This is a genomic window from Kitasatospora sp. NPDC059747 (assembly GCF_042732955.1).
Classification (GTDB): domain Bacteria; phylum Actinomycetota; class Actinomycetes; order Streptomycetales; family Streptomycetaceae; genus Kitasatospora.
In genome coordinates, this window is sequence record NZ_JBHWGV010000048.1 from 1 (window position 1) to 47,330 (window position 47,330).

46 protein-coding genes, 1 tRNA gene and 1 riboswitch are annotated in these 47,330 nt (G+C 74.2%); of the genes, 21 read left to right on the forward strand and 26 right to left on the reverse strand.

What is annotated here, in order from left to right; all coding sequences use genetic code 11:
* Positions 1-162: 162 nt before the first annotated feature.
* The gene (locus ACFV4G_RS21540) at positions 163-711 is read right to left on the reverse strand and encodes a transglutaminase family protein (protein WP_380442723.1); all 549 of its coding nucleotides are present in this window, start codon (positions 709-711) and stop codon (positions 163-165) included.
* Positions 712-869: 158 nt separating this feature from the next.
* Between ACFV4G_RS21540 and ACFV4G_RS21545 the strand changes: the two genes are divergently transcribed.
* Positions 870-1,298: a DUF3052 family protein gene (locus tag ACFV4G_RS21545; protein WP_380442727.1), complete on the forward strand. Its 429-nt coding sequence runs from the start codon at positions 870-872 to the stop codon at positions 1,296-1,298.
* 145 nt (positions 1,299-1,443) lie between these two features.
* On the opposite strand, the gene ACFV4G_RS21550 is transcribed toward ACFV4G_RS21545, so the two are convergent.
* From ACFV4G_RS21550 to ACFV4G_RS21615, 14 genes are all read right to left on the reverse strand, one after another.
* Positions 1,444-2,142 carry a DUF4232 domain-containing protein gene (locus ACFV4G_RS21550; protein WP_380442730.1) on the reverse strand — a complete coding sequence of 233 codons (699 nt, stop codon included), beginning with the start codon at positions 2,140-2,142 and terminating at the stop codon, positions 1,444-1,446.
* A gap of 354 nt (positions 2,143-2,496) precedes the next feature.
* Positions 2,497-3,780, reverse strand: coding sequence for an MFS transporter (locus tag ACFV4G_RS21555; protein WP_380442732.1), 1,284 nt, complete (start codon positions 3,778-3,780; stop codon positions 2,497-2,499).
* 34 nt (positions 3,781-3,814) lie between these two features.
* Positions 3,815-4,864: a polysaccharide deacetylase family protein gene (locus tag ACFV4G_RS21560; RefSeq protein WP_380442734.1), complete on the reverse strand. Its 1,050-nt coding sequence runs from the start codon at positions 4,862-4,864 to the stop codon at positions 3,815-3,817.
* Entirely contained in the window at positions 4,861-6,234 is a 1,374-nt protein-coding gene (locus ACFV4G_RS21565) for a condensation domain-containing protein (protein WP_380442737.1), read from the reverse strand. Before ACFV4G_RS21565 ends, ACFV4G_RS21560 begins: the two co-directional genes overlap by 4 nt.
* 96 nt (positions 6,235-6,330) lie before the next feature.
* Positions 6,331-7,140 carry a hypothetical protein gene (locus ACFV4G_RS21570; RefSeq protein WP_380442739.1) on the reverse strand — a complete coding sequence of 270 codons (810 nt, stop codon included), beginning with the start codon at positions 7,138-7,140 and terminating at the stop codon, positions 6,331-6,333.
* A complete protein-coding gene (locus ACFV4G_RS21575) occupies positions 7,137-7,403 on the reverse strand; it encodes an acyl carrier protein (protein WP_359970354.1) in 267 nt (88 codons plus the stop codon). The genes ACFV4G_RS21570 and ACFV4G_RS21575 overlap by 4 nt, the downstream gene beginning before the upstream one ends.
* On the reverse strand, positions 7,400-8,377 hold the full coding sequence (locus ACFV4G_RS21580; protein WP_380442742.1) for a 3-oxoacyl-[acyl-carrier-protein] synthase III C-terminal domain-containing protein: 978 nt from the start codon (positions 8,375-8,377) through the stop codon (positions 7,400-7,402). Before ACFV4G_RS21580 ends, ACFV4G_RS21575 begins: the two co-directional genes overlap by 4 nt.
* Positions 8,377-9,201: a class I SAM-dependent methyltransferase gene (locus tag ACFV4G_RS21585; protein WP_380442745.1), complete on the reverse strand. Its 825-nt coding sequence runs from the start codon at positions 9,199-9,201 to the stop codon at positions 8,377-8,379. The genes ACFV4G_RS21580 and ACFV4G_RS21585 overlap by 1 nt, the downstream gene beginning before the upstream one ends.
* A 19-nt stretch (positions 9,202-9,220) precedes the next feature.
* Positions 9,221-9,472, reverse strand: a complete 252-nt coding sequence (locus ACFV4G_RS21590; RefSeq protein ID WP_380442747.1) for an acyl carrier protein — start codon at positions 9,470-9,472, stop codon at positions 9,221-9,223.
* A 40-nt stretch (positions 9,473-9,512) separates the two neighbouring features.
* Entirely contained in the window at positions 9,513-9,884 is a 372-nt protein-coding gene (locus tag ACFV4G_RS21595; protein WP_380442749.1) for a holo-ACP synthase, read from the reverse strand.
* Positions 9,881-10,027: a hypothetical protein gene (locus tag ACFV4G_RS21600; protein WP_380442751.1), complete on the reverse strand. Its 147-nt coding sequence runs from the start codon at positions 10,025-10,027 to the stop codon at positions 9,881-9,883. The genes ACFV4G_RS21595 and ACFV4G_RS21600 overlap by 4 nt, the downstream gene beginning before the upstream one ends.
* A gap of 192 nt (positions 10,028-10,219) precedes the next feature.
* Entirely contained in the window at positions 10,220-10,852 is a 633-nt protein-coding gene (locus ACFV4G_RS21605; protein WP_380442753.1) for a pyridoxamine 5'-phosphate oxidase family protein, read from the reverse strand.
* Between the two features lie 340 nt (positions 10,853-11,192).
* Positions 11,193-12,314 (reverse strand): nucleotide disphospho-sugar-binding domain-containing protein, encoded by a 1,122-nt coding sequence (locus ACFV4G_RS21610; RefSeq protein WP_380442755.1) that lies wholly within the window; start codon positions 12,312-12,314, stop codon positions 11,193-11,195.
* A gap of 261 nt (positions 12,315-12,575) precedes the next feature.
* On the reverse strand, positions 12,576-13,217 hold the full coding sequence (locus ACFV4G_RS21615; protein ID WP_380442839.1) for an alpha/beta fold hydrolase: 642 nt from the start codon (positions 13,215-13,217) through the stop codon (positions 12,576-12,578).
* Here ACFV4G_RS21615 and ACFV4G_RS21620 point away from each other — a divergent pair.
* Positions 13,184-13,756: a hypothetical protein gene (locus ACFV4G_RS21620; protein ID WP_380442757.1), complete on the forward strand. Its 573-nt coding sequence runs from the start codon at positions 13,184-13,186 to the stop codon at positions 13,754-13,756. The two genes, ACFV4G_RS21615 and ACFV4G_RS21620, sit on opposite strands and share 34 nt — an antisense overlap.
* 459 nt (positions 13,757-14,215) lie before the next feature.
* On the opposite strand, the gene ACFV4G_RS21625 is transcribed toward ACFV4G_RS21620, so the two are convergent.
* Positions 14,216-14,848: a response regulator gene (locus tag ACFV4G_RS21625; RefSeq protein WP_380442759.1), complete on the reverse strand. Its 633-nt coding sequence runs from the start codon at positions 14,846-14,848 to the stop codon at positions 14,216-14,218.
* Complete coding sequence (locus ACFV4G_RS21630; protein ID WP_380442761.1) at positions 14,845-16,224, reverse strand: sensor histidine kinase; 1,380 nt, start codon at positions 16,222-16,224, stop codon at positions 14,845-14,847. Before ACFV4G_RS21630 ends, ACFV4G_RS21625 begins: the two co-directional genes overlap by 4 nt.
* 213 nt (positions 16,225-16,437) lie before the next feature.
* Between ACFV4G_RS21630 and ACFV4G_RS21635 the strand changes: the two genes are divergently transcribed.
* From ACFV4G_RS21635 to ACFV4G_RS21670, 8 genes are all read left to right on the forward strand, one after another.
* Positions 16,438-16,998, forward strand: coding sequence for a heme-binding protein (locus tag ACFV4G_RS21635; protein WP_380442763.1), 561 nt, complete (start codon positions 16,438-16,440; stop codon positions 16,996-16,998).
* 185 nt (positions 16,999-17,183) lie between these two features.
* Positions 17,184-17,600 carry a hypothetical protein gene (locus ACFV4G_RS21640; RefSeq protein ID WP_329927198.1) on the forward strand — a complete coding sequence of 139 codons (417 nt, stop codon included), beginning with the start codon at positions 17,184-17,186 and terminating at the stop codon, positions 17,598-17,600.
* Between the two features lie 76 nt (positions 17,601-17,676).
* A complete protein-coding gene (locus tag ACFV4G_RS21645; RefSeq protein WP_380442765.1) occupies positions 17,677-18,594 on the forward strand; it encodes an NAD(P)-dependent oxidoreductase in 918 nt (305 codons plus the stop codon).
* A gap of 40 nt (positions 18,595-18,634) precedes the next feature.
* Positions 18,635-19,216, forward strand: a complete 582-nt coding sequence (locus ACFV4G_RS21650) for a GNAT family N-acetyltransferase (protein ID WP_380442767.1) — start codon at positions 18,635-18,637, stop codon at positions 19,214-19,216.
* Positions 19,217-19,316: 100 nt separating this feature from the next.
* Complete coding sequence (locus tag ACFV4G_RS21655; protein WP_380442769.1) at positions 19,317-19,895, forward strand: flavodoxin family protein; 579 nt, start codon at positions 19,317-19,319, stop codon at positions 19,893-19,895.
* Positions 19,896-20,215: 320 nt separating this feature from the next.
* Entirely contained in the window at positions 20,216-21,361 is a 1,146-nt protein-coding gene (locus tag ACFV4G_RS21660) for an LPXTG cell wall anchor domain-containing protein (RefSeq protein ID WP_380442771.1), read from the forward strand.
* Positions 21,362-21,547: 186 nt separating this feature from the next.
* A complete protein-coding gene (locus ACFV4G_RS21665) occupies positions 21,548-22,804 on the forward strand; it encodes a hypothetical protein (RefSeq protein ID WP_380442773.1) in 1,257 nt (418 codons plus the stop codon).
* A gap of 105 nt (positions 22,805-22,909) precedes the next feature.
* Positions 22,910-23,680: a MerR family transcriptional regulator gene (locus tag ACFV4G_RS21670; protein ID WP_380442775.1), complete on the forward strand. Its 771-nt coding sequence runs from the start codon at positions 22,910-22,912 to the stop codon at positions 23,678-23,680.
* 34 nt (positions 23,681-23,714) lie between these two features.
* Here ACFV4G_RS21670 and ACFV4G_RS21675 read toward each other — a convergent pair whose 3' ends face one another.
* A complete protein-coding gene (locus tag ACFV4G_RS21675; RefSeq protein WP_380442776.1) occupies positions 23,715-24,794 on the reverse strand; it encodes a helix-turn-helix domain-containing protein in 1,080 nt (359 codons plus the stop codon).
* Between the two features lie 235 nt (positions 24,795-25,029).
* On the opposite strand from ACFV4G_RS21675, the gene ACFV4G_RS21680 reads away from it, so the two are divergent.
* Positions 25,030-25,707, forward strand: a complete 678-nt coding sequence (locus ACFV4G_RS21680) for an RNA polymerase sigma factor (protein ID WP_380442778.1) — start codon at positions 25,030-25,032, stop codon at positions 25,705-25,707.
* Positions 25,704-27,122, forward strand: coding sequence for a hypothetical protein (locus ACFV4G_RS21685; protein ID WP_380442780.1), 1,419 nt, complete (start codon positions 25,704-25,706; stop codon positions 27,120-27,122). The genes ACFV4G_RS21680 and ACFV4G_RS21685 overlap by 4 nt, the downstream gene beginning before the upstream one ends.
* A 61-nt stretch (positions 27,123-27,183) precedes the next feature.
* Here the strand turns inward: ACFV4G_RS21685 and ACFV4G_RS21690 are convergent, their stop codons facing one another.
* Together ACFV4G_RS21690 and ACFV4G_RS21695 are read right to left on the reverse strand one after the other, a co-directional pair.
* Positions 27,184-28,683, reverse strand: coding sequence for an aminopeptidase P family protein (locus ACFV4G_RS21690; protein WP_380442782.1), 1,500 nt, complete (start codon positions 28,681-28,683; stop codon positions 27,184-27,186).
* Between the two features lie 124 nt (positions 28,684-28,807).
* Complete coding sequence (locus ACFV4G_RS21695) at positions 28,808-30,265, reverse strand: PP2C family protein-serine/threonine phosphatase (protein WP_380442784.1); 1,458 nt, start codon at positions 30,263-30,265, stop codon at positions 28,808-28,810.
* 630 nt (positions 30,266-30,895) lie between these two features.
* Between ACFV4G_RS21695 and ACFV4G_RS21700 the strand changes: the two genes are divergently transcribed.
* Positions 30,896-31,531: a bifunctional DNA primase/polymerase gene (locus ACFV4G_RS21700; RefSeq protein ID WP_380442786.1), complete on the forward strand. Its 636-nt coding sequence runs from the start codon at positions 30,896-30,898 to the stop codon at positions 31,529-31,531.
* Between the two features lie 226 nt (positions 31,532-31,757).
* Here the strand turns inward: ACFV4G_RS21700 and ACFV4G_RS21705 are convergent, their stop codons facing one another.
* From ACFV4G_RS21705 to ACFV4G_RS21720, 4 genes are all read right to left on the reverse strand, one after another.
* Complete coding sequence (locus tag ACFV4G_RS21705) at positions 31,758-32,741, reverse strand: DUF5926 family protein (protein WP_380442788.1); 984 nt, start codon at positions 32,739-32,741, stop codon at positions 31,758-31,760.
* A 126-nt stretch (positions 32,742-32,867) separates the two neighbouring features.
* A complete protein-coding gene (locus tag ACFV4G_RS21710) occupies positions 32,868-33,284 on the reverse strand; it encodes an ATP-binding protein (protein WP_380442790.1) in 417 nt (138 codons plus the stop codon).
* Positions 33,285-33,731: 447 nt separating this feature from the next.
* On the reverse strand, positions 33,732-34,556 hold the full coding sequence (locus ACFV4G_RS21715) for a glycerophosphodiester phosphodiesterase family protein (protein ID WP_380442792.1): 825 nt from the start codon (positions 34,554-34,556) through the stop codon (positions 33,732-33,734).
* Positions 34,557-34,635: 79 nt separating this feature from the next.
* Positions 34,636-36,087, reverse strand: a complete 1,452-nt coding sequence (locus tag ACFV4G_RS21720; protein ID WP_380442794.1) for a purine-cytosine permease family protein — start codon at positions 36,085-36,087, stop codon at positions 34,636-34,638.
* Positions 36,080-36,227, reverse strand: a riboswitch (TPP riboswitch). (Overlaps the previous gene by 8 nt.)
* Before the next feature lie 233 nt (positions 36,228-36,460).
* Between ACFV4G_RS21720 and ACFV4G_RS21725 the strand changes: the two genes are divergently transcribed.
* The 6 genes from ACFV4G_RS21725 to ACFV4G_RS21750 all read left to right on the forward strand — a co-directional run bounded on the left by ACFV4G_RS21725 (position 36,461) and on the right by ACFV4G_RS21750 (position 43,020).
* Positions 36,461-38,350 carry a S1C family serine protease gene (locus ACFV4G_RS21725; RefSeq protein ID WP_380442796.1) on the forward strand — a complete coding sequence of 630 codons (1,890 nt, stop codon included), beginning with the start codon at positions 36,461-36,463 and terminating at the stop codon, positions 38,348-38,350.
* 61 nt (positions 38,351-38,411) lie between these two features.
* Positions 38,412-38,499 (forward strand) — tRNA-Ser (locus ACFV4G_RS21730).
* A gap of 120 nt (positions 38,500-38,619) precedes the next feature.
* A complete protein-coding gene (locus ACFV4G_RS21735) occupies positions 38,620-39,447 on the forward strand; it encodes a MerR family transcriptional regulator (protein WP_380442798.1) in 828 nt (275 codons plus the stop codon).
* A 273-nt stretch (positions 39,448-39,720) separates the two neighbouring features.
* Entirely contained in the window at positions 39,721-41,085 is a 1,365-nt protein-coding gene (locus ACFV4G_RS21740; protein ID WP_380442800.1) for an FAD-binding oxidoreductase, read from the forward strand.
* A 421-nt stretch (positions 41,086-41,506) separates the two neighbouring features.
* The gene (locus ACFV4G_RS21745) at positions 41,507-41,836 is read left to right on the forward strand and encodes a hypothetical protein (protein ID WP_380442802.1); all 330 of its coding nucleotides are present in this window, start codon (positions 41,507-41,509) and stop codon (positions 41,834-41,836) included.
* A 377-nt stretch (positions 41,837-42,213) separates the two neighbouring features.
* Complete coding sequence (locus ACFV4G_RS21750) at positions 42,214-43,020, forward strand: pyridoxal 5'-phosphate synthase (protein ID WP_380442804.1); 807 nt, start codon at positions 42,214-42,216, stop codon at positions 43,018-43,020.
* Positions 43,021-43,035: 15 nt separating this feature from the next.
* On the opposite strand, the gene ACFV4G_RS21755 is transcribed toward ACFV4G_RS21750, so the two are convergent.
* Entirely contained in the window at positions 43,036-44,103 is a 1,068-nt protein-coding gene (locus ACFV4G_RS21755; RefSeq protein WP_380442806.1) for a DMT family transporter, read from the reverse strand.
* A gap of 152 nt (positions 44,104-44,255) precedes the next feature.
* Between ACFV4G_RS21755 and ACFV4G_RS21760 the strand changes: the two genes are divergently transcribed.
* Positions 44,256-45,128, forward strand: coding sequence for a DUF1906 domain-containing protein (locus ACFV4G_RS21760; RefSeq protein ID WP_380442808.1), 873 nt, complete (start codon positions 44,256-44,258; stop codon positions 45,126-45,128).
* Positions 45,129-45,158: 30 nt separating this feature from the next.
* Here the strand turns inward: ACFV4G_RS21760 and ACFV4G_RS21765 are convergent, their stop codons facing one another.
* On the reverse strand, positions 45,159-45,350 hold the full coding sequence (locus tag ACFV4G_RS21765) for a hypothetical protein (RefSeq protein ID WP_380442810.1): 192 nt from the start codon (positions 45,348-45,350) through the stop codon (positions 45,159-45,161).
* Positions 45,351-45,534: 184 nt separating this feature from the next.
* Here ACFV4G_RS21765 and ACFV4G_RS21770 point away from each other — a divergent pair, with 184 nt between their 5' ends.
* On the forward strand, positions 45,535-47,196 hold the full coding sequence (locus ACFV4G_RS21770; RefSeq protein ID WP_380442813.1) for a long-chain fatty acid--CoA ligase: 1,662 nt from the start codon (positions 45,535-45,537) through the stop codon (positions 47,194-47,196).
* Positions 47,197-47,330 lie beyond the last annotated feature (134 nt).

Sequence of the window (47,330 nt, forward strand, 5' to 3'; positions counted from 1 at the left end):
TGTTTTTTGTTCTCGTGGTATCGTTTTGTTTTATAATAGACCGTGGACGTGGAGGAGCCGAACCGGGGGCCTGCCGTGCCCGGAGCCGGTTGGGATCCTCACCGGGCACGGCAGGCCCCGGGCACGGCGGTCGTCCGCTCAGTCCGGGAGTTCGCCCGGGAGCTAGCCGTAGCCGGACTCGCCCGGCACCGCCCGGGCGAGCGCCCGGAGCAGCGGGGCGGGCGGGGCGGCGAAGACGCCGGGGTAGTCGCGCTCGCCCAGCTCCGGGCGGACCGGCCAGGCCAGCCGTTCCGTCTCCAGGTCGTACCGGGCGTCCACGCCCTCGCGGTTGCCCCGGGCGTCCAGGCGCGACCAGCGGCCGTCCAGGTGCACGGCGTTGAGGCCGTGCAGCACGAAGCCGCCCTCGCCGTCCTCCAGGCGCTGGTAGCACAGGCCGGCCGGCACACCCTGGGCCCGCAGGAGTGCGGCCAGCAGGTGGGACTTGCCGTGGCAGATCGCGTTGCGCGCGGCCAGCACCTCGGAGGCGCGGAACGCCCCGCTGCACGCGCCCGCGTCGGCGGAGTGCCACACCCGGTCGCGCACGTGGTGGAAGGCCGCCTCGGGTGTGGCCAGCTCGGCGGCCAGGCGCCGCAGTTCGGGGTGCTGGTGGTCGATCACCTCGTCCGCCGCGAGGTAGGCGGCGAGGTCGTCGGTCTCCGATTGAAGGATCATGGTGTCCACGGTGTCGCGCGCACCGCCGGCCGCGGGCGCAATTCCACTCCCTGGACAGTGGGCTTCCCGGGGCCCGCACACCCGGGGTGTCCTACGCGTCTGGTTGGCTGCTCGCCGGCGGGGCGGTCGGCGCCCCGGGGCGGGAAGGAACACCACGCATGGCGGCGTCGGAGGAGAAGGAGGAGCTCGGCGACCGCGCCCTGCGGCTCGGGTTCGAGCACGGCATGGTCGTCCGGGAGGAAGGCTACGGCGACGACATCGACCTGGACCTGCACGACAGCGTCGACTCGGTCGCCGGGCAGGGCCTCCTCGACCTGGACCTGGACGGCGTGATGGACGCCGTGCTCCTGTGGTTCCGCGCCGAGGACGGCGAGCTCACCGACCTGCTCGCCTACGCGCTCGACGAGGTGGGAGGGGTCGAGGAGCGCGGCCTGATCTGGCTGCTGATCCCGGAGTCCGGCCGGGAGGGCCACGTCGGGCCGGACGTCGTCCGGGACGCCGCCCGGGCCGCGGGCCTTCCCGCCGCGAGGCCCGCCGACGTCGCCGAGGGCTGGGACGGCTTCCGCTTCACCCTCGGCGGGCGCTGACCGCGCCCGGCGCGGGCCGAGCGGCTCCACGGCCTCGACGGGCGGGTGTTCACCCGGGGCTGACGGGGTGCGCCGCAGCGCCGACGGGGTGCGCGGGTGCGGGACCAGGCCGGCGGGTCGCGGCCTGGCTCGCGCTCGGTGTACGTCAGGAGGGGCTGGTGGCCAGCAGGGCGGTGGTGGTCACCTTGTTGTCGCACTCGGCGAACAGGCCGTCGTCCAGGGCCACTTGGTGTGCTCCCGCGCCGCCCGGCAGGCCCAGCACGAGGGTGGGGTAGGCGACCGGTGTGGCGCCCGAGACGCAGTAGCCGTCGGCCTCGCCCTGGACCTGGACGAAGGTGAGCTTCACCCAGGCCTTGCCGCCCGGGGCCAGCTTGACGGGCGCGGCGGAGCCGGTGTGGGTCACGGCGAGCGGGGCGTTGTGGTCCGGCGAGCCGTTGGCCGCGCCGGCCACCGTCGGGAAGCCCTCCAGCGTGCACGGGTGCGCGGAGCCGTTGGTGAAGGCGACGATCGCCGCTCCGATGCCCGTGCCGTTGGGACGCTGCTTCGCCTGGTGGGCGTCCACCTTGAGGTCGCCTGGCGTGCAGGTCGGCGCCGCCGCGCCGGACGGCGTGGACGACGCGGCGGCCGTGACGGGGGCGGCGGAGGGCGTGGCGCCCTTGACCGGGGCCGCGGGCGTGGTGCTCGGCGCGGTCGGGGCGGTCGCCGCCGACGACGGGGCCGCGGTGGTGGCGGGCTGGTCGTCCCCCGGTCCACAGGCCGTGATCACCAGGGCTGCCGCGGCGGCCGAGACCACGGCAACCGCGGGTCTGAGGGCCTTCTTCGCGTACTGCGTGTTCTGCTGCATGTCTCCCCCGAAGGATCGAGTGGTACCGGTCCAGTACCGGCACCTGCCCCGTACACACCGCCGTTGCGCCGTCGGTTCCTCAGGCGGGCGGCTGTGACAGGACGGTGACGAGACCTTTTTCCGCCCTTGGCCGACCGGCAGCAACGGTACTCGGGGCGGGACGCGAAAGAGGCCCGGCACCCTGATGGGTGCCGGACCTCGTCCGGTGATGGAGCGCCAGGCCCGGGTCGCACGGACTCTTCCTACTGAAAGTAGGACGTGCTCTGGTAGCACCGCTGACGCCTGTTCGGGAGATCGTTTCCTCCCGACGGGAAGAACAGTAGCAGGTCAGCGGCCGTGCGGGTGACGGGGTGGTCAGGCTTGGGCGGGGACTCGGCGCAGGTTGCGGATGGGGCGGGTGAGGAGGAGGGCGGCGGCGGTGCAGAGGGCCACCACGACGCCGACCTGGAGGACCCGGTCGGTGCCGAAGGCGCCGACGGCGGGGCCGGCGAGGGCGCTGCCGATGGGGTACATGCCGACGGAGCCGGCGACTTCGTAGGCGTGGACGCGGTTGAGGACCTCGCCGGGGACCTGGGTCTGGACGCTGGTGGCCCACATGACGCCCCACACGCCGATGCCGACGCCGACCGCGAACTGGGCGGCGGCGAGCAGCCAGACGGGCCAGTCCAGGACGATGCCGAGCGGGTAGAGCGGGTAGGCGAGCATCGCCACCGCACCGGCGGCCAGGGGGCGTTCGGGCTTGTAGCGGATCGCGAGCAGGCCGCCCGCCACGGTGCCCGCACCGAGGGCGCAGTTGATCAGGCCGAAGGCGGTGGCGCCGTGCTCGGGGACGATGACGCCGGCGGCGACCGACAGCTGCGGACCCCAGGAGAGCACCGCGAAGACCATCCAGATGACGATGACGCCCCACAGCCAGCTGCGGGAGCGGAACTCCCGCCAGCCGACGGCCAGGTTGTGCCACAGGCTCTCGCCGGCCGGCGGGGCGGGCACCACGCCGAGGCGCAGGGTGAGCAGACAGACCGCGCTGGTCCCGTAGGCGAGGGCGGAGATCACCATCACCCAGCCGGTGGCGCCGAGGCCGACCATGGCGCCGGCCAGGGCCGGGCCGCCGAGGCCGGTGAGGGCCTCGGAGGTGCGCAGGACGCCGTTGGCGCCCTGGACGTCGCGGGAGACGAGGGGGACGGTCGAGGAAGCGCCGGGCTGGAACATGGCGTTGGCGGTGCCGGCCACCACGAGCAGGGTGTACAGCTGCCACAGGTGGTCGATGCCGTGGATGAACAGGAAGGCGAGCAGCACGTGGGCGACGAGGTTCGTCAGGTCGGCGGCGATCATCATGCGGCGGGCGGTGAAGCGGTCGGCGAGGACACCGCCGAACAGCACCAGGCCGGCGAACGGGCCCACCAGGAAGGCCATCGAGTAGCCGGCGGCGTTCAGGCCGTAGCCGCCGCTGAGCAGGCCGGCCGAGACGGCGACCGGGAGCATGGCCCAGCTGAGCAGGCCCGCGCTGCGGGCGGTGAAGTAGTAGCGGAAGTTACGGGACCAGATCGCCGGTTCGGTGCTCGCCGGCGCCTCGGCGGGCCGGTCCTCCACCCGCGCGGACGCGGCCGCGGGGGCGTGCTCGGTCAAGCGTTCTTCCATGACTGTTCAGTCCTCCGCTGGTGGATCGTGGTGTTCAGGGTCGGGTGACGGGCGGCGGGTCGAGCTCCCCGACGGTGACCGGTTCCAGGCCGCGGTCGAGCAGGCCCTCGACGATCGACGGGAGGGCCTGGACGGTCTGGCCGCGGTCGCCGGCGCCCTCGTGCATCAGCACCACCGATCCGGGGCCGGCGGACTCCAGGACGGTCGCCGCGATGCGCTCCGGCCCCGGCCGCGTCCAGTCGCGGGAGTCCACGTCGAACATGGTCAGGGTGGCCGGGTGGTCCTCCAGGACGGCCGGCACCTCGGGGCTCAGCGCGCCGTACGGCGGGCGGAACCGGGTCGGGGCCGTGCCGGTGGCCCGGGCCACCGCCTCCGCCGTGCGGTCGAGCTGCTCGCGCAACTGATCGGCCGTCAGATCGGCCAGGAAGGGGTGGGACCAGGAGTGGTTGCCCACCTCGTGGCCGGCGTCGGCGATCCGGCGCACCTCGTCGGGCAGCGCCGCGGCGTGGTGGCCGACGCAGAAGAACGTCGCCCGCACCCCGTAGCGGTCCAGGATCTCCAGCACCCGCCGGGTGTGCACCGGATCGGGGCCGTCGTCGAAGGTGAGCGCGACCCGCGGGGCGTCCCGCGGACCGTGCTCGAACCAGCGGCCGGCGGCCACCAGGGCGGCCCGGGTCGGCTCGCTGCGCCGGACGACCTCGTGGAACTCGTCGGCCCGGCCGGTCAGGCTGCCGCCCTCGGCGGTCACCCGTGCCAGCGTGCCGGGCGCGGTCCTGGCCTGCTCCGCCAGGCGTGCGGCCGGGACGGAGCCGAACCGCGGCCGGGGCGGCAGTACCCAGGGGTCCGCGCGGTACACCTCCAGGCCGGCCGCCGTCATCGGGCCGTCGAGCAGTCCGTTGGTGCTGTCGAGCACCACGGCCACCGGTTCGTCGTCCGAGCTCAAATCCCGTATCAGGGAGATGAGTTCGGTGACGGCCGCAGCTCCCCAGCGGCTCGGCTCGGCCGCCCTGCGGCCGGCGCCGTCGACGACCTCGACCTCGTAGCCCGCGCCCGTCCAGGCGATTCCCGCGTAGCGCGCGCTCACTCGTCCCCCAGCGCGAGCGCCTCGGCGACGATCAACTGCTCGACGCCCCGCAGGAACTGCTCCATCGCGGCGCGGCCGAGCACCGCCGGGTCGGCCGTCATCGCGAGGTCCAGGGCGCCCGGGGCGGTCAGCACGTCCACCGCCATCGAGACGTTCACCCGGGCCGGGAAGTCCGTCGGCCAGCTCAGCTCGGTGCGGCCGGCCAGCTCGCCCAGTGCGTCCTCCGGCCGCTCGACGGTGTCGAACGGCCCGCTGCCCGGGTCCCGGGTGTCGTTCCACCAGTACGAGTGGTCGGCCGCCTCCCCCCGTTCGACCAGCCGTGCCACCTCCCGCTCCAGCGCCCACTTGTCGTACGCGGCGTGCCGGAACGCGCCGAACGAGACGGACCGCGTCCGCCGTACCGCGTCCACGAAGTCCCGGCCCGCGTCCGGGAGCCGGAACAGCGCCTCCTGCGCCACCGTGCTGACCGCCGCGGTGGCGGCCGGCTGGAAGCGGTTGCCCACGACCACCTGGAACAACACGTCGTCGCTGCCGGACATCCGGGCCAGTTGGTGCGAGGCCGCGCCCAGCAGCACCGCGGCGTCGCTCACCTCCAGGTGCTCGGCCACCCGCTCGACGGCGACGGCCAGCGCGGGCGAGCGCAGCAGCGCGTTGGGGAACAGCCGGTCCGGATCGGCGGCGAGCTCCGGCGCGGCGGGCTCCCGGAAGATCCACCGGGGGCCGGCGGCCAGTTGCTCGCACCAGTAGCGGCGGGCGGCCTCGTCCCGGCGGCGGCCGAGCGGCGAGGCCTGGACCGCCGCGGCGTCCAGCGGCTGGAGGGCGGGGCGGGACCGGCGCAGCGACTCGGCCGACTCGCCCGCCTCGATCGACCGGAGGTCGCGCAGCAGCCGGACGAGGCCCCAGTAGTCCATGCCGGCGTGCGAACCGGTCAGGACCAGCCGGTGGACCAGCCCCTCGCACTCGACGAGGCCGACCCTCAGCGGCCATTCCCGGGTGTGGTCGAAGGGGCGTCCGGCCAGCTCCTTGAGCAGCGCGGCACCGGCCTCCGGCGCCTCGGCCGCGGCGCACCGCCGGACCTCGACGGGGAGTTCGCCGCTGCCGTCCACGACCTGCTCCAGCCCGTCCTCACCGGCCGGCAGCAGCCTGGTGTGCAGGCTGTCGTGGAGGTGGAGCAGCTCCGTCAGGTCCGCGAGGACGCGGGCGGCGGGGCGGGGCGGGGTGACGGGGAGCTCGGTGGGCAGGTTGTACCGGGGGGCGTCGTCGCCGAGCCGGGTGACGACCCCCCAGATCGCCCGCTGCCCCCAGGTGGCCGGGCCCGTCCCGGCTCGTGCGGAATCCAGCCTGATGCTCTGCTCGTTGACCGTGGTCATCCTGTTCCTGCCGTCCCTTCGGTTGCCTCGTCCGTTGTCTGCCGGAGCCGGGCCCTCCACGGGTGGCGGCGCCGGGCGGGTGCGGGTGGACCCGGGTCACTCCTCGCCGTCGGCGAACACGGCCAGGTGGGTGCGGCCGGTGCGGGGGTCGGTGTCGCAGAGGACGACGCGGCGGTGGGCGTGCTGCCAGTCCTGCCAGTGGCGCGCGAGTTCGAGCCAGACGCCGGTGCAGTAGCTGCCGGGTTCGGCGCGGTGGACGGCGGGGTGGTCGGGGATGTCGTCGGTGACGTGGGGGCCGAGGACGAGGAGGGTGCCGTCCGCGTCCGGACCGTCGAGTCGGGCGGCCAGGGCCGGGCCGGCGTGGTCGGCGGAGTGGGCGCCGGCGAACCGCGGGCCGGGGCCGGCGTCCGCGCGGAGGACCAGGAGCGCGGCGGAGTCGACCAGCGGCGTCAGGGGGTACGGCGTGGGCAGGGTGGTCTGTTCGAGGACGGCGACGGCGACCTCGGCGGCCCGGCCGGCCTCCTGGTAGGCGGCGGCGATGCGCAGGGCCGTGAAGGGCGCGGCGAGGCCCTGTTCGGTGAGGGCGAAGTTGGTGGCCCGGCCGCCGAGCCGGGCGGTGAGGTAGGGGGCGGTGGCGGTGAAGGGGGCGAGGTCGGGCAGGGCGTGGGCGACGATCGCGAGGTCGGGCCGGGCGGCCGCGACGGCCTCGTCGGCGGCCAGGAGGAGGTCGACGAGGTCCCGGTGGTGGAGGTGGGCGCCGCCGCGGTAGAGGTCCTGGTCGGGTTTCTGCCCGAACGGGGCGAGGAGGTCGGTGAAGTAGGCGAGCAGGGCGGGGTCGTCCTCGCCCGGGCCGGGGCCGGCCGGGGCGCGTACGGCGGTGGCTGCGCGCAGGGCGAGCGCGGTCATGAGGTCCCCTCTTCCCGCCGCAGCGCGGCCTCCACGTAGTCGGCGAACGAGCGCATGGTGCGCAGGTGGTCGATGTCGAGGTCGTCCGGGTCCACCGCGATCCCGGTGGCCTCCTCGACGGTCATCAGCAGCCCGAGGACGGACGAGGAGTCGAGCCGCAGGTCGTCGAAGAGCGCGGTGTCCTCGGTCAGCCCGGTGATCGGTCGCTCCAGGACCTCGCTCAGCGCCTTCTCGATGGTGATCAGCACGTCCTGACGGTTCACCGGCTGCCTCCCGGGGTGCGGTGGGTGATGACCATGGCGCCGAAGGTGGCGCCGAGGCCGACGGACACCAGGAGGTAGTGCGCGCCGTCGGTGAGCCGGCCGGTGTCGCGCAGGGTGGTGTAGTTGAGGAAGACGTCGGCGGCGAAGGTGTGGCTGTAGACGGGGACGTTGTCGAGGAAGACCTTGTCCTGGTCGATGCCGAGTTCCTTGACGGTCTGGCGCCAGGCGAGCTTGTTGACGTTGTGGGGGATGACGAGGTCGACGTCGTCGAAGGTCAACCCGGCTTCCGCCAGCGCCTGGTGGATGACCTCGGCGATCCTGGCGGCGTACTGCTCGCCGTACTCGGTGCTCTGCTCGGGGGTGAGCTCCAGCCAGCGGGCGTACTCGCCGAGGGTGCGGGTGGTGAAGGAGCGGACGATGTCGCCGTCGCCGTCCAGGGTGAGCAGGCAGGAGGCCGCGGCGTCGGCCATGATCGCCGTGTTGGGGACCAGTTGCACGATGGGGGAGTAGGCCTGCTCACCGGTGACCATGAGGGCGTGGGCGCCTTCGCGGCCTTCGGCGCGCAGCAGGTTGCCGAGGATCTCGATCGCGCCGAGGCTGCTGACGCAGGCCTGGTGGCTCAGTCCGAAGGCCTCGGCGCCGGTGAGTCCGAGGTCGTCGCGCACGACCTGGGCCATGTCGGTGTCGGCCGGGGCGACGGCCTGGGTGACGTGGGCGTAGGCGAGGTAGTCGACGTGTCCGTCGTCGGGCAGGGCGGCCAGCGCCGCGCGCGCCGCCGGCCGCAACAGGTCCAGCAGCGGCAGCTGCGGGTCGTACCGCAGCCGGTCGAGACCGTAGAACTTGCGGAACACCCCCAGATCACCACGGCGCAGACCGAGGTGCTCCCCGAGCTCCTCGATCCGCACGCTGCGCTCGGGCGCGTACGACTCGATCCGTTCCAGCGTGATCCGGCGCTCCGCCGTCCGCTCGCTCATCACGCGGCCGCGATCTCGGCGCGGACGAGCCACAGCCGGTTGGCGCCGCGGCGGTCGCGCGGCTGGACGTCGTAGGGCCAGCGGCCCTCGCCGGCGCCGGGCTGGCCGGGCTCGCTGACGTCGACGGCCTTCCAGCCGTTGGCGGTCAGGAACTCCTCGGGCTCGTCGGTCCCGAAGACCCACGGGGTGCCGTCGGCGGCCAGGGCGTCGAGGAAGGTCTTGGCGAACGGGCTGCGCAGCTGGGCCCGGCCGAGCATGTCGAACGCGAGGCGGCTGCCGGGGGCGGAGGCCGAGGCGAGCAGGGTGAGCAGGCCGGAGACCTGGTCCTCGGTGAGGAAGAAGGTCAGCCCCTCGGCGATCCACAGGGTGGGGCGGGTGCGGTCGAAGCCGGCGGCTTCGAGGGTGGGCAGCCAGTCCTGGGTGAGGTCGGCGGAGACCTCGCGGCGGTCGGTGCGGGGTTCGGCGCCGAGGGCGTCGAGGCGGCGGCGCTTCTCCGTGATGAGGGGGCCGTGGTCGACCTCGTAGAGCTCGGTGCCGTCGGGCCAGTTGAGGCGGAAGGCGCGGGTGTCCATGCCGGCGGCGATGAGGACGACCTGCCGGATGCCGCCCTCGGCGAGGATGTCGCGGATGGCGTCGTCCAGGTAGCGGGTCCTGATCGAGATGAACGGCAGGACACCGCCTCCGACATAACGCTCGATCAGTTCGAAGCCCTTGGGGGCGGCGAGGTCGCGGGCGAGGGGGTCGGTGAAGAGGGCGTCCTCGCGTTCGGACTCCTGGGCGCGGGCGGCGGCCATCCACTGGGCGGTGTAGGAAACGGCGTGCATGGGTGGTCCCTCCTCGGGCTCAGGCGAAGAACGCCTTCTGGATGGTGGCGAGGGACTGGAAGTCCTCGATGTCGATGGTGTCGAAGTCGATCTCGATGCCGGCCGCGTCCTCGATGGTGTAGACGAGCTCGACGAAGGCGAGCGAGTCGACCAGGCGGCTCTCGATGATGTTGACGTCGGGCGCGAGTTCGGTGCGGCCGGGGTGGCGGCCGAGGATCCAGTCGCGGACCTTGTCGATGCCGGTGGCGGTGCCGGTGCCGGTGGCGCTCATGGCGGTTCCCTTCGAAGGGCGCGGACGGTGGTGGGCCCGCTCAGGGAGCGGTGGTGGCCGCGACGGCGATGGCGAAGCCGCCGTCGTGGCTGATGCTGATGTCGATCGGGCCGAGCCCGGCGTCGGCGGCGAGTTCGGCGGCCGAGCCGGCCAGCCGGACCTCGGGGCGGCCGCCGGGGCCGCGCAGGATCTCGATGCCCTGCCAGGGCACGGGCCGGCCGACGGTGCCGAACAGCTTGAAGACGGCCTCCTTGGCGGCCAGCCGTCCGGCGATCCCGGACGGGTCGGGCGCGCCGTCCGGGGTCCGGGAGGCGGTCAGCTCGTCGGTGGAGAGGAACCGCCTGAGCACCGGCAGGAGTTCGTGGATCCGGGTGAGCGGCACGAGGTCGACGCCGATGCGGGGCCGGTTCACGACGGATCGGCGGCGCCGGCGGTGGCCCTGGCGGCGTCGCGGACGGGTCCGGGGGTGGCGAGGGCGGGTTGCCCGTCGTGGCCGGTGAGGCGGTCCGTGATTTCCTGGAGCCGGCCGTTCCGGTCGATCACATCGCTGACCATGGGCGATGTCTCCGTTCGCCTCGGTGTTCTTGGACGATTCGAGGCTAGGGATTGGTGCAGACCTTTCTCAACGCCCGGAACCGGCTGCCGAATTAGGTCAGCGGACAGCCGGGTGCGTCACCGGAACACCGGGCACCCGGGGCCGCTCCCCTGGGGACGCCCCCGGGGCCGCTCCCTGGGGCCGCTCCCGTCCTACTGCGGCTTTCCCGCGGCGAGCTCGGCGCGCAGGGCGGCGTTCTCCTGCTCCAGCTGCGCGAGGCGCTCGTGGACCGGCGCCAGGGCGTCGGAGACCTCGCGCTGACTGAACCGGGGCGTGATGTGGTTGGGGCAGTTCCAGGCGAACGCCTCGACCCGGATGGTGACGACGTGTTCGACCGCGCCCTCGGTGCGCGGCTCGCTCAGGCGCTCGACGAGCCCGGGGTCGTCGCCGATCGGCACGGCGGCGGCGCGGCCGAACAGCTTGAGGCGTGCCCGGCGCGCGTGGTCGATGAAGAAGAGCGCGACCCGGTCGTCGCCCCGCAGGTTGCCGGTGGTGATGTACTGCCGGTTGCCCCGGACGCTGAGGTAGCCGAGCGTGTGCTCGTCCAGCACGTGCACGAACCCGGTCGGGCCGCCCCGGAACTGGATGTACGGCCAGCCGGTCTGGCCCACGCTGGCGAACAGGAAGCCGTCGAGGCTGCGGATGAACGAGGCCTCGGAGCCGGTGAGCGGCTCGGCCTCCTCGGCCGGGCGCCGCAGCCGGCGGTCGGCGGCGGTGGCGCTGCCCATCTCCTCCTGGACCTGGCGCACCGCCTCGGTGTACGCGAGCTGGTCGAACCGGCTCATGCGACGCTCCTCTGGTGGGTCGGCACGGGGAACGGCCTTGCGGTTCGACCACCGTACGGACCTCGCCTGGGCACACTCCTCCAGCCCGGCCAGACGAGCGGGAGCCCCCCCGGCGTCCGGCCGCCGCCGACCGCACCGCTGCCCACCTGCGCTTGCGCCGGGCACCGCCCACGGGACCGTCGCGACCGGCAGAACCGGTAACACTGCCGGAGCAGTTGTCCGGAGCGCACGGCGTACCGGCAGGAGCGGCGTCCGTCGGGCGGGGCGGCGGCGCGTGCCCGCGCCGCAACGCGGAAAGCCGCAGGCCGGGTGGCCTGCGGCTGCCGGGTGCCGGGGCGGTTCAGCGGGCGGCGGCCAGGGCCTCCAGGGTGGGGACCATGGCGGCGGGGGTGGGGAGGGCGTCGTTCTCGGCGCGGACGCGGGCGGCGGCGGCGCGGAGGTCGGTGTCGGTCAGGAGGCGGTTCAGGACGTCGGTGTCGACGGTCTCCGAGGTGGAGCGCAGGGCGATACCGGCGGCGACGAGCGCGTCGGCGACCATGAAGTTGTCGGCGCCCTGGGGGAGCAGGAGCTGCGGGACACCTGCCGAGAGGGTGGTGCCCGTGGTGCCCGCGCCGCCGTGCTGGATCACGCCGTCGCAGTGACGGACCAGGTCGGCGAGCGGCACCCAGGGCAGGGCGCGGACGTTGCCGGGCAGGGTGCCGAGCGGGGCGATGTCGGCGCCGTCGACGGCGAGCAGGAAGTCGGCGTCGACCGCGGAGGCCGCCTCGATCAGGCGGGAGACGGCGCTGACGCCGTCCATCTGGGTGACCACGGTGCCCAGGGTGATCAGGACCCGCGGACGCTCGGCCGGGGCCAGGAACTCGCCCGGGACGAGGCCGCCGCCGTTGTACGGCACGTAGCGCATCCGCAGGCCGTCCGGGTCGCCGCCGAGCGGGCCGATGCTGAGCGAGGTGGGCGTGGCGGGACCGGCCACGCCGTGCTTCTCGTAGAGGTCGGTGAAGTGGCCGGCGAGGCGCTCGACCATGTCGCGGCCGGTCGGGATGCCGTAGTTGTGCAGGACCGACGGGATCCCGAGCTTGGCCGCCACCAGCGGGGCCGCGGGCTGGAACGCGGCGTGCACGAGCAGGTCGGCGCCCCAGTCGGAGGCGACGTCGAGGAGGCCGTCGACGGTGGGACGGGCGACGTAGGCGAAGGCGCGGGCGGCCATGTCCAGGATCCCGTCCTGGTCGAGGCCGTGGCCGCTGTAGCTGAGCTGGCCGTCGTTGGCCTCGGAGAACAGGTCGCGCATGTCGCGGCCGTCGCCGATCTCGGCGAGCGGGAAGCCGGCGCTGCGGATCTGGTCCAGCGGCCGGGAGACGGCGAACAGGATGTCGTGCCCGGCGGCGCGCAGGGCCTGGGCGGTGGGCACCATCGGGAAGAGGTGGCCGGCCGCGGCCGGGCCGGTGAGGAGTATGCGCATCATCGTCTCCTTGCATGACGTGTCGCGCTCTCGTGCGGAGCGGCGACGGACAAGCCCATCTCCTCTCGCGAGCTGATGTCGAGTCAATTCGGATTTCGGTGCCGTGTGCGGGAATCGGACGTTCTGCCGTGGCTCTTGCCAGGCGGGCCGCGGTGTGCTCTCTCCGGCGCGGGGCGGGTCGGTCGCCGGTCGGGCCCGCTCGGTCCGGGTCGGTCGCCGGTCGGGCGTGCCGGTTCCGCGGGGGCAGCCGGTCGGGATTCCCGCTCAGCCGTCGAGGAAGTCGCGGACGGTCCTGGTGTACGCCTCGGTCTCCTCGGCCAGGACGATGTGCCCGGTGTCGAACTCGGCGTACGCGCTGCCGGGGAGGGCGGCGTGCAGCCGGCGGGTGTTCTCCACCGGCACGGTGGCGTCCTGGGTGCAGCCGATGACCAGGGCCGGTGCCTGGACCCGGGGGAGCAGCGGGCCGAGGTCCAGCGCGAGGTCGAGGGCGATGTGCCGCAACGTGCCCGAAGTCGGCTGCATGTAGGCGGTGTTGGCCTCGACGGCAGCTCGGCCGATCCGGTTGAGGAAGCCCCGGCTGAAGGCGGTGAGGGTGGCGTGGCGGCCGAAGGCGACGGGGTCGCCGGCGAGCGACAGCCAGGTGGCGAAGGACAGGCGCAGGTACTCGTCCTGCTCGCTGCTGATCCACCCGGCGGTGGCGACCAGCCGGCGGACCTGATCCGGGCGCAGTGCGGCGGCCGCGGTGGCGACGACGGCGCCGAGCGAGAAGCCGCCGACGTCGGCGGTGCCGGAACCGATCGCGTACGCGCGCCGTCGAAGGAGAGACGGAATCCCTGCCCGGGTTGAACACCGGGAGGAGTACGGAGAACCCAGTGCTGCCAGGTCGTGCCGACCTGAACCTCGGATGCCCGGTGGGCCGCCCCTGCTTCGGGCCGGAGGAGCCGGCCGCCTGGCCGCTGGGGGAGGCGACGGTCGATCAACTCGTCGCCGCCGCGAGATGCGAGACGCTGCTCCAGGACACGCTCGACGCGATCCGGCCGATGCCCGTCTGGCAGAGCGCGCCGCCCCGGTCCGGCGTCCGGCTGCCGCCGCCCCGGTCCGGCGACGGTCCGCACTGGTACGTCACGCGCGGACGGGACGTCCTCACCATCGTGTCGGAGGCGCGGCGCGCGGTGCTGGCCGGCGTGGTCGAGGGCCACTGGCGGCGGCGCGGCTGGACGATCACCGCGCTCGGTGTCGGCCGGGAGCTGCCGCGGGTGGCCGCGACGACCCGGGACGGCTATCAACTGGTGCTGGAGTTCGGCGACTTGGGTGAGGCAGGGCTGATCGCGAGCTCACCGGGGGCGGACCGTCCGGAGCACCCGTCGCGCACGCAGGCCGCGGGTGGGTGCGGCCGCGCGCCGCTGCCGTACGTCTGCTGTTCCCACTGGAGCGCGATGGCGTGACGCGGGGTCCCGCGTCGGGCGGGGCCTCGGTGGGCAGATCGGTGCGCAGATCAGTGGGCAGAGGAGGCGCGGAGCGAGCCCCCCCGGACACGCTCCGCGCCACCCTCGTCGCGCGGCTTCGGCACTGCCGCTCCCCCCGACCCCCCGGCCGCTCGCCGGCCCCCCTGGCGGTGCCCTCCGGCGAGGGCGGTCCGCACGGACCCCGGCGAGCCCCTTCCCCCAGGGACGTCGTTGGACCCAAGCTAACAAACCGCGTGGTTGGTTTGTCAATAGCGGGATCCACGAAACATCCACAATCGTGACAGGGTCGTGGACGCCGCGCCACCAGGTATTTGTGGGCGCATCAGGGCGCGCGACGGTCCGTCGGGGGCGCGTGCGGGGTGCGGGGGAGAGCGTGCGCCGGTCTGGAATCCGACATTCCGAGCACTTCGACAGTACGGAGCGGCACCGGACGAGCGCTCAGCGCAGCAGCCTGCGCTCCTTGGCGACGGCCACCGCGCCGGACCGGGTGTCGACGCCGAGCTTGTCGTAGATGCGGCCCAGGTGGGTCTTCACGGTGGCCTCGCTGATGAACAGCGCGCGGGCGATCTCCCGGTTGCCGAGCCCCTGCGCCAGTTGCTCCAGGATGTCCTGCTCGCGCTCGGTCAGCTGCGGCGCGGGCGCCCGCATCTGCGCCATCACCCGGGTCGCCACCGGCGGCGACAGCACCGTCCTCCCCCGCGCGGCGGCGTGGACGGCGGCGAACAGCTCCTCCGGCCGTTCGGCCTTCAGCAGGTAGCCGGTGGCCCCGGCGGCGATCGCGCGGCTGATGTCGGCGTCCGTGTCGTACGTGGTCAGCACCAGCACGTGCGGACCGCCGGGCGCGGCGGTGATCCGGCGGGTGGCCTCCACGCCGTCGATGCCGTCCCCGAGCTGGAGGTCCATCAGCACGACCTGCGGCGCCAGCCGGTCGGCCAGCGCGACCGCCTCCTCCCCGGTGCTCGCCTCGCCGACCACCTCGAAGTCGCCCGCGCTCGCGAGCAGCGCGAGCAGGCCGGCCCGGACCACCGCGTGGTCGTCGCAGACCAGCAGCCGGACGGGAGTCGTGGTCATGGCTGCTGCTCCAGGGGGATCGAGGCGGAGACGACGGTGCCCTCGCCGGGGGCGCTCTCGACCGTCAGCGTGCCACCGAGCTGCCGCAGCCGCGCGCGCATCGCCGGCAGCCCGTACCCGCGGCCGGCCCCGCCCGCCGGTCCTTCGCCGGCGCCGTCGGGGCCCCGGCCGCGGTCGAGGCCCCGGCCGTCGTCGGCGACGTCCAGCACGGCCTGGTCGCCGAGGAAGGACAGCGTGATCGCCGCCGTCGAAGCCCCGGCGTGCTCCCGGACGTTGGCCAGCGCGCCCTGGGCGATCCGCAGCAGCGCGGACTGGGCGGCGGCCGGCAGCGGGACGGGCGCGCCGTCCAGGTGGAAGCGGACCGGCAGGCCGCTCTCGGCGGACTCGCGCGCGGCCAGCGCGCGCAGCGCCTCGTCCAGCGGGCGGCCGTCGGCGAGTTCGGCGGGTGCGAGGTCGTGGACGAAGCGGCGGGCCTCGGCGAGGTTCCGGGCGGCGACGTCGGCGGCGGTGCGCACGTGGGCGCGGGCGGTCGCCGGGTCGGCGTCCCAGGTGCGGTCGGCGGCCTGGAGCAGCATCTGCTGGCTGGACAGGCCCTGGGCGAGGGTGTCGTGGATCTCCATCGCCAGCCGCTCGCGCTCCGCCAGCGTGCCCTCCCGCCGTTCGGTGGCGGCGAGTTCGCGTCGGGTGCGGACCAGGTCGGCGATCAACGCGTGCTGCCGGGCGGCCTGCCGCGCCATGAAGAGGAAGACGCCGGTGGCGAGCGCCGCCACGGCGGGCGGCAACAGGACGAGCGTCGCGTCGGCGCCGCCGGGCAGCCGGATCTCGGCGATCACGACCAGCAGGGTGAGCGCCGCCACCAGCGGGATCGCCGCCCGCGCGGCGAGCGTGCGCAGGGCGGTGTAGACCAACGGGACGGCGCACCACGCGAAGCTCGGCGCGAGCAGCACCAGCACCACCCAGAGGGCGACCACCGTCGCGAACGGCCAGAGCCGGCGCCGGCCCGGTGCGGGCGGGCGGCGGTGCGCGAGCCAGGAGCCGGCCGGCTGGGCGGCGGCCAGGGCGGCGCTCAGGCCGACGACCCACGGGATCCGCGGGCTGCCGGCGTGGTGGGTGAGGTAGCGGCTGAGCGAGGCGACGAGCAGCAGGAGGAAGGCGGAGTCGAGCAGCAGCGCGAGCCGGCCCGCGTCCGGGTCGCCGGCGGTGCTCCCGAGCGCGTCCGCACCCGCGAGCGCGTCGGCGCCCTCGGCGCCCTCGGCGACGACGGCGTCGTCTGCGGCGCGGGGGTGCGGCACGGGAGGCTCCTGGTCGGTGGTCACGGGGGGCGCGCTGACCTGCGCCGATCCCTCGATGGTGACCCGTCCGGCCCGGTCCCGCATCAGCCGATCGGTTGACCCCGGTGTCCGCCGACCCGCCCGCGCGGCCGCGCCGGACCGCCGATGTGGCCGGCCCCGCTCCGGCCGGAGGATCGAAGCACGGCCGCCGGACGGGTCCCCCCGCCGCCCGGCGGCCCCCACCCGAACCCGCGGCTCCCCCCGAACCCGCGGATCCCCGACAGCCCGATCCCGCAGTCCCCGAGGAGCTGGACCCCGATGAAGAAGATCTCCGTGCGCACCCGAGTCCTGACCGGTACCCTCGCCGCCGCCGCGCTCGCCGCCACCGTCGGCGCCGTCTCGGCCAGCGCCGACACGAGCGAGACCCCGGCCGCCGCGCCGGCCGCGGTGAAGGTCGACACCCAGAACAGGAACCTGGCCCAGAGCACGGGTCTGACCGTCGACGCCGCCACCCGCGCCGCGCAGGCCGCCCTGGACGCGGCGGCCAAGGCCGGCCAGCACGTCTCGGTCGCGGTCGTCGACCGGGACGGCGTCACCCGGGTCCTGCTCAAGGGCGACGCGGCCGGCCCGCAGTCGCCGGAGTCGGCCGTGCGCAAGGCCTACACCGCGGTCTCCTGGAATGCGCCGACCTCGGAGCTGGCCAAGCGGCTGGCGCAGGCCCCGAACCTCAAGGACATCCCGGGCACGCTGTTCCTGGCCGGCGGCGCCCCGGTGCAGGCCAAGGGCGCCCCGGTCGCGGCGATCGGCGTCGCGGGCGCGCCCAGCGGCGACCTGGACGAGCAGTTCGCCCAGGCGGGGGTCGCCGCGCTCGCGAAGTGACGCGGCCCTGGGCACCGCGGACGGGGAAGCACCCCTGACGCACCGCCCGCCCGCCCCGCACACCCGGGCGGGCGGGTTTCCGTTTCCCCTCGTTCGGGTGAAGATCGGGAGGGTCCTTGCAGTACAGGGCGCGGACCGGTCAAAAGCCGGTGCCACTGTCGGTGGGGCGTGGCAGGCTTCCCGGTATGACGGCGTGGACCCTCAACGACATCGAACGTGCGATCCGCTCCTCCTGGGGTGTCGACACCTGTGCGCCCGAGGACCTGGCCCACTGGCGTCCCGACAATCCCGCCCGCGGCCAGTGCGGCGTCACCGCGATGGTGCTGCACGACCTGATCGGCGGCGAGCTGATGATGGGCGAGGTGTACGCCGGCGGGGTCCGGACGGACCTCCACTGGTGGAACCGCTTCGCCCCCGGCGTCGAGATCGACCTCACCCGCGAGCAGTTCGGGCCGGACGAACTGGTCGGCCCCGGCCGCCCGGTCTCCCGCCCGGCCCGGCACGGCCGGCTCCAGGCCCAGTACGAGCTGCTGCGCCACCGGGTGCTCACCCAGCTGGAGCGCGGCCGGGCGGTGCGGCTGCCGGAGCGCGCCTGCGCCTGAGCTCGGCTGACGTACAGTCGGCCGGGGTGCGGCGGCGCGGGCGCGCGGCCGGGGCGACGGCGATTGGGAGTGCGCGATGACCGGGACGACGGTCGGCTTCGTGGGGCTGGGTGCGATGGGCCGGGGCATGGCGGGCAGCCTGCTGCGGGCCGGCCACGCCGTCCGGGTCTGGAACCGTTCCCCCGAGCCGGTGGCCGCCATGGTCGCCGAGGGCGCGGAGGCGGCGGAGACGCTCGCCGAGGTGTTCGCGGCCGACACGGTGGTCTCCATGCTCGCCAACGACCAGGCGGTCGAGCGGCTGCTGCTCGACCCCGCCCTGCTGTCGGGCGCGCGGGCGACCCTGCACGTCAACATGGCGACGGTCTCGCTCACCCTCGCCGAGCGGGCCGAGGCCGCGCACGCCGGGCACGGCATCGGCTACGTCGCCGCGCCCGTCCTCGGCCGGCCCCCGGTCGCCGCCGCAGGACAGCTGAACATCCTCGCCGCGGGCGATCCCGCGCTGCTGGCGCGCGCCGAGCCGCTGTTCGCCGCGATGGGGCAGCGGACCTGGCACTTCGGGGACCGTCCGGGCCAGGCCAACACCACCAAGATCAGTGTCAACTTCCTGCTGGCCTGCGCGATCGAGTCGATGGCCGAGGCGTGCGCCCTGGCCGAGGCCCACGGCGTCCGGCCGACCGACCTCGTCGAGCTCATCACCAACACGCTCTTCCCCGGGCCGGTCTACGGCGGGTACGGCGCGATGGTGGCCGAGCGGCGCTACGAGCCGGCCGGGTTCCGGCTGCCGCTGGGCCTCAAGGACGTCGGCCTCGCGCTCGACGCCGGGGCCGCCGCGACCGTGCCCCTCCCGTTCGGCAGCGTCCTGCGGGACGCCTTCCTCGACGCGCTCGCGCACGGGGACGGCGACAAGGACTGGGCCGCCGTCGCGGCCGTCGCCCGCCGCCGCGCCGGCCTGCCCGACCGAGGTCCCGTCGCCACCTGTGCCGCCGGCCGATAACCACGTGCCGGGCCGTGCCGCGCCCGCCTACGATCCGCGCGTGACGTCCACCCGCAGCGCCGACGACCGCTCCGCAGCCCCCTGGCTGGTCCGCACCGAACGGCTGGAACTGCGCGCCGTCGGCCCGGCCGACCTCGCGCCGCTGCACGCCATCAACCACGACCCCCGCACCTGGCGGCACGCCCCCGAGGGCCGGCACCTCGACGAGGGCACCACCCGCGCCTGGATCGGACGGGCCGTCGACGTCTGGGAGTCCGACGGCATGGGCTACTGGACGGCCCGTCCGGGCGCCGACGGCCCGGTGGTCGGCGTCGGCGGCGCCTCGCTCCAGACCTCCACCGGCTTCTGGAACCTCTACTACCGCCTCGACCCGGCGTACTGGGGCCGCGGCTACGCCACCGAGCTGACCCGCGCCGCCGTCGACGCCGCCCACCGGCACGCGCCGGACCGGCCGGTGGTGGCCTGGGTGCACGACCACAACGCCTCCTCCCGCGCGGTCGTCGAGCGGATCGGCCTCGCCGACCTCGGCCCGCGGTGGCACCCCGTCCTGCGCGAACCGGTCCGGCTGTGGGCCGACCGGCCCGTCCCGCCGGCGGAACCGGAGCGGACGCCCCCGGAATAACCGGCCCGGCCCGCGCGCTGGCGCCTGCGAACGCACCACTTCCGCACCACTTCGACGGACCGCGCCGACCGGGCGGTACCGAGGCAACGGGGGGCCACCGATGGACGACCAGCACGCGGGCGCCGAGCCGCCGCGCAGATTCCTCTTCCTCGTCGCCAGTTCGCGCGCCGACGGGAACTCCGAACAGCTCGCCCGCCTGGCCGCCGGGGCGAGCCTGCCGCCCGGCGCCGAACAGCGCTGGCTGCGCCTGGACGACCACCCGCTCCCGCCGTTCGAGGACTTCCGGCACGCCGGGGACGGCTCCTTCCCCGAGCCGCACGGACACGAACGGACGCTGCTGGACGCCACGTTGGAGGCCACCGACCTGGTCTTCGTCGCGCCGCTGTACTGGTACTCGCTGCCCACCAGCGCGAAGCTCTACCTCGACCACTGGTCGTCCTGGCTCCGGCTGCCCGACAAGGTGTTCCGCACGAGCCTGGCGGGCGGCACCATCTGGTCGGTCACCGCCCTGGCCACCGAGGACGACAAGGCCGACCCGCTGATCGGCGCGCTGCGGCTGACCGCCGACTACATGGGCATGCGCTGGGGCGGCGCGCTGCTCGGCAACGGCACCCGGCCGGGGGACGTGCTGCGCGACGAGCGGGCGCTGGTCGCCGCGAAGTCCTTCTTCTCGCAGTGAGCTCCGCACCCGGTCGGGCCTGAGCGCCCGACCGATGGATTCACGCCACGGAGGGCCGTGCGGTACCGTCCTCCAGGCGTGTACCCGTCACGCCGGGTGTGCTTTTGGTAAAAGACAAAAGCCTTGTCCGGTGACGGAGTTGGACGATTCGGGCAGGCTCCGTGTGTCGTACGGGACGGAGCGTGACACCTGCCTTCCGAAGTGGCTGGATCGTTCGGTAGTCTCCGTCGGACTTTCAAGCTTCGCGGGGGGATCGCGGCGCGCTCCGCCGCGCCCCACCGCGCCTCCGGGCGTGCCCGGACTCTCCCGTGAGGTCTCCCTTGTCGATACGTCGCACTCTTGCCCTCGCCGGCGCCGCCGCGCTCGCGTCCTCGATGGTGCTGGCCGGTGCCCAGGGCGCCATGGCCGTCGGTGCCACCGACGCCCCGTCCGCCGCCGCGTCGGCCGAGAAGACGGCGGCGCAGCTCCTCGGTCTCTCGCTCCAGGGCGTGCCGGACACCTTCATCGCCGGCGGCGACGCCCGCGAGTTCAGCTACAAGATCGACAACTCGTCCAAGCACGACGACGTCTTCTACCCGTTCCTGAAGTTCAAGAACAAGGCCGGCTCGCTCAAGGCCAAGGACTTCAAGGTCGAGTACCAGCTGCCCGGCGAGGGCTGGCAGACCGGCGCGGTCGCGCCCGGCGGCGGCGACGGCGACGACTCCGCCGCCCTGATCCTGCTCGGCCAGGTCGACGGCGACGGGAACCCCTCCGACGACGCCCTGCTGGTCGTGAACCACGGCAAGAACCTGACGATCAAGGTCCGGGTCTCCTTCACCGGGGACGCTCCGCTCGGCAAGGCCGGTGTCGTCCCGGTGGTGTTCGCCGCCGCGCTCGACGACGACAGCCACCTGCCGACCGACAACGGCGGGTTCAGCTGCGAGGGCATCCGCGGCGCCGGCTTCACCATCAAGAAGGCGGCCCCGACCCCCACCGGCAAGCCGACCCCGACGACCACCACGTCGCCGACGGGCACCCACACGCCGACCCACACGCCCACCCCGACCGGCTCGCCCACGACCAGCCACACGCCGACGGCCACCGCCACGCCGAGCACCACGGCCACCGCGACGCCGACCGGCACGCCCACCACGCAGCCGACCACCCCGGCTCCGACCACCGGTTCGCCGTCCGCGTCGCCGTCCGCCTCCGCCTCGACCGCCGCCCCGGCCCCGTCCGGCAGCAGCACCGGCGCCCCGGAGCCGATCGACTTCCCGGTGAGCGTCCCGAAGATCACCCCGCCGAAGATCGTCCCGGCCGCCGTCACCAAGGCCAAGGCCGCCGCCGACAACGCGGACAAGGCCCTCGCCACCACCGGTGGCGGTGACGACACCACCGCCATCGCCGGCGCCGGCGGCGCCGTCCTGGTGGCCGGCATCGGCACCCTCGTGGTGCTGCGCCGCCGCAAGTCGGCCCAGCAGGGCTGACCGCGCAGCCGCTCCCGGCGCCGGATCCAGGCGCCGGGCGGCGGCTGACCTCGGGGGATCACCGCCTGAGTGCCACCGCGCCGCCCGTCCGTCCGCCCGACGGACACCCGGGCGGCGCGGAAGGTACTCCTCCGTCACATAGGATGTCCGGCCGGAGGGGGGCGGAACCGGCGGGGAGAGGGACAGGTGCGGGGAGCACGCACGGCACGGACCACTACCGACTACGAGTCCGGCACGGGACGCATCGCGGGCCTGCTGGTACGCAGACACCACGTCCTGCTGGTCGCCTGGACGGTGCTCTGGTTCTTTCTGGTCGAGCCCAAGGGCGGCTTCTCCTGGCACTACCTGCGCCAGGGCGAGCAACTGCTCTTCAGCGGTCAGCCCGACGGCGGGCTGTCGCTCTACGCCCACCACCCCGAGCTGCAGATCGGCCCGGTCAGCCTGGCCGCGGCCCGGCTCACGGCGCCGTTCTCGCCGTACACGGGCCAGGTGATCGCCGAGGCGGTGAGCTCCGCGCTCGGCCTGGTGATGCTGGTCCTGGTGGGCCGCACCGCCGCCCTGTACTACCTGGGCACCGGCACCAACCACCGCCGGCTCCAGCAGCGCGTGCTGATCGCCGGGCTGGCGTTCATCCCGATGTGGGTCGAGGTGTCGGTCCGCTTCGCACACCTCGACGACGTGCTGGCGCTGTTCTTCACCGCCCTCGCCGCGCACGCGCTCGCCCGCGGCAAGCCCGTCCAGGTCGCGATCTTCCTGGCGCTCGCGGTGGACTCCAAGCCCTGGGCGATCGCCTTCGCCCCGCTGGTCCTCGCCCTGCCCAGGCCCGCCTGGCTGCGCACCGCGCTGTGGTTCTGCGCGCTGGTCGCGGTCGCCTGGCTGCCGTTCTACCTCGGCAACCTGGACACCATGGCGGCCGCCAAGTTCACCATCCCCAACCAGCCGGCCTCCTCGCTGCGCTGGTTCGGCGTGACCGACCCGACCACCCCCTGGTGGGACCGCCCGACCCAGTTCGCGCTCGGCCTCGGGCTCGGCGGCATCGCGGTCTGGCGCGGCCGCTGGCCGGCCGTCGTGCTGCTCGGCGCGAACGCCCGCGTCCTGCTCGACCCCAGCGTGTACACGTACTACACGGCCTCGATCCTGCTCGGCACCCTGCTGTGGGACGCGGTCGGGCAGAAGCGCCTGGTGCCCTGGTGGAGCTGGATCGCGCTGGCCTCGCTGTACGGCGGCACGCTGCTCCTGCCGTCCGATCCGGCGCGCGGGTTCGTCCGGCTCGCCTTCGTCGTGGTCTCGACGGCGTACGTGCTGCTCTGGCCCACCCAGCAGACGCGCCGCCCGCGGCCGTCGGCGGACGACCAGGGCCAGGGCCACGGCCACGGCCACGGCTCCGGACGCGGCCGGCTCGGCCGTCGGCGCGAGCGCGTCCTGGTCGGCGCCGGGCACTGACGTCCCCGCCGGGCACCCGCGCGGAACCCGACGGCCCTTCCGGCTTGACCCTCACGCGACGTGAGAGACGAGTGTCGAGTCAGCACGAAGGGAGGAACACCCCGCATGAACAGCGACGGCTACTCGGTCGGCGCCGTGGCGAGGATCGCCAAGGTGACCGTCCGCACCCTGCACCACTACGACGAGATCGGACTGCTGTCCCCCGCGGGCCGCACCCGGGCCGGCTACCGCCGGTACGTGGACGCCGACCTCGACCGGCTGCAGCAGATCCTGTTCTACCGCGAACTCGGGTTCCCCCTGGAAGAGATCGCGGCGATCCTGGACGACGACTCGGTCAGCCCGAGCGAGCACCTCCGGCGGCAGCACAGCCTGCTGACCGACCGGATCAAGCACCTCCAGGAACTCGCCACGGCCGTCGAACACGCCATGGAGGCACGGAGAATGGGCGTTCAGCTGACCCCCGAGGAGAAGTTCGAGATCTTCGGCGAGGACTACAAGGAGGAGTGGGAGCAGGAGGCCGAGCAGCGCTGGGGCGACACCGAGGCCTGGGCCGAGTCGCAGCGCCGCACCGGCGCCTACGGCAAGGCCGACTGGGAGCGCATCCAGGCCGAGATGACCGCCCTCAACGGCCGCCTGGCCGCGGCGGTGGCGGCCGGCGAGCCCGCCGACGGCACCCTCGCCATGGACCTCGCCGAGGAGCACCGGCAGCACATCTGCCAGAACTTCTACGACTGCACCTTCACCATCCACCGCGGCCTGGCCGGCCTGTACGTCGGGGACCCGCGGTGGACCGACAGCTACGAGAAGATCGCGCCCGGCCTCGCGCAGTGGCTGCACGACGCGATCCTGGCCAACGCGGCCCGGCACGAGGGCTGAGCCGGGAGGCCGAGCCGAGGACTGAGCCGGGGGCTCACGCCACCCCGCGGCCGAACCCCCGCCGGTAGGCCGTCGGCGAGGTGCGCATCACCCGGCCGAAGTGGTGGCGGAACGTCGCCGCGCTCTCGAAGCCGACCGCGGCGGCGATCTCCTCGACCGTCCCCTCCGGGGACTCCAGGAGCGGCAGGCTGGCCGCGATGCGCTGGGTGACGACCCAGCGCATCGGGCTGGTCCCGTTGCGGGCGGTGAAGTGCCGCAGGTACGAGCGGTCGGACATCCGGGCGGCCCCGGCCAGCGCCGAGACGGTCAGCGGCGACGCCAGGTGGTCCATCGCGTACTGCATGCTGCGCGCGATCCCGTCGTCCTCCTCGTCGACCGGCAGGATCGCCGCCTCGATGAACTGGGCCTGCCCGCCGTCCCGGTGCGGGGGCACGACGAACCGGCGGGCCACGGTGTTGGCCACCTTCGCGCCGTGGTCCCGGCGCACCAGGTGCAGGCACAGGTCGATCCCGGCGGCGCTGCCCGCGCTCGTCAGGACGTCCCCGTTGTCGACGTACAGCACGTCCGGGTCGACCTCCACCGACGGGTACCGCTGCTGGAGCAGCTCGGCGTAGCGCCAGTGCGTGGTCGCCTTGCGGCCGTCGAGCAGGCCGGCGGCGGCCAGGGCGAAGGCGCCCGAGCAGATCGAGACGATCCGGGCGCCGCGCTCGTGCGCCGTGCGCAGCGCCGCGACCAGGCCCGGCGACACCACCCCGCCGAAGGCGTTCGGCACCCCGGGGACGATCACGGTGTCCGCGGCCGCCAGTTCGTCGAGCCCGTGCCGGGCGACCATCGCGAACCCGCCCACCGCGTCGAGCGCCGTCCCGGGCCGGTCCGCACACACCTTCAGGCCGTACCAGGGTGCCGCCAGCAGGCCGCTCAGCTCCGGCCGGGCGAGCCCGAACACCTCGACCGCCACGCCGAGTTCGAACGGCGCCATGCCGTCGAACGCGTACACCGCGACGTCGTGCACCGGCTCCGGCCGGCGCCCGATGGCGACCGCGACCGGCCCGGGCGCGGTCCTCCCGGCGGCCCGCGACGTGCTGCCCTGCGGCGGGTTGTCGTGCTGGGTCATGCGAACCCCCTGCTCAAGGGTGGTGGAACGTCGGTGAGTTTAGTCCGTCGGGCCGCGCCGGGATTTTTCGGAACTCGCCTGCAACCTCCACCGCCCCCGCACGTCCATTGGTACGGGGGCGGAGAACACCAGGCCGGTGGCGGCTGGGAGGATCTTGCCGATCTCGATCAAGATCAGGTGAGCAGACGGTTCCGGTACGCCCGGAAACCGTCCCGGGGGAAAGCGGAAGACGCAGATGTCCATGGCCATCGGGCCGATCATCGCGCCGGCGTGGAAGCGTGGTTTCTCCGTCCGCGGAGTGGCCGCCCTGCTGTTCGGTGCCCAGGAGGCCGGCGAGCCCGTCGCCGTCCCCACCACCGAGCACCAGGCGGTGCAGCGGCGCTCCGGTTTCCGGCTGCTGCGCGGGGGACGCGGCCGTACCGAGGACCGGCCGACCCTGACCGACCTCTACCACGCCCACCGGCTCGGGCTGGTCCGGATGGCCGTCCTGCTGGTCGACCACCAGGACCTCGCCGAGGACGTGGTCCAGGAGGCCTTCACCCAGCTCTACCAGCGCCACGGCGAGGAACTGGACGACCTCGACAACGCGCTCGGCTACCTGCGCACGGCGGTCGTCAACGGCGCCCGCTCGATGCTGCGCCGCCGCAAGACGGCCCGTGAGTACGTGCCGCCGCACGAGACCGACGCCCCGTCGGCCGAGGAGCACGCGGTGCTCAACGACGAGCACCGGCGCGTGCTGGTCGCCCTGCAGGAACTGACCCCCCGCCAGCGCGAGGTGCTGGTGCTGCGCTACTGGTCGGACATGTCGGAGGCGCAGATAGCCGACACCCTGGGCCTGTCCCGGGGCGCCGTGAAGTCCACCGCCAGCCGGGCCCTGGACGCTCTCGAAAAGCACCTGGAGAAGGTTCGATGACCGACAAGTTCCCCCGCCGGATCGGCGGCGACGGCGACGGGCCGGCCGAGACCCCGACGGAACGGCTGCTGCGCGAGGCGATGACCGCCCGCACGTCCCTGATCACCGCGCACGACCTGCGCCCCGCGGCCCCGCCCAATCGCCGGATCCGCAGACTACGGCCGGTCTACGCCGTCGCCGTCCCGCTGGGCCTGGCCGCCGCGATGGCGGTCGGCGTGGTCACGCTGCACGGGAACCCCGTGGCCGACCACGACCACGCGCCGCCGGCCGCCACGGTGTCGGCCTCCCCCAGCCCTACCCCCGCGGCGACGCCCACCGAGACCCCCAGCCCCACGGCCACCCCGTCCGAGACGGCCACCCCGACCGACACCGGGACCCCGGACGCCCCGGAGACCGCCGCGGCCCTCGCCGACGACACCCCGTCGTCGTCCCCCACTCCGACGAACAAGGCCACCGGCGCCACCACCGGCCCGGCGACGCCGTACACGTTCCGCGGTGTGAAGCTGAAGGTCCCGGCGGGCTGGCGGATCGCTTCCGACGACCCGGCCAGCTACCACCTCTGCCTGCTGAGCCCGGGGGCTCCGCAGGACGCCACCAGCCGGGATTGCCAGCCCTACGGAGTGGACGTGACGGTCTTCGACACGGACTCGATGAGCTGGCCGTCGACCTCCGACCTCGACCGCGCCGGCGGCTGGGCCCACCAGCCGTTCTGCCCGGTCTGGGGCAACCCGCACGTGCCCGCCGCGGGCGAGCAGGTCACCAGCCACGCCCCGACCAGGACGACGCCCACGGTGTCCGGCCGTCCGGCCCGGAAGTCGCAGTGGCAGGACTCGTGCGGCACCTCGTCCTTCACCGCCCAGCTGTGGGCCCTGCCCAAGGACCAGGTGTTCGTCTCCGCGATCGGGCTCAAGGACGACTACCAGCAGGGGCTGATGACGATCGTCAACAGCCTGGACGTCAGCGGCCACGTCGCGCCCTACTCGGAGAGCGTCGGCGTTTCGGTGAGCGGCCTCAAGCCCGGCCAGCAGGTGCCGAACGACGGGACTCCCGTCGAGTTCTCGGTCACCTACAAGAACACCGGCAGCGCCAAGGTCTCCGGTGCGAAGGCCGTGGTCTTCTACGACTCCTACGCCGCACCTGTCGGGCAGCCGTTGCAGGGCACGCTGGAACGCCAGGAAGGGGCGGACTGGAAGCCGATGGACGTGCGGATGCTCGACTCCTACTCCTCGCTCCAGACGGGGCTGCCCGTGGACCTGGATCCCGGGCAGAGCACCACGGTCAACTACCGCCTGAAGCTGGCCGCCCAGGACACCCCCGGCTCCTTCTCGCTGACCGCGCGACTCGCCACGCCCGTGGCTGAGAGCTACACCGTCTCCGGCGGCACCACCCTCCAGTTGCAGGTGACCGCCAAGTAGCGTGTGCGAGGGCCCGGCCTCCCCGAACGACAGGGGGAGGCCGGGCCCTCGTGCGTGCGGGTCAGGCGAGCGATGCCATCCAGGCCTCGACGTCCTCGGCGCGGCGGGGGAGGCCGGCGGAGAGGTTCTCGTTGCCGTCGGCGGTGACGAGGATGTCGTCCTCGATGCGGACGCCGATGCCGCGGTACTCCTCGGGGACGGTCAGGTCGTCCTGCTGGAAGTACAGGCCGGGCTCGACGGTGAGGACCATGCCGGGCACCAGCAGGGCGTCGACGTGCTCCTCGCGGCGCGAGTGGGCGCAGTCGTGGACGTCCAGGCCGAGCATGTGGCCGGTGCCGTGCAGGGTCCAGCGGCGCTGGAGGCCCAGCTCCAGGACCTTCTCGACGTCGTACACGGAGCCGTCGAGCAGGCCCCACGCGAGCAGGCGCTCGGCGAGGACGCGCTGCGAGGCGGCGTGGAAGTCGCGGAAGCGGGCGCCCGGCCGCACCGCGGCGATGCCGGCCTCCTGGGCGTCGTGGACGGCCTCGTAGATCTTGCGCTGGAGGTCGTTGAAGCGGCCGCCGATGGGCAGCGTGCGGGTGACGTCGGCGGTGTAGAGGGTGTGCGTCTCCACGCCGGCGTCGAGCAGCAGCAGCTCGCCGGGGCGGACGTCGCCGTCGTTGCGGACCCAGTGCAGGGTGGTGGCGTGCGGGCCGGCGGCGGCGATGGTGCCGTAGCCGACGTCGTTGCCCTCGACGCGGGCGCGGCGCCAGAAGGTGCCCTCGATCCAGCGCTCGGAGGTGGCGACGGCCTGGCCGAGCTCGCGGACGACGTCGGTGAAGCCCTTGACGGTGGCGTCGCAGGCGGCGCGCAGCTCGCCGATCTCCCAGGCGTCCTTGACCAGCCGCAGGCCGCTCAGGAACTCCTTCAGCTCGGCGTCCTTGTCGGCGTCGAGGAACTCGCCCAGGGCGCCCTCCAGGCCCTCGTCGTAGCCGCGGACGAGCCGGGTGGGGGCGGCGGAGTCCTTGGCGCGCGCGGCGAGCTCGTCGGCGGCCTTGCGGACGTCGCGGGCGGGCAGGCCGAGCAGCTGCTCCTGCTCGGTGAGGCTGTGCCGGCGGCCGACCCACAGCTCGCCGTAGCCGTCGAGCCAGAACTCGCCGTTGTCGCGGTCGGAGCGGGGCAGCAGGTAGAGGCCGAACTCGTGGCCGGCGTCGCCGGTCGGCTCGGCGACGAGGACGGCGTCCTCGGTCTGGTCGCCGGTGAGGTGGACGTACTCGCTGGCGGCGCGGAAGTTGTAGTCGGTGTCGTTGGCGCGGACCTTCAGGTTGCCGGCCGGGATCACCAGTCGCTCGCCGGGGTACGCGGCCGAGAGCCGGGCGCGCCGCTCGGCGGCGTACGGGGCCTGGGCGACGGGCGTCAGGCCGTGCAGCTCGGTGTCGGCCCAGCCGGACTTCATCGAGGCGGCCAGCTCGTCCGAGACCTCGGAGTACAGGCCGTTCTTGCGGCCCTTGAACTGCTTCGGCTCCTCGCCGCCGGTGGCCTCGGGGTTCTCGGCCACCGCCGGGGTGCGGTCCTCGGTCACGTACAACGCCTCCTTGGGGGTGGTGCGGCCCGCCCGTGGGGGATGTCGGATCGCGACACACGTGGGCGGCCGTGCGTCCCATGGTACGGACGCCCGGTCGCCCACTCGTTCGGGGCCGGAAGGTCTACTCGAAGCGGGCGCCCAGCAGCATCAGGTCGTCGGTGGCGGCGTCGGCCCCCTCGCGGCCGGGGCAGGCGGCGAGCAGGTGGGCGCAGAGCCGGTCGGGGTCGATCCGCACGTCGCGCGGGGCGTCGGCGGCGGCCCGGCGCAGGTTGGCCTGCCCGGCGTGCAGGGTGGGGCCGCAGCGGCGGGCCAGGCCCTCGGTGTACAGCAGCAGGGTGTCCCCGCGCTCGGCGGTGAGCTCGACGCCGGGGGCCTCCCAGCAGGCGAGCATGCCGAGCGGCGCGGAGAGCGAGGTCTCGACGAACTCGGCGCCGTGCCGGTTGACCAGGATCGGCGGGCAGTGCCCGGCGCCGGCCAGGGTGATCCGGCGCTCGTCGGGTTCGATCCAGGCGTAGACGGCGGTGGCGGTGCGGGTGGGCTCGGTGGTCTTCAGGAGCAGTTCGAGGTCGCCGAGGACGGAGACCGGGTCCTCGCCCTCCAGCACCGCGTACGCCCGCAGCGCGGCCCGTACGCGGCCCATCGCGGCGGCGGCGCCGGGTGCGGAGCCGGGGCCCGCGCCGGGGCCGTCGCCGGAGACGGAGCCGACGGTGAGGCCGACGGTGCCGTCGGGCAGCGGGATGGCGTCGTACCAGTCGCTGCCGTTGGAGCGGTCGAGGCCGGCGGGGACGAGCCGGGCGGCCAGCCGCAGCCCGGCGGGCTGGGGGAGCCGGTCGGGCAGCAGGCCGCGGAGCAGCGCCTCGGTGGTGCGGCTGACCTTGTCGGCCGCCAGCTGCCCGGCGATCAGCGGGGCGGCGAACCGGCAGTAGCGGTGGGCGAGTTCGCGCTGGCGTTCGGTGGGTTCGGCGGGCCGGTCGTAGAACCAGACGGCGGCGGCGAGCGGGCCGTCCTCCTCGGTGGCGAGCGGCAGTCCGTAGCAGCCGCCGAGGCCGAGGTGGGCGGCGAGTTCGCGCAGCCGGGCGCCGGTGGCCGGGTCCTCGGCGAGGTCGGGGGAGTGCAGCCGCTCGGGCCGGTCCCGGTCGCGCAGCAGGCGGGCGAGCAGGCTCTGCTCGAAGGGGACGGTCTCCAGGGCGCCGAGGCTGGCGCGGTCGAGGCCGAGGCCGAGCGGCTGGCCGGGGCCGCCGCCGGGCTGCCGGGTGACCAGGACGCCGCGGCCGGCGCCGAGCAGGTCGGCGCCGGAGGCCAGGACGGCGGCCAGGGTGGCGTCGAGGCCGCGGGCGCGGGCGAGCCGTTCGGTGTGCTCGTACAGGCTGGTGAAATCGGACAGGCGTCCGGCCAAACGGTCCTGCACCCCGGTGGACGGTGCCGTGAGGGCCTCCGCCGCACCGTCCTGGGCCTCGGCGGGACCGGGCAGGCCCGGCTGGTCGATGAGCGGGTCGAGGACGGAGAGCCCGCCGGTGAAGCCCGGCTCGGCCGGCGCTGCGGGTGAACTGGGCGTCGACGACGGGTGGGTCTCGGTCATGCCGGCACTCCTGACGCGGTGCTACGTGTCATGCGGAACCCCCAGGGACGGCCGATGTGGGGGCGAGCGCGGCCGAAGGGCGCGTTTCGCCTCGAATCGCTACTACTCGTCATTGATCGACAGCAATGGCACCACTTCTACACAGGCCATTTGGGGCATGTCCAGATCCGGGACGAGCCGGTGGCCGGTTCCCCCTCCACTGCGACCCGGACGGAGGGCGCGTCCGGTTCGTACGCGCGCCGTTCCGGCCGGGAGGAATGGAGCGGCCCGGGAGCGGGCAGAACCGTGGGGACGGACCCGGCGGCCGTCCGGATCGTATGCTTTCGCCGCCCGGATGCCGCGCTGGCCGGATGTCACTCACTCGTACGGTGGAACCAAGCGCGCCCGGGCGGCGTCCATCCGGGCGCATACGCGATTCTCGTTCCGAGGGCTGTTCCCGTGCGCGGCCCCTCTCATGTCGTGCTCCACGCCGTGCTCCACGTCCGCGCCGCGCCGTCCGCCGTACCGCCCGCCCGCCGCGTGCCCCCGGTCCGCGCCGCCGCGGCCCGTGCGGCGAGTCCGGCGGACGCGGCCCCGGGACGGACGGCGGCCCCGGAGCGAACCGAGCGGTCAGGGAAAGGAACGAGCGCCATGCGTGAGGATCCGAGGGGCCGGTCCGCGGCCCGGTCCGCCCGGCTGACCGCGGCCCTGGAGTCGGCCGTCGACCACCGCTGGCCGGTGGTGCCGGGCGCGGTGCTGTCCGGCGGGCGTTGTTCGTGCGGCGACCCGGACTGCCCGGTGCCGGGCGCGCACCCGCACGACCCGCCGCTGCTGGCGGCCACCACGGACGCCCGGATGGTGCGCTGGTGGTGGGAGCGGCAGAGCCCGGACGCGCCGGTGCTGGCGGCGACCGGTCGGGCGGTGTCGGCGGTGAGCCTGCCGGCCCTGGCCGGGGCCCGCGCGCTCGCGTACCTGGGGGCGCTGCGGCTGCCACTGGGGCCGGTGCTGGCGATGCCGGGCCGCTACGCGCTGCTGGTGGCGCCGTACTCGCTGGACTCGCTCGGCGAGATGCTCGCCCAACTCCCTTGGGTGCCGGGCTCGTTGCACTACCACGGGCCGGGCGGCTTCCTGCCGCTGCCGCCCGGTGCGGGAGCGGGCCCGGTGCGCTGGGTGCTGGCGCCGCGGCGGGCGGCCGACGGCGGGGTGTGGCTGCCGCAGGTCGGGCCGCTGCTGGGCGAGTTGGTGGAGGCGACGGTCCGGCTGGACAGCGGGCGCTCGGCCTACTGAGCGACCGTCCGGTGGCGGCCCGTCGGCCGGTCATCGGCCGGGTCCGGCGCCGTCCGCCCGGAAAAACAAAAGATCCGGCCGCTGGCGACGGGGGATGCACCAGCGACCGGACTCTTTAGACAGTAACAAGGATCTGCGTCCGCGCCAATTTCCAAGACGCCCTCCACGCCCGGAAATTGCGGTTCAGGGCGACAATGTGACGCGTATCACCTCGTTCCTGCGCGCTTTAGTTCAGGGTGACCTGACGGTTCACCAGGTTCGCGCGGGCGCGTCGCTCGTCGGCCGTGAGCGGCGCCGGGTCCGCGAGGACGGCGGCGAGCCGCTCGGCGAACCCGGCGGCGGGCTTCTCGCAGTCGGCCGCCGTCATGGCGAGCGGCAGGTCCCACACGGGGACGGTCAGGCCGTGCGCGCGGAACGAGCCGACCAGGCGGGTGTCGGTGCCGAGCGAGGCCTCGCCGGCCGCGTTCAGCCGGGCCAGCGCGTCCAGGAGCTGCTCCTCGGGGACGGTCATCACCCAGCGCAGGTGGTTCTTGTCCGGGGTGCCGCACCAGTACGCGGCGTCGACACTGGTGAGCTTCTCGGTCGGGATGGCGGAGGCGTTGGCGCGCTCCAGCGAGGCGGCGACCTCACCGGTGGCGGTCTCGGCGTCCTCCAGCCAGAACTCGAAGCCGGTGTGCACGGCGGGCGTGAAGTCCGCCGTGACGTCCAGCAGGTCCTGCAGGCGGCGCCCGCCCGGGACGGTCCGGCGGGCCGGCACGGGGCTGCCCGGCTCGGCGGCCAGGGCCAGCTCCAGCGCGTCCGCGAGGTCGCGGCTCAGGTCGCCCGAGGAGGACTGGGTCTGCAGGCCGAGCAGGATCGAGCCGTCCTGGCGGCGCAGGGCCGGCCAGGCGAGCGGCAGGACGGTGGCCAGGGTGACCGACGGCACCTCGCCGACGGCGGTCCCGGCGACTCCGGCGGCCAGCGTCAGCGGCACGGTGGCGGCGGGCACCAGCTCGCGCAGCGCGACCCAGTCGGCCTCGCCCGGCAGGCCCTCGAACGGGCGGTGCACCAGCTCCTGCACCGCGTGCGAGGCCTCCCGGCCGTGGCAGGCCTTGTACCGGCGGCCCGAGCCGCACGGGCAGTCGTCGCGGGCCCCGACCACGGGGATCTCACCCGTGACGGCGGTGGTGGACTGGCGCTGCGGCGCCTTCTTGGCGGCCTTCTTGCCCATGGTGCGGCTCTCCCGGGGACGGTGGTCCTTTGCTCCGGGAAGCCTACTGACGTTCTCCCGGCGCGCGGGCACGCGCCGGGGCGGGAGCGCTGCGGCGGGGGCGCCCGGGGCCTGCGGGCGGGGCGCTCAGGCGCTGCGGGCGTCACCGCCGGTGCGCCTGGCGTGCCGCGCGCGGGCGGGCAGCGCGGCCCAGACCGTCACCTCGCCGGGTGCGTCGCGCACGCCCCAGTCGCTCGCGAGCTGGTCGACGATGCCCAGGCCGCGGCCGCCGCGCGAGGTCAGCGAGGGGCTGCCGGGCTCGGGCCGCGTCGGTGCGCCGCCGTCGGTGACCTCCACCGTCAGCACGCCGTCCGCGTGCATCTGCCAGCGGACGAGCACGCCGCCGTCGTCGCCGGGCTGTTCCGCGTCCCGGCCGGCCGGCGCACCGGCGTGCGGCCCGGACGGGACGCCGACCAGTACCTGGTCGACGACCTCGGCCAGGGTGCCGCGCCCGAGCGCGGGCAGCGGGCCGAGCGGCCGGGCGTACCGGCACGCATTGCTCAACAGCTCGGAAAGGATCAGTACGGCATCATCGATGACCGGTTCCGGTATCTGCCGATCACCCAGATCTCGACGCAGTCGGCGCCGTGCGACCCCGACACTCGCTGGGCCGTGCGGCACTGCCATGGTCGATGAAGTCGGCACTTCACGCGCCACCATCAACGCCACCCCCGGACCTCCTTCAGCGTATGCCGAGGGATGGATGCCCCTTGGTAATGCGTCGGAAACGACCGCGCGACGATCCCGCGAGCCCATTTCGAGCAGCGCGACCGAGGGTGGGCGGGAGGTCATTCCCCGCTCACCCTCCGTCGCGCTGGCGCACGATTTCCGGCAAGAAACGTGCGCGGAAGGTTTGAATGCCGACCGGATCGGTCGGGTTCGGCGATCAGGTTCCGACAGAGCGGTCGGCACCCACCGGGATCCGAGGGACCCGTGGGTCCTCCGGGGCCCTCAGCGGCCGAGCTGCGCCAGCACCTGCGCGGGCTTGTTGGTGATGATCGCCGACACCCCGAGCTCCAGGCACAGGTCCACGTCGGCCGGCTCGTCGACCGTCCACACGTGCACCTCGTGGCCCAGCTCGCGCAGCCGCGGCACCAGGTCGGGCTTGGCCCGCACCAGGTCGATGCCGGGCCCGGCGATCCGCGCCCCGCCGGGCAGCGGCCGGCCCTCCCGCAGCCGGCCGAGCAGCGGCAGCATCCGCTCGATCAGGAACACCCGAGGGTAGTCCGGCGCGGCGGCGGCCACCCGGTCCAGCGCGATCGACGAGAAGCTCATGATCCGGGCGGACGGGCGGTCGCCCTCGCGGATGCCGGAGATCTTGAACCGTTCGAGCATCCGGAGCAGCTCGGCCTCGACCCGGCCGCGGAAGCGCACCGGGTGCTTGGTCTCGATCGCCAGGTCCACCGGCCGTCCGCAGTCCACGACCAGCTCCAGCAGCCGCTCCAGGGTCAGCACGCCGCGCAGCTCGGGGTCGGTGCTGGGCCGGCCGGTCTTCCAGGCGCCGAAGTCGTAGTCCTGCAACTCGGCGAGCGTCATCGCCGAGACGGTGCCGCGGCCGTTGGAGACCCGGCCGATGCGGCGGTCGTGCACGCAGACCAGCTCGCCGTCGGCGGTCACCCGGACGTCGCACTCGACGGCGTCCGCGCCCTCCTCGAGGGCCCGCCGGTAGGCGGCCAGGGTGTGCTCGGGCAAGGCGTCCGAGGAGCCGCGGTGGGCGACTACCTGGACGGACGGCGCGGTGCGCGGGGCCGTCGAAGACAGATCTGGGCTGGTCACGCCGTCAACGATAGGCGGAGCAGGTGACGCGGAGGCGAAGACGGTCCCAACCCGAGGGGCCGTCCTCGCCTCCGCTCCCTCAGTGCTGCGGGGTGCGCCGGCTCAGCGGGGTGAGCGCCCAGGTGACCAGCGCGGGCACCGCGAAGGCGAACAGCGAGGCCGACGTCCACTCCTGCGGGGTGAAGTGCAGCGCCCCCTGGGCCGAGGTCCAGAAGTCGGTCCACCAGCCGGCCACCGGGGTCGGCGCGATGAACTGGTAGACCGCGAAGCCGAGCACCCACGGCAGCAGCATCAGCCAGCGCGAGGGCGCCTCGGCGGTGAGGTTCCAGCCGTTGCGGCCGGCGCCGAAGAAGTAGTCCACCGCCAGCACGGCCAGCAGCGGCACGAAGACCGAGCCGATCAGGCCGAGGAAGTTGGTGTACGTGTCGGTGAACTTGTCGATCCGCAGCGCCAGCACGGTGGTCAGCAGGCCGATCGCGCCGGACAGCACCCGGCGGTCCGCCCGCGGCAGCAGGTTCTGCACCGACATCGCGGTCGAGTACACGTTGGCGAAGGACTGGTCCGTCTCGCGCAGCACCAGCACCAGCAGGAACAGCCAGCCCGCCCAGACGCCGAGGAAGGAGTCGAAGATCTTGTTCGGGTCGCCGTCGGACTGCAGCAGCGCCATCAGGCCCAGCGCGTAGCACCACACCTGGGCGACGGTGTAGCCGGAGAAGCTGCCCCAGAACGCCGAGCGCGGCGTGCGCGAGTGCCGCGTGTAGTCGGCGGCGAGCGGGACGAAGGAGATCGACACCGCGATCATCGCGTCGGTGGCGCCCAGGAAGCCGTGCCAGTTGCCCTTGCCCGGGTCGGGCACGCCGTGCCGGCCCAGTTGGACGGTCAGGTAGACCATCGCGACGGCGACGGCGCCCGCCACGAAGCGCCGCAGCACCCGGATCGAGCCGAGCGGCCAGATCGTCAGCACGGTGGTCAGCCCGCCCGCGAGCAGGACGAACAGCCACCGGTAGCCGTCCGTGTGGGCGACCGTCTGCGCGCCCGCCGCGATCGTCAGGAGCTCGAACACGCCCCAGCCGATGCACTGGACGATGTTCAGCACCGTCGGGACGTACGAGAGCCGGGTGCCGAACAGCCCGCGCAGGTTCGCCATCGCCGGCGCGCCGGTGCGGGCGCCGATCAGCGCGGCCACGCCGAGCATCGCGGTGCCCACCGCGGTGCCGGCCACGATCGCGGTGCCCGCGGCGGCCAGCGACAGCTCGCTGCCCGGGGCGCCGAGCACGGTGGCGGCGGTGGAGAAGCCGATCAGGCTGACGCCGAGGTTCATCCACAGCGCGAAGTGGTCGCGGAAACGCAGCGTGCGCGGCGGCTCGGCGTCGAGGACGAGCGGTGCCTCGGCCTTCTCCGGCCGGTCCAGCAGCGCGGTCGCGGCGGCGGTCCCGCCGGATCCGGGCCCGTCATGACCGGTCGTGGACGATTCGGAGAAACCCTTGGACTCGGGCGCGCCCGAAGAAGAGGATGGCGAAGCAGGCGGCATGGCCGATACTCCCTACGCCGGCATTACCCGGACAGGTTCCGGCGGTCAACGCCCCCTCGACGGTCCGCCCGGGATCCCGTGGCGTACGGTCGACCAGCGCACTCTCAGCCTGGAAGGTCCAAGCTCCCGCGTGTCAGTTTGGAGCGACAGGCTAACCGGCACCGGGGCGAACGCCCAAGGCCAGGGGGCGTGCGGTCCGCATCGCGGGACGTTCGGCGGGGGTGGGGGAGCCGCCGCCGGGAACGTGTCGTCGAGCGGAGGCGTCGGTCCCGCCTAAGGATTCTTATGAGTTCTTCAGAGGGGTCCTTACGGCAATCGAATCGGCAGTGCGAAAAACTATGGTCCTTGGTTCTGTCAGCTATGGAGGTCGTCCGTGAGCACCGAGCGCGAGGTTGGGCCCACCGGGCCGCAGGGGGAGCAGCCCTCGGGCACTGAGGCCGCGGCAGCGGCCCCGGCTCCGGACGGGCACAAGCCCACCATGGCCTTCGGCAGGATCCCCGAGCCCGAGGCCCCGGCGGACGCCCCGCCGGCCGACGGCGGGCACAAGCCGACCATGGCCTTCGGCCGGGTGCCCGAGCCCGAGGCCCCGGCGGACGCCGCGCCGGCCGACGGCGGGCACAAGCCCACCATGGCCTTCACCAAGGTCCCCGTCCCGGAGGCGGCGCCCGTCGCCCCCGCTGCGCCCGAGGCGGCCCCCGCCGCGCCCGCCGAGGCGCCGGTCGCGCCGGTCGCCGAGAGCGGCTACATCGACGCCCCGCCGCCGGTCCTGCCGCCCGCCCCGGCCGCGCCCGTCGCCCCGGCTGCGGCACCGGCCGCGCCCGTCGCACCGGCTGCGCCCGCCGCGCCCGTCGGCGAGGCCGCCCCGGTCCTGCCGCCGGTCGCCAACCCGTACGCGACGCCGACCCACGGCGTCCCCGCCGCCGGCGCCCACGACCCGTACGCCGCTCCCGGCGCCCAGCACCCGTTCGGCGCCGGCCGCCCGCTCGGCGGCTGGGGCGCGGGGCACGACACCACCGCCGCGCACGGCATCCCCGGCTACCCGGGCGCCCCCGGTGCGCCCGGCGGTCCCGCGGGCCCGCTCGGCTACCCGGCGGACTACCCCGGCGGCCCGGCCGGCCCCGGCGGTCCCCGCAAGAAGCGCGGCGGCCTGGTCGCCCTGATCGCCGCCGTCGCCCTCGTGGCGGGCATCGCTGGCGGTGCCGTCGGCGTGGCGGTCTCGGGCAACGGCAACTCCGTCGCCTCCGCGGACGACCACCGCAGCACCACCATCCAGGCCAGCAACACCCAGAAGAACGAGCCCGCCCCCGGCTCGATCGCCGCCATCGCGCAGAAGGCGCTGCCGAGCGTCGTCACCATCAAGGCGCAGAACAGCAGCGAGTCGGGCACCGGCACCGGCTTCGTCTTCGACACCGAGGGCCACATCCTCACCAACAACCACGTGGTGGCGCCCGCCGTCACCGGCGGCGGCGGGAAACTGACCGTCAAGTTCGCCGACGGCTCCTCCTACAGCGCCTCCGTGCTCGGCCGCGCCGAGGGCTACGACGTGGCCGTCGTCAAGATCGACAACCCGCCGAAGGAGAAGCTGAGCCCGCTCACGCTGGCCGACTCCGACAAGGTCAACGTCGGCGACGCCACCATCGCGATCGGCGCGCCGTACGGGCTGGAGTCGACCGTCACCAGCGGCATCATCAGCGCCAAGGACCGCCCGGTCGCCTCCGGCGATGAGACCGGCGCCCAGGCCTCCTACATGAACGCCCTGCAGACCGACGCCTCGATCAACCCCGGCAACTCCGGCGGCCCGCTGCTCGACTCCAGCGGCGCCGTGGTCGGCATCAACTCGGCGATCCAGTCCAACGCCTCCGCCAACGGGCGGGCCGGCAGCATCGGCCTCGGCTTCGCCATCCCGATCAACCAGGCCAAGTGGGTCGCCGACACCCTGATCAAGACCGGCAAGCCGGTCTACGCCCAGCTCCAGGTACTGCGCAACGACGACTACAAGGGCGACGGGGCGCAGATCCAGACCCGCGACATCCAGGGCCAGCCCGCCGTCACCCCCGGCGGCGCCGCCGACAAGGCCGGCCTCAAGCCCGGCGACGTCATCACCAAGCTCAACGGCGCCCCGATCGAGAACGGCCCGGCCCTGGTCAGCCGGATCTGGACGCACAAGCCCGGCGAGACCGTCGACGTCGAGTACCAGCGCAACGGCCAGACCATGACCACCAAGGTCACCCTCGGCTCGCGGGAGGGCGACACCCCGAGCTGACCCGGCACCCGGAAACCGTGTGCACCGAACCCCGCCGGACCCGTTAGGCTGACCTCCGCCTGGAGAGCTGCCCGAGCGGCCTAAGGGAACAGTCTTGAAAACTGTCGTGGCGTGACCCGTCACCGTGGGTTCGAATCCCACGCTCTCCGCCGGTAGGGGAAAACACCTGCTCAGGGCGGGTGCCGACATCGAGTCGGCACCCGCCTTCGCGCTTTGCGGGCAGCGGGGCTTGACCCTGACACCGTGGGAGGCCGTGCACTGGGAGCACCATGTTGAACATCGGAGACTTCGCCAGGCACGGCCGGGTGTCGGTGCGGATGCTGCGCCACTACGACGCCATCGGACTGCTGCACCCCGCCCGGGTGGACCCGGTCAGCGGCTACCGCTTCTACCAGGCGGCCCAACTCGCCCGGCTCAACCGGGTGATCGCGCTCAAGGAGCTGGGCTTCACGCTCCAGCAGGTGCGGGCCGTCCTGGACGAGGAGGTGGACGCGGCCGAACTGCGCGGGATGCTGCGGCTGCGGCGCGCCGAACTGGCCGAGGCGATCGCGGCGGACACGCGGCGACTGGCCCGGGTGCGGGCGAGGCTCCGGACGATCGAGAGCGAGGGGACCATGTCCACGCACGATGTCGTGGTGAAGCCGGTGCCGTCCGTCCGGGCGGCCGAACTGAGCGCGGTGGCGGCGAGCTACCAGCCGGAGGACATCGGGCCGGTGATCGGCCCGCTGTTCGCCGAGCTGTGCCGCCGGCTGGCGGCGGCGGGGGTGGCCGAGACCGGCCCGGCCGTGGCCCGCTACGAGGAGGCCCCGGAGGGCGGCGGGGCGGTGCTGGTCCGCGCCGCGGTCCCGGTCGGGCCGGGGGTGCGGGCGGGGGAGCACGACTTCGACGTGGTCGACCTGCCCGCGCTCGACCACGCGGCGACGGTCGTCCACCGCGGGTCGATGGACGACGCGGTGGGCGCCTTCCAGGAGCTGGCCCACTTCATCGAGGCCAACGGCTACCGCTCCACCGGCTACGCCCGCGAGCTCTACCTGGAGTGCCCGGACGACCCGGCCCACTGGGTGACCGAACTCCAGGAACCCGTCGAGCCGCAGTAACCCGCGACGCAGGCCCCGCCGGCCCCACCCGCCGGGGCCTGCACGGCCCTCCGCCCTGTCTTCCTCCGTTGGCCCTCCGGCAGAGCCGTTCCCCCATCCCCTGCCCCGCAGGGCCCACTTGCCGGGGCGCCTGTACGGCCCTCCGCCTCCTTCCCCCGTCCGCTCCCCGGCGGAGCCGTTCCCCCACCTCCTGCCCCGCAGGGCCCACTTGCCGGGGCTTCGCCCGGCGGGCAGAGTGCGGGGGACGACTGCGGGCGGTGAGCGGAGGCGGCGATGGGTGATCTGACGGATCGGCTGGCGCAGGGGCTCCCGCCCGGGGCGGTCGTCGTGGACGAGGACGTCCTGGACGCCTACCGCCACGACATGGCGGGGTTCTGCGCCGCCGGGACGCCCGCCGTCGTCGTGTTCCCGGAGACCGTCGAGCAGGTGCAGCACGTCCTGCGGACCGCCACCGACCTCCGCGTCCCGGTGGTGCCGCAGGGCGCGCGGACCGGGCTCTCCGGTGCCGCGAACGCCGTCGACGGCTGCGTCCTGCTGTCCCTGGTGAAGCTGAACCGCATCCTGGAGATCGACCCGGTGAACCGGATCGCGGTCGTCGAGCCGGGCGTGGTCAACGCCGAACTCTCGCGCGCCGTGGCCGACTTGGGTCTGTCCTACCCGCCGGACCCGTCCAGCTGGGAGTCCTGCACGATCGGCGGCAACATCGGCACCGGCGCCGGCGGCCTGTGCTGCGTGAAGTACGGGGTCACCAGCGAGTACGTGCTCGGGCTGGACGTCGTGCTCGCGGACGGGCGCCTGTTGTCCACCGGCCGCCGGACGGCCAAGGGCGTGGCCGGGTACGACCTGACCCGGCTGCTGGTCGGTTCGGAGGGCACGCTGGGCGTGGTGGTCCGGGCGGTGCTGTCGCTGCGGCCCGCCCCGCCGCCGCAGCTGGCACTGGCGGCGGAGTTCCCGAGCGCGGACGCCGCCGGGGCCGCGGTCTGCGCGGTGATGGCGGGCGGTCTGACCCCGTCGCTGATGGAGCTGATGGACGCGGTCAGCGTGCGGGCGGTCAACGAGATGGGGCGGATGGGCCTGCCGGCGTCCACCCAGGCGCTGCTGCTGGTGGCCTTCGACGGGCCGGACCGGGCCGCCGAGCTGGCGCGGGTGGCCGAGCTGTGCCGGGCGGCGGGGGCGACGGAGGTCGTGCCGGCCGAGGACGAGGCGGAGTCCGAGCTGCTGCTGGCGGCCCGGCGGCTGGCGCTCCCGGCCCTGGACCGGCTGGGGACCACGATGATCGACGACGTGGCGGTGCCGCGTTCGCGGCTGGCCGAGATGCTGAACGGCGTCGCGGCGATCGCCGAGCGGCACGCGCTGACCATCGGCGTGGTGAGCCACGCGGGGGACGGCAACACCCATCCGATCGTCATCTTCGACGCCTCGGACGAGGAGGAGACGGCACGGGCGCAGCGCTCCTTCGACGAGATCATGGCGCTCGGTCTGGAGCTGGGCGGCACGATCACCGGCGAGCACGGGGTCGGGCTGCTCAAGCGGGACTGGCTGGCGCGCGAGCTGGGGCCGGTGGCGCTGGACCTGCAGCGGCAGCTGAAGGCGGTCTTCGATCCGCTGGGAATCCTCAATCCGGGCAAGATGGTCTGATCTTCCGACGGTCGCAGCATCATTCCTGAATGATGGTCTTCATAAGTCGCCGATTGTCGACATGGTCGGGTCGTCGAACTTTTCGGGGGCGCGTCTTCCCTTGCTGTGCGCCCAGGGTGGCGCGGTGATTTTTTCGTGCGCTCCTTCGCGCGGCCTCGCGCGGGGTCGGCTAGGGCTTCGCAGGGCGTCCGTTCGGATGAAATCCCAGCTCAGGATAGGTGTGTCGAAGCGCTGTCCCGCTGTCGTGCCGTTATGCGGGGCCTTGGTGGATATCACGCTAACGGGCGAAAACTGCTCCGTCAGGTGGTGCTTTGTCGATTTGTTGCGGAAGTCTGTCTCTCGGCGTCGCAGCCCGCAGGTGTTCGTCTGGCCGGCGAACTCCCGCACACATTGCACGATTTACCGTTTCTTGGAGGTTCTCATGGTTCGCATCCACACCCGTCGGGTGGCCGGTTTCCTGGTCGCCGCTCCGCTCGCGGCCGGTCTGCTGCTCGCTGGTGCCGGTGCTGCGGCGGCCGACAACGGTGCGATGGCGGGCGCCGGTTCCAACGCCGGCGTCGTCTCCAACACCGGCACCGGGAACGTCTTCGGCGGTGTCGACGGCAACTACGTCTCCACCCAGCAGACCGCCACGGGTTCCGGCGCCTCGAACCAGAACAACACCCTCGCCGCGAAGGACAACGCGGGCACCATCCTGGCCGACCAGTCCAACAAGAACGTCAACATCGTCTTCGCGCCGATCCTCCACTGATCCGGGCGCACTCCACCGTCGGCGGGGGCGCCGGAGGTGGGTGGCCGCGGGTGAGCTGAGCACCCGCGGCGGGGCTCGGAACGGTCGCGATCGATGCGACGAGCGCATGACCGGCCAGCGGAAAGGGTCGCCGCGAACCGGCCTCGTGGGCGGTGCCGTCACCGGCACCGCCCACGCGTGCGTCCGGGGCCGGGGCCGCCCGAACGGCTCCGGGGACCGCCGCCGTCAACCGTCCGGGTGCGTACAGCCAGGGCCCGCGCCCGGAGTCGTCCGACGGCGGCGGTACGGTTGCGCCCGACAGCACACCGCGCGCGCCCGGGTCCAGGAAGGCCCGGCCGGCCGCGGCGGCGGACGCGGCGACCGGAAGGAAGGGCGCGATGGCAGCGGAGGAGGAGGGCCTGACCGGCCCGGGCGAGGCCGGGTCCGCACCCGGCCCGGACCCGAGGTCCGAGTCGCGGCCCGAGTCGCGGGACGAGCACCGCGATGAGCACCGGGACGAGCCCCGGCCGGAGCCGAGGTCCGTGCCCGAGCTGCTGCTCGGCCGCCCGCCGATGGCCCGGCCGCTGCCGACCTTCGACGCCGAGGCCGCGCCCGCCGAGCCCGGCCCGCTGTTCGCGGACTGGCTCACCACCGCCCTGGACGCCGGCGTGCTCGACCCGCAGGTGGTCACCCTCTCCACGGTCGACGCCGACGGCCTCCCGGACGCCCGGGTGCTGGTGCTGCGCGACGTCGACGCGAGCGGCACCGGCTGGGTGTTCTCGGCCGCCGCCGACAGCCCGAAGGGCCGTCAGCTCGCCGACCACCCGGCCGCCGCGCTGACCGTCTACTGGCCGCAGCTGGGCCGGCAGGTCCGGGTCCGCGGCACCGTCGAGCGGGCCGCCGACCTGGTGGCGGCCGCCGAGTTCGCCACCCGCTCCCCGGCCGCCCGGGTGGGCGCGCTGGTCGGGCGCCAGAGTGAGCCGCTGGCCTCGCTGGAGGAGTACGACGAGGCCGTCGCGGTCGCCCGGCGCCGCCTGGAGGCCACGCCGGACGCCGTCGCGGCCGGCCACGCCGTCTACACGCTCTGGGCGCACGAGGTCGAGTACTGGCAGGGCGACGCCGAGCGCCGCCACATCCGCCTCCGCTACACCCGCACCGGCCCGGTGCGCACCCCCGAGTGGTCCCGCACGCTGCTCTGGCCCTGAGACCTCCTCAGGAGTTCACCTGCGCCCGGTCAGCGTCGCGCCGACGCTGGCCGCCACCACGCAGCCGATCCCGGCCAGCTGGGGCACGCCCAGCAGCTGGCCCAGCACCACCAGGCCGACCAGCGCACTGACCGCCGGCTCCAGGCTGACCAGCACGCTGAACACCCGCTGCGGCATCCGCCGCAGCGCGGTCATCTCCAGCGCGTAGGGGATCACCGGCAGCAGGAGCGACACTCCGGCGACCGAGGCGAGCAGCACCACCGGCGAGGCGTCCGGCGCGGTCAGCCCGTGCCACGCCTCGCCGAGGCCGAACGGCGCCAGCGTGATCGCGCCGACCGTCATCGACACGGCGAGGCCCTGGAAGCCCTGGAACGCGGCGCCGACCTTGTCGGTGAAGAGGATGTACAGCGCGTAGCAGGCGGCCGCGCCGAACGCGAAGAGCAGGCCGACCGGGTCCAGCGAGCCGCCGCCGTCGCCCTCGCCGAGCAGGGTCAGCAGGGCGACCCCGGCCGCCGCGAGCAGCGCCCACAGCAGGTGGCTCGCCCGCCGGGCGAAGACCAGGGCGACCGCGAGCGGGCCGAGGAACTCGATGGTCGCCGCGGTGCCCATCGGCAGCCGGTCGACCGCCCCGGCGAACAGGAAGGTCATCCCGGCCGAGGCCATCCCGAGCAGGGCCGCTGCGGCGAGGTCGCGCGGGCGCTTGTCGCGCAGCTTCGGCCGGGTGACGGCGAGCAGGATGACCGCCGCGAAGCCGAGCCGGAGGAAGGTCGTGCCGCTGACCCCGAGCGGGCCGAAGAGCGGTTTGGAGAGCGCGATCCCGGTCTGCACGAGGAACATCGCGGTCAGACACAGAAGCGGCGCCGGGATGCTCTCCGGGCGCCGCAGGAACTTGGGGAGCCGGCCGGTGGGCCGGCCGGGCCGGAGATCGGGTGGTGCCGCGGGGCCGGGCGCCTCGCCTCGTCGCCAGCTGCCGCGCTCGCCGGCGGGCTCGCCCTTGGGGGCGGGCGGCATGGCAAGGGCCTCGGCGACGGCCGTGGTGGCCGGCGTCGGGGCGGCGGTTTCGCCGGGCATGGAGGTGGGCATGGTGACGAGTTTGCCGTAAGGAGTGCAGAACGGGCAAGCTCGTTACAAAATTCGGGACGGAAGCGGACGGGTGCGCCCGAAAGGGTGGGCGCGGGCGGGCCGCGCGGCGTGGTTGACGCGTTCATCCGATGGTCCGTCAGTATCACGGATTGATGCGCTATCTCCGCCCCACGGCCCTCGTCGCCGCCGCCCTCGTGCTCCTGCTGGCCATCGACGGAACCGGTGCGAGCGCCGAGGCCACCGCCCCGGCCGCCGTCGCCCTCCCCACCATCCGACCGCTCGCGCTGCCCGACCGCGCGGGCCCGCCCAAACCCCGGGGCGCCTTCAGCGGCCTCGCCTTCGACGTCTGCACCGCGCCCCCGTTGTCCACCATGCAGACGTGGTGGGACAACTCCTCGTACAGCGCGATCGGCATCTACACCAGCGGGTCCCAGCGCGCCTGCTCCCAGCCCCGGCTGACCGCCGACTGGGTCAGCCAGGCCCGGGCGATGGGCTGGCGGTTCCTGCCGGTGCACGCCGGGTCCCAGGCGCCGTGCCTCGACCCCGCGCGCAAGCCGCTGCGGATCGACCCGGCGCACGCGGCCGACCAGGGCCGCTCCGAGGCCGACGAGGCGGTCGGCGGGCTGCAGGCGCTCGGCTTCGGCCCGGGCAACCCGGTCTACATGGACATGGAGGCGTACCCGAGGAACGACTCCGCCTGCGCCCAGGCCGTCGTCGACTTCGCCCTCGGCTGGACCCAGCGGCTGCACGAGCTCGGCTACACCTCCGGGTTCTACTCCAGCTTCAGCTCCGGCATCGCCGACCTGTCCGCCGCGGCCTGGGCCCACAGCTCCCCGCTGCCGGACGCCGTCTGGTACGCCAAGTGGGACGGCCACGCCGACACCAACGCGCCCGCCCCGCTCGGCAATGACCTGTGGGTCTACCACCAGCGGGCCCACCAGTACCAGGGCAACGTCAAGGACACCCACGGCGGCGTCACCCTCACCGTCGACCGCGACTACGTCGACGGTCCCGCGGCCGGCTGAGCGGGCGGCCGAGCGGGCGGCCGGGGCCCGTCAGCCGCCGAACGGCAGCCAGCCCCGGCCGAGGCAGTCCCCGCAGGTCTCGGTGATGTACCCGGTCCCCGTCCGGTCGGCCCGCACGCCCAGCCGCGCCCGCGTCCGCACCCCGCCCGAGCAGTTCGGGCACGGCACCCGGAACCGCACCGGCTCCCATCCCACCTGCGGGCCGTCCTGGCTCTCGTCCATGGCGTCCAGTATCACGTGCGGCCGGCGCGCCCTGCGGTCCCGTGCCCGGTCCGTGATCCGTGCAACGGGGTCGGGATGCTGACAGCGGCCGGACGGAACGGCACAATCGGGCACGTCCGCGCCCATTACCGCCCGGTAGGTGCCGCAGGCGCACCCGCCGGTGCCGCCAGGTCAAGGAGGACCCGTGTTCAGCACGATGCAGGACGTACCGCTCACCGTCGCGAGGATCCTGGAGCACGGGTCCACGATCCACGCCCGGTCGACCGTCACCACGTGGGACGGCACCGGACCGGTCGTCCGGACGTACGCCGAGGTCGGGGCGCGGGCCGCCCGGCTCGCCCACGCGCTGCGCGACGAACTCGGGGTCACCGGCGACGACCGCGTCGGCACGCTGATGTGGAACAACGCCGAGCACCTGGAGGCCTACCTCGCCGTCCCCGCCATGGGGGCCGTGCTGCACACGCTGAACCTGCGCCTGCCCGCCGGACAGCTGTCGTTCATCGTCAACCACGCCGCCGACCGCGTGGTCATCGTCAACGGCACCGTCCTTCCGCTGCTCGCCGCCGTCCTGCCGGAGCTCGCCCCGACGCTCAAGCACATCGTGGTGAGCGGCCCCGGCGACCGCTCGGTGCTGGCCGGCTTCGCCGGCACCGTCCACGACTACGAGGACCTGATCGCCGACCGGCCCACCGCGTACCCGTGGAGCACCGAGATCGACGAGCGGCAGGCCGCCGTGCTCTGCTACACCTCCGGCACCACCGGCGACCCGAAGGGCGTGCTCTACAGCCACCGCTCGGTCTACCTGCACTGCCTCCAGGTGAACACCGGCGACAACTTCGCCTTCACCCCGCGCGACACCGCGCTGCCGGTCGTCCCGATGTTCCACGTCAACGCGTGGGGCATCCCGCACGCCGCCTTCATGTCCGGTGCCAACCTGCTCATGCCGGATCGTTTCCTCCAGCCCAAGCCGATGGCCGAGATGATCGCCGCCGTCCGACCCACCGTCAGCGCCGCCGTCCCCACCATCTGGAGCGGCCTGCTGGACGAGCTCGACGCCGGCGACTACGACACCTCCAGCCTGCGCATGGTGGTCATCGGCGGCAGCGCCTGCCCGCCGTCGCTGATGAAGGGCTTCGAGGAGCGCCACGGCATCAGCGTCATCCACGCCTGGGGCATGACCGAGACCTCGCCGCTCGGCTCCTTCGCCCAGCCGCCCGGCGGCCTCACCCCCGAGGAGGAGTGGCCCTACCGGATCACCCAGGGCATCTTCCCGGCCTCCGTCGAGGCCCGGCTGATCGGCCCGGGCGGCGAGCGGATGCCCCACGACGGCGTCGCGGCGGGCGAGTTGGAGGTTCGCGGCCCCTGGATCGCCGGCGCGTACTACGGCGGCGCCGGACAGGACCCGCTCCGCCCGGACGACAAGTTCTCCGAGGACGGCTGGCTGCGCACCGGCGACGTCGGCACCATCACCGCCGACGGCTACCTGACCCTCACCGACCGAGCCAAGGACGTCATCAAGTCCGGCGGCGAGTGGATCTCCTCGGTCGACCTGGAGAACCAGCTGATGGCCCACCCCGAGGTGGCCGAGGCCGCCGTGGTCGCCGTCCCGGACGAGAAGTGGGGCGAGCGCCCGCTGGCCACCGTCGTGCTGCGCCCGGGCGCCACGGCCGGGCTGCCCGAACTGCGGGCCTTCCTGGCCGGGCGGATCGCCTCCTGGCAGCTGCCGGAGCGCTGGTCGATCGTCGAGTCGGTGCCGAAGACCTCGGTCGGCAAGTTCGACAAGAAGGTGATCCGGGCCAGCTACGCGGCGGACGAACTGGACGTCACGGTGCTCGGCAAGGAGTGACCGCGGTACGACGGAGGGGGGGGGGCCCCCCCCCGGGGGGGGGGGGCGCGCGGGGGGGGGCGCCCCCGGGGGGGGGCCCCCCCCCGCCCCCCCCCCCCGCCGCGCCCCCCCCGCCCCCCGCGGCGCGGGGTGGG

Excerpts from the sequence above, each read along its gene's own strand:
- ACFV4G_RS21540 (WP_380442723.1), bottom strand. The coding sequence starts at position 711 with ATGATCCTTCAATCGGAGACCGACGACCTCGCCGCCTACCTCGCGGCG.
- ACFV4G_RS21545 (WP_380442727.1), top strand. The coding sequence starts at position 870 with ATGGCGGCGTCGGAGGAGAAGGAGGAGCTCGGCGACCGCGCCCTGCGG.
- ACFV4G_RS21550 (WP_380442730.1), bottom strand. The coding sequence starts at position 2,142 with ATGCAGCAGAACACGCAGTACGCGAAGAAGGCCCTCAGACCCGCGGTT.
- ACFV4G_RS21555 (WP_380442732.1), bottom strand. The coding sequence starts at position 3,780 with ATGGAAGAACGCTTGACCGAGCACGCCCCCGCGGCCGCGTCCGCGCGG.
- ACFV4G_RS21565 (WP_380442737.1), bottom strand. The coding sequence starts at position 6,234 with ATGACCACGGTCAACGAGCAGAGCATCAGGCTGGATTCCGCACGAGCC.
- ACFV4G_RS21570 (WP_380442739.1), bottom strand. The coding sequence starts at position 7,140 with ATGACCGCGCTCGCCCTGCGCGCAGCCACCGCCGTACGCGCCCCGGCC.
- ACFV4G_RS21580 (WP_380442742.1), bottom strand. The coding sequence starts at position 8,377 with ATGAGCGAGCGGACGGCGGAGCGCCGGATCACGCTGGAACGGATCGAG.
- ACFV4G_RS21585 (WP_380442745.1), bottom strand. The coding sequence starts at position 9,201 with ATGCACGCCGTTTCCTACACCGCCCAGTGGATGGCCGCCGCCCGCGCC.
- ACFV4G_RS21590 (WP_380442747.1), bottom strand. The coding sequence starts at position 9,472 with ATGAGCGCCACCGGCACCGGCACCGCCACCGGCATCGACAAGGTCCGC.
- ACFV4G_RS21600 (WP_380442751.1), bottom strand. The coding sequence starts at position 10,027 with ATGGTCAGCGATGTGATCGACCGGAACGGCCGGCTCCAGGAAATCACG.
- ACFV4G_RS21605 (WP_380442753.1), bottom strand. The coding sequence starts at position 10,852 with ATGAGCCGGTTCGACCAGCTCGCGTACACCGAGGCGGTGCGCCAGGTC.
- ACFV4G_RS21610 (WP_380442755.1), bottom strand. The coding sequence starts at position 12,314 with ATGATGCGCATACTCCTCACCGGCCCGGCCGCGGCCGGCCACCTCTTC.
- ACFV4G_RS21625 (WP_380442759.1), bottom strand. The coding sequence starts at position 14,848 with ATGACCACGACTCCCGTCCGGCTGCTGGTCTGCGACGACCACGCGGTG.
- ACFV4G_RS21630 (WP_380442761.1), bottom strand. The coding sequence starts at position 16,224 with ATGCGGGACCGGGCCGGACGGGTCACCATCGAGGGATCGGCGCAGGTC.
- ACFV4G_RS21635 (WP_380442763.1), top strand. The coding sequence starts at position 16,438 with ATGAAGAAGATCTCCGTGCGCACCCGAGTCCTGACCGGTACCCTCGCC.
- ACFV4G_RS21640 (WP_329927198.1), top strand. The coding sequence starts at position 17,184 with ATGACGGCGTGGACCCTCAACGACATCGAACGTGCGATCCGCTCCTCC.
- ACFV4G_RS21645 (WP_380442765.1), top strand. The coding sequence starts at position 17,677 with ATGACCGGGACGACGGTCGGCTTCGTGGGGCTGGGTGCGATGGGCCGG.
- ACFV4G_RS21655 (WP_380442769.1), top strand. The coding sequence starts at position 19,317 with ATGGACGACCAGCACGCGGGCGCCGAGCCGCCGCGCAGATTCCTCTTC.
- ACFV4G_RS21670 (WP_380442775.1), top strand. The coding sequence starts at position 22,910 with ATGAACAGCGACGGCTACTCGGTCGGCGCCGTGGCGAGGATCGCCAAG.
- ACFV4G_RS21675 (WP_380442776.1), bottom strand. The coding sequence starts at position 24,794 with ATGACCCAGCACGACAACCCGCCGCAGGGCAGCACGTCGCGGGCCGCC.
- ACFV4G_RS21680 (WP_380442778.1), top strand. The coding sequence starts at position 25,030 with ATGTCCATGGCCATCGGGCCGATCATCGCGCCGGCGTGGAAGCGTGGT.
- ACFV4G_RS21685 (WP_380442780.1), top strand. The coding sequence starts at position 25,704 with ATGACCGACAAGTTCCCCCGCCGGATCGGCGGCGACGGCGACGGGCCG.
- ACFV4G_RS21695 (WP_380442784.1), bottom strand. The coding sequence starts at position 30,265 with ATGACCGAGACCCACCCGTCGTCGACGCCCAGTTCACCCGCAGCGCCG.
- ACFV4G_RS21700 (WP_380442786.1), top strand. The coding sequence starts at position 30,896 with ATGCGTGAGGATCCGAGGGGCCGGTCCGCGGCCCGGTCCGCCCGGCTG.
- ACFV4G_RS21705 (WP_380442788.1), bottom strand. The coding sequence starts at position 32,741 with ATGGGCAAGAAGGCCGCCAAGAAGGCGCCGCAGCGCCAGTCCACCACC.
- ACFV4G_RS21720 (WP_380442794.1), bottom strand. The coding sequence starts at position 36,087 with ATGCCGCCTGCTTCGCCATCCTCTTCTTCGGGCGCGCCCGAGTCCAAG.
- ACFV4G_RS21735 (WP_380442798.1), top strand. The coding sequence starts at position 38,620 with ATGTTGAACATCGGAGACTTCGCCAGGCACGGCCGGGTGTCGGTGCGG.
- ACFV4G_RS21740 (WP_380442800.1), top strand. The coding sequence starts at position 39,721 with ATGGGTGATCTGACGGATCGGCTGGCGCAGGGGCTCCCGCCCGGGGCG.
- ACFV4G_RS21745 (WP_380442802.1), top strand. The coding sequence starts at position 41,507 with ATGGTTCGCATCCACACCCGTCGGGTGGCCGGTTTCCTGGTCGCCGCT.
- ACFV4G_RS21750 (WP_380442804.1), top strand. The coding sequence starts at position 42,214 with ATGGCAGCGGAGGAGGAGGGCCTGACCGGCCCGGGCGAGGCCGGGTCC.
- ACFV4G_RS21755 (WP_380442806.1), bottom strand. The coding sequence starts at position 44,103 with ATGCCCACCTCCATGCCCGGCGAAACCGCCGCCCCGACGCCGGCCACC.
- ACFV4G_RS21760 (WP_380442808.1), top strand. The coding sequence starts at position 44,256 with ATGCGCTATCTCCGCCCCACGGCCCTCGTCGCCGCCGCCCTCGTGCTC.
- ACFV4G_RS21765 (WP_380442810.1), bottom strand. The coding sequence starts at position 45,350 with ATGGACGAGAGCCAGGACGGCCCGCAGGTGGGATGGGAGCCGGTGCGG.